Below are 57,671 nucleotides of genomic sequence, written 5' to 3' on the forward strand. Positions count from 1 at the left end.
TCCCGCACGAGCGCAAGCGCCGCCACGGTCGCGAAAATCAGCGTGAACATGTGGTCGAGGAAATGCCCGATGTTCAGGAACAGGAAGTGGCGGCTGTCGCGAGTCATGGCGGTCCCGGTGTGTTCGGGACCAGAGGTACACTTGGCCGTAACGCGACGCCATGCCAGTTTTCGTCGGGATTGGGCCAGGGGCTCGTTTCAGGAAATGCAGCATCCAAACGAGCGGCGTCGGTCCCGACCGGACACAATCATTCCGCGGACAAGTGGACGAAGTGCGTCCCAGCCGTGTCGATGACGGCGATGCCCTCCGGAGGTATCGGATCTTCGGTCCTTTCCCCGCAAAGAAATTGCACTGATTTCAGCGAGCAAGTGGGCCGCTTCAAACGCTGGCGGAAGAAGAATCACCAGCCGCCAAAACGCAGAGTCAAGCGGATTTGGGTCAGATAAACGCGGGCTCGAACGAGTGCGGCGAATCCCGACCGCCAATGGTATATTTGGCGAATCGGCGGCAAAAACCGACGGCAATCTTCCCGGACAAACCAACGCGCTAGACACGGGGCGCAATGGTGCGGCCCGGAGCAGCGAGGCTCAGTCCTTGCCGGAGATCAGGCCAATGGTTCTGAGTTGTCCGATCCACATGCCCGTTTCGGTCAGCGCCTACCAGCGCTTCCGTTTCGGAAAGTGGGAAGACGTAAGGGCGCATTGTCGGGGGCTGCCAAACCGTTACACGGTTCAGCAGCTTCCCCTTTTCCAAGTGCTCTAGCGCGAACGGAGACGGCGGCGGCAACCGCCGTCTCCACTCTTCCTAAGCCTCGCGGCCCGGAACTGGTTGCAACTTTGGTTGCGAATTTCGTTGGTAAATCACCGCGTCGTCACCCCCATGATTCGCGGTAGCAAAACAGTAGGCGCAGGACTCCTAGTTCTCAAGCTTTCTTACGTTTTTTGATTTCTTCGGCGCAGCCTTGCGTTTAGCGCCCGCTATCCGCGCCCCTCGCAGCGCCGCCTCAAAACGCTTCTGCGCTTCTTCGAGACTGAAATGTTCGTCTGATTTCATATTCATCGCGGCCCGCCAATGTCTAAAGAATATATCATCTATTGCGATGAGTCAGAAGATAAGGGCACCCACTTTTCCAATTTCTATGGTGGAGCACTCGTCACGTCCGATCATATCATGACGGTGACGGCATCCTTGCGCGCCTGCAAAGCAGAGCAGAACTTGCACAAGGAAACCAAGTGGACACGGATCACAGCGAATTACGAAAGCAAATATATTGCGTTGATTGATTGTTTTTTTGATCACGTCAAAGCCGATCGCGTCAAAATACGCATCATGTTCACTCAGAATACAGTTGTTGCTCGCGGGCTAACGCGGAAGCATGTCGATGAAAAATATTTCATCCTCTATTACATGTTCATAAAACACGCGTTTGGACTTCACTGTTCCCCCGTCATTCCGGGCGGGGTGCGACTGCGCGTTTATCCAGATCAAATCCCCGACACCCGCGAACGTGTTGAACAGTTTCGTGGTTTCATCGCGGGCCTTGCTCGTTCGCCCGCATTCCGCCACCGAAGGATTGCAATCGCGCGTGACGACATCGCGGATGTCGACTCCAAAGAACACGAGATTCTGCAGTGCCTGGATATAGTTCTTGGCGCGATGCATTTCAGGCTGAATGACAAGCATCTTGAAAAGACTGCCCGCAATGGGACGCGCCGCGGAAGCCGCACAAAGGCAAAGGAGCGCGTCTATCGCCATATCCTCACGCGCATTCAGGACATCTATCCGAATTTCAATATCGGGCGCTCAACCGGACAGCCGGACGATGATTGCCGCTGGACTCATCCGTACCGACATTGGCTCTTTACGCCCGCACGGCGCGTCGTGATCCCCGGTAGCAAGAGAGCGAAACGGCGAAGCCGGGAGGCCCCGTAGCCACTACCTTAGCCTCCCTATCGGGAGGAATATCCCGCGTGGAACGCAGGACTTCGCGGCGTACAGGGCCCCCACCTTGCCTCGCGGCCGGTGTAACCCGACCGCGAATTCCCATCGCCTTACCCCAATATATAGCGCTTGGTCGGGATTCGTTCCACTAGCCAAATGGTCTCATCCCGGCATTTTGAACGAGATTGCAGAGACGCGCTCCAGCGCCGAAACTGCAAACCGCGCCACAAATAAAGCATTTCGGGCTTGTGGTCTCACCCGGATAATTGGGACTAAATTCCTTATTTCCGCCACCTTCCCCTGCTCTACTCCGTCCTGTCCCGTCCCTGCTGCAAGGGGCGTTTCATGAGCGTCGCGAGACGCGGGGCGGGATGCGGTGGCCGTGTTGCGCGAAGGACGTATCGCGCGGCGCGGAGGCCCAAGCTGCGGATGACCCGGCTGCCATGGCAGGCAGTCACTGGGCGAGGCGCACGCGTCGGCAAGGGTTCGTCCCTCCTGATGCCTGCAAGGCGTCCGAGTGGTGGCTAAAAATGTCACGCCACCAGGGGATTCGCGGAGCAAGCCTCAAACACCGCGCGCGGAACGCCGACGCAATCGGCGGTCCGTGGTGACTGCAATCTCGTGTGCTTTCACACTTGCACACGAGGCCATGGGCTGGCTGAAAGCCCGGCGTTCCGCGCGCCCTTGCGATTTGCAGGGCAAGGAATGCGAGAGGGACTATGGGCGCGCCCGCGCCGTCACAACAACAGGGCCGGCGGAGCTTTGCCTTCCGACGTTTGCCCTTCCAGCGTCCGGTGTCCCTTGCCCCTCCCCGCCCGGCAACGCATAGTCCGCGCCATTCACGCGGGGCCAGACATAGCTGGCAGCCGGATTTGCGTCCGGCCCCGTACATTCAGACGACATTCCCAGGGGGAGACATGAAGCTCGTGCGTTATGGCCCGGCGGGCCGCGAGAAGCCCGGTATCATCGACAAGGACGGCAAGATCCGCGATCTGTCGCGCGTCGTCACCGACATCGATGGCGCGATGCTGGCGTCGGGCGGTCTCGCCAAGATCAAGGCCGCCAATCTGAACCGCCTGAAGGTCGTGCCCGGCAAGCCCCGGCTCGGCGCCTGCATCGGCAATGTGCGCAACTTCATCGCCATCGGCCTGAACTATTCGGACCACGCCGCGGAAGCCGGCATGCCGATCCCCAAGGAGCCGATTATCTTCAACAAGGCGCCGACCTCGATCTGCGGGCCGAACGACAACACCATCATCCCGAAGGACTCCGAGAAGCTCGATTACGAGGTCGAGCTTGGCATCGTGATCGGCAAGCGCGCGCGCTATCTCGACCGGAGCAAGGCGATGAGCGCGGTCGCCGGCTATTTCACCGCGAACGATGTGTCGGAGCGCGCCTTCCAGATCGACCGCTCGGGCGGCCAGTGGAACAAGGGCAAGGGCTGCGAGACATTCGGTCCGATCGGGCCGTGGTTCGTCACCAAGGACGAGATAAAGGATCCGCAAAATCTCGACATGTGGCTCGACGTGAACGGCGAGAAGCGCCAGCGTGGCAACACGCGCACCATGATCTTCGGTGTCGAACACCTCGTCTGGTATTGCTCGCAGTTCTTCGTGATGGAGCCCGGCGACATCATCGTCACCGGCACGCCTCCCGGCGTGGGCCTCGGCATGAAGCCGCCGAAATTCCTGAAGGCGGGCGATGTCGTGACCCTCGGTATCCAGGGACTGGGCGAACAGACCCAGAAGATCGTCGCACTGAAGAAGTAGGCCGTTTTCACGGCCGTTCTGCGGACGCAGACAGCCGGTCGCCTGTCGGCATGACGGGCGATCGGCGCCTCCGAAAGATAATGGAACTTCGGGGCGGCAGCGGGCTTGTCGCGGGGACGGGGCACCCCGGGAACCATGCATGCCCGATTTGAAGATAATTCAACGCACCGATACAGCCCGCGCGACCAAAGGCGGCCGCGTCGATGTCGTAACAGGCGCCGAACTTGCCCGTGTGAAGCACTGGCGCCGCGCCTTTTCCCGCCAGCGCAAGGATCACCGTTATTACGAGCTGATCGAGCGGACGCTCTGCCCGGATTTCACATACCGATACTTCATCATCAGGGACGACCGGGACAACGTACGCGCGATCCAGCCCTTCTTTCTGCTCGACCAGGATCTGCTTGCGGGGGTGCCCGCCCTGTCACGCGCGGCAGAGCGCTTCGTGCGCGGCTGGTGGCCACGCTTCCTGCGGATGCGCACGCTGATGGTCGGATGCTCCGCCGGCGAAGGCCATCTCGATTTTGCACAGGATGGATCGGATCAACATCATATCGACCGGTTTGCACGCGCGCTTCGCGAATGCGCGTTCGAAGCCGGCGCACAGCTGATCGTGATGAAAGAGTTTCCGGCGGAATATCGGGCGCCGCTGAACTGCTTCCTCGATCACGGCTTCGCCCGGATGCCGAGCTTCCCGATGGCGAGCCTCGATCTGCCGTATTGCGATTTCGAGAATTATCTGCAACGCGGCGTGAGCGCGAAATTGCGTTCGGAGTTGCGCCGGAAGTTTCGTGCGGCGGATCGATCGGCGCCCGTCGAGATGAGCGTTACGCGCGATATCACGCCGGTCATCGACGAAGTTTATCCGCTCTATCTGCAGGTCTTCGAACGCTCGTCGCTGCATTTCGAGAAACTGACGAAGGACTATCTCTGCGAACTCGGGCGCGCGATGCCGGACAAGGTTCGGTTCTTCGTCTGGCGCCAGTCGGGAAAGGCCGTCGCGTTCAGCGTGTCGATGATCCATGGCGACACGCTCTATAACGAATATCTCGGCCTCGACTATTCGGTGGCTCTCAAGCAGCACCTTTACTATTGCGCCTTCCGCGACACCACATCATGGGCCATCGCAAACGGCTACAAGCGTTCGGTCAGCACCGGCTTGAGCTATGAGCCGAAACTGCAACTGCGTTTCCGGCTCATGCCTCTCGATCTTTACATCCGCCACACGTCGCCGGTGTTCAACCGCGTGCTGCGCTGGCTCCTGCCATTGATCGAGCCGACGCGCCACGACAAGACGCTGCGCAAATTTCCGAACTACGCGGAGATGTGGCCGTCCCGCACGCCTGCGAAAGCGGAAACCTCAGGCGGCAGGCCGGACTATCCCCTCGCCTCCAGCACGGCGCGCAGCGAAATCCTGGACCATGCCGACGCCCGCTCGCGGAAGGCGAGATAGGAATCGTGTATCTTGCGCGCCGTTGCGCCACGGCTCGCGAGATCGGCCAGCACCCCGACCGATTCCTTGGAGGCTGCCGCGACAAGGTCGGACGGGAAACTCATCAGTTTGACGTTGTGCTGGGTCACCAGCGCATTCAGCGCCTCGATGTTGAGCCGCTCCATTTCGGAAAGCGCGAATGCAGCTTCCGCGGCGCATGCATGCGAGATGATCGCCTTCATCTCGGCATCGAGCGAGTTCCAGGCCTTGAGCGACACAATGCACTCGCCGGTCCCGTTCGGCTTGTTGAAGCCCGGCGCGTAATACATCGGCGCCACGCGATAGAGGCCGAGCGCAATATCCGACCCCGGGCCGGTGAACTCCGCAGCATCGAGAACGCCGGATTGCAGGCTGGTCAGGATTTCCGCGGGCGGCGTGGTCTGCGGCGTCGCACCGAGCCGGCGATAGACTTCCCCGCCGAGACCAAGCGAGCGGATCTTCACGCCCCGCATGTCCTCACGGCTCCTGATCTCGCGGCGGAACCAGCCGCCCATACAGACGCCGGTATTGCCGCCCATGAACGGCTTCACCCCGAACGGCGCATAAAGCTCGTCCCACAGCGCCTGACCGCCGCCTGCATCCACCCAGGCTACATGCTCGTTCGGCGTCAGTCCGAAAGGCACGGTGGTGAAGAAGACGGAGGCCGGCTCCTTGCCCTGCCAGAAGAACGACGCCGTGTGCCCCATTTCGGCGACACCGCCGCCGACGGCATCCAGCACCTCGAAGGCCGGCACGACTTCGCCTGCGGCCGAAACCGTGATCTCGAAGCGGCCGCCGGACAGCGCCTTGATGCGCTCGGCGACGCGCTCGGCCGACATCCCCGGTCCCGGCAAGCGCTTTGGCCAGGACGTGATCATGCGCCAGCGTTTGGTCTGCGCGCGCGCTACATTCGGCGCGGCGACAACGCCTGCGACGGCAGCGCCAGCGACAAGATTACGACGTGAAATGCTCATGTATTCTGGCCCCACAAGTTATGGAAGTGATGCACCGGGCCATGGCCGTGGCCGATGCTGAGTTGATCCGACGCCCTGATCGCGGCGGTGACGTAAGCTTTGCCCTCGCGCACGGCTTCGGCGAGCGGCATGCCTTTCGCGAGACCGGCGGCAATCGCCGACGACAGCGTGCAGCCGGTGCCGTGTGTGTTCTGCGTGTCGATGCGTTCGGCGGCGAGCCTCGCGACGGCATTCGGCTCGATCAGAAGGTCCACGCTTTCGGCGCCCGAGCCGTGTCCGCCTTTCATCAGGACGGCCTTCGCGCCGAGCGCGAGCAGCTTCTCGCCCTGCTCCCGCATCTCGCGTTCGGTCTGCGCCATCGCGGTTTCAAGGAGAGCCGCAGCCTCCGGAAGGTTCGGCGTGATCAGCATGGCCTTCGGGATCAGCACGCTGCGCAACACCTCGATCGCTTCCGGCACGAGGAGCCGGTCGCCGGATGCGGCAACCATGACCGGATCGAGCACGACCTTTTTCTGCTTGAACCGGTCGAGACCGTCGGCAACTGCGGCAATCACGTCCGGGTGCGAGAGCATGCCGATTTTCACCGCGTTGACGGCAAGATCGGAGAACACGGCGTCGATCTGGGCTGTGACGAATGACGGCGGCACATCGTGGATGCCGGTGACGCCCCTGGTGTTCTGCGCGGTCAGCGCAGCGATTACCGAGGCTCCATAGACGCCCAGCGCGGAGAACGTCTTCAGGTCGGCCTGGATGCCGGCACCGCCGCCGGAATCGGAGCCCGCGATGGTAACGGCAATCGCAGTCATGCCGCACCCCGCATCGCGAGACCGCGATCCACAATGGCACGCAGCCGCGATGCAGCCTGCGCCGGATCGGATGCGAGCGACAACGCAGAGATGACGGCGATGCCATCGGCACCGGCCGCGACCACATCCGCGGCGTTGCTTTCGTCGATGCCGGCAATCGCGCCGACCGGCATGTTCGGCGCTTTCGAGCGCGCATAGGCCGCCAATGCTGCGAAGCCCTCCGGCCGCACCGGCGGCTCCTTGTTGTCCTTCGACGAGGTTTCGAACACGCCGCCGATACAGACATAATCGAGGAGATCGAACGGCGCGGCGTCGATCTGCGCACGGGTCTTGATCGACAGACCGATGATGGCCTCTCGCCCGAGCAGGCGCCGCGCATCGGCAACCGGCATGTCGTCCCAGCCGATATGGACGCCATCGGCGCCGGCGGCGAGCGCAACATCGACACGATCGTTGATCAGCAGCGGCACGAAGCTGCCTGCAAGGGCGGCCTTGATCGCGCGGGCCTCCTCGATCATGCGCCTTGTGGAACCGGTCTTGTCGCGCAATTGCACGAGCGTGGCTCCGCCCTGCACGAGCATTCCCGAAAGCACACCGAGATCATGCCCGCCATTCCGGTCCGGATCGACAAGCGCATAGAGACGTAGATCGACACTCATGATGAAACCCTTGCGCGTGCCCTCAGCGCCGCGCGATCGAGATTGAACAACGCATCGAGAATGTGAACGCCGAAAGACCCGGGTCCGTTCGCGGCTTCACCGGCGATATTGCCCGCGACTCCGACAATCAGGACAGCGGCTGCGACCGCCTTCAGCGGATCGGGCTCGAGCGCGAGCGCAGCGGCAACAAGTGCCGATTCCGAGCAACCCATTGCAGTCACGCGGCCCATCAACGGATGGCCATTGGCAATGCTGAAGGTCCGCGAGCCGTCGCTGACAATGTCGGTTTCACCGGTGATCGCAACGATGGTCCCCCAGGATGCCGCGAAATCCTGCGGCAACCCGCCGCCTGACAGCGTTGCGAACTCCTCCGCATTCATCCGGATCGCGGCCGGCCGGTGTGCAAGCAGCGAACGCGCGTAATCGGCCCGCGGCGGGGACCGGTCGATCAGCACGGGATCAAGTACCCACGGTTTGCCGTCCTTCGTGACCTGCGCGAGCGCCATCTCGGTCGCCGCGCGCCGCCCCGCGTCGAAGGTACCGAGATTGACCAGGAGCGCATCGGCGCGCGCGGAAAACGCTGCAACCTCGTCGGGCGAAACCGTCATCGACGGTATCGCGCCGGCGGCGAGCAGGACGTTGGGCGTGAAGGTCTGAGCGACGGCGTTGGTGATGCAATGGACACGCGGCTGGCGCGCGCGCAGGCGCTCCAGCAAATCGGCAGCGTGTTCGGCAAGATCGCCCTCTGGCGCGCGCATCTCTCACTCCCTCCGCCGGCATGACCCGGATCAGGTTCGATGGGTTGGCGACAGGCGCCTCTCAGCACGACGGCCGATCCGCCGCGCACCCCATGAGATTGCTCGCTATCTAGGACGGCTTTGCGGGCGATGCAAGCGAACCGACCGGGTCCGCAGCGCGTGTGAAAAACGCGGACCCGGAACAGTCGATGCACGCCCTGGTTTCAGGTCCTAGTTCGACGCCTTGATGCCGGCCTTCTTGATGACGTCCGCCCATTTCTTCGTTTCGGCCTTGATGAAGGCATCGAACTGCGACGGCGTCATCGGCGACGGCTCGGCCCCGACACTGCGGATGCGCGCCGCCACCTCGGGCTCCTTCAGCGTCTCGACGAAAACCTCGTTCAGCTTCTTGACGATGTCCGGCGGCGTACCGGCCGGCGCAAGCACACCGTACCAGCCAATGGAGAGATAACCTTTCAGTCCGAGTTCGTCGAAGGTCGGCACATCCGGCAGGCTCGATTCGCGCTTGAGCGAGGAGACGGCAAGCGGTCTCACCGCGCCGCCCTTGATCTGCCCCATCGCAGAGGGTCCATCGGTGATGCCGAGGGGAATATGCCCGGCGACGACATCCGCAGTCGTCGGTCCGCTGCCGCGATACGGCACGAGCGTCGTCGTAATGCCGCCCATCTGGTTGAGGAGCGCCGCCGTGAGATGCATCGCGGTGCCATTACCGCCATGACCGATGCTCAGTTCTCCGGGCTTGGCCTTGGCGAGGGCAATGACATCCGCCAACGTCTTCGGCTCGAATTTCGGCGATGCGATCAGGATGAAAGGCGAAGTGCCGACCAGCGTGATCGGGATCAGATCCTTCTCCACATTGTACGGCATCTTCTCGATCAGGCTCGGATTGACCGTTAGCGAGCCGGCTGCAGAGAAACCGATGGTGTAGCCATCAGGCGCCGATTTGGCGACCGCGTCAGTTCCGAGATTGCCGCCAGCGCCGCCACGGTTTTCGATGACCACCGGCTGGCCAAGCCGCTTCTCCAGGCTCGGCAGCATGGCGCGAGCGACCACATCGGTCGAACCACCAGGCGGGAAACTGACGATCCACTTGATGGGGCGGTTGGGATAGCCCTGCGCGGCGGCAACCGCCGTCATGGACAACAAGGCCGCAATACCCGCGACCAAAACCCGCGCGAAAATGGGCATTCTGAACTCCTCCCCGGGGCTTATCTTTGTTCCCGTATCGGACGATGATATGCGATCCGCTTCCGTGATAGAAGCGCAGCTTCGATGATAGACGCGCGGCCTCCAATTGCGACATAGTGACATGAGACAGGAAAAGACCAGTGTTCTGATCGTGGGCGGCGGCCCAGTGGGGCTCACGCTGGCGATGGACCTCGCCTGGCGGGGGATCGATGTACTCGTTGCCGAAACGAGATATCCCGGCGAGCCGCCAAGCGTGAAATGCAACCACGTCTCGGCCCGCACGATGGAAACCTTCCGCCGCCTCGGTCTGGCGCAGAAGGTCCGCGACACCGGGCTCCCGGCCGATTATCCGAACGATGCATCCTATCGCACGACGTCGACCGGCATCGAACTCGCCCGTATTCCGATCCCGGCCAGGAACGAGCGCTACACGGCGACCGGCGGTCCCGATACCTGGTGGCCGACACCAGAACCGCCGCACCGCATCAACCAGACATTTCTCGAGCCCGTGATGTTTGCGCATGCGGCAGCAATGCCCGGCGTGCGCATCCTCAACCGCACGATGATCGAGGACTTCACGCAGGGCGATCACAGCGTCACCGCGACCGCGCGCGATCTCGACACCGGCGAGACTTTCCAGATCGAGGCCAAATATCTGGCCGGGTGCGACGGCAGCCGCTCAATGGTCCGCCGCAGGATCGGCGCGACGCTGTCGGGGACGCCGGTGATCCAGCGCGTGCAATCGACCTACATTCGCGCGCCGCAACTGCTCGGCATGATGCCGGGCAAGAGGGCCTGGATGTACCTGTCGCTCAATCCGCGCCGCTGCGGCACCGTGATCGCGATCGACGGGAAAGAGACCTGGCTCATCCACAACCATCTTTACGACGGCGAGCCTGATTTCGACTCGATCGACCGCGACTGGGCGCTTCGAACCATCCTCGGCGTTCCCGACGACTTCACCTACGAAGTTCTGTCCAAGGAAGACTGGACCGGCCGCAGGCTCGTCGCAGACCGCTTCCGCGACCGCCGCGCATTCATTGCGGGCGACGCCGCGCATTTGTGGATCCCGTATGCCGGCTACGGCATGAATGCCGGGATTGCCGACGCGATGGACATGTCGTGGATGCTGGCTGCCGTGCTGAACGGCTGGGCGCCCGCTTCGCTGCTCGACGCGTACGAGCGCGAGCGCCAGCCGATCACCGAGCAGGTGTCGAAATTCGCCATGGAGATGGCGCTCAACAACATGCGCCAGCGCAAGGCAACGCCGCCCGAAGTCGAACTCCCCGGACCGGAAGGCGACGCCGTGCGCGCCCGCGTCGGCAAGGAAGCCTACGACCTCAACGTCAATCAGTATTGCTGCGGCGGCCTGAACTTCGGCTATTTCTACGCTCAGTCGCCGATCATCGCCTATGACGGCGGCGAGCATCCGACCTACACGATGTCGGAGTTCACGCCGTCCACCGTGCCGGGCTGCCGCGCACCGCACTTCTTCCTGCCGGACGGGCGCTCTCTTTACGATCTGCTCGGTCCGGATTACTCGCTGTTGCGCTTCGATCCTTCCGTGCATGTGGAGGGCCTTGTGCAAGCGGCAGCGCATCGCGGCGTGCCCCTCGTCGTGGTCGATCTGCCGGCGGAGAGCGCAGGCGAACTCTACCCGCACAAGCTTGCGCTGGTCCGGCCGGACCAGCACATCGCATGGCGCGGCGATACCGAGCCGTCCGATCCTCTCGCCTTGGTGGATCTGATCCGCGGAGCGGTCGCGGCTGCGGCACGGCAGGCAGCCTGACGATGAAGCGCCTCGCGACCATCATCGTTGCGGCGCTGACATCGGCATCGCCTGCCTTTGCGCATACGGCGGACGGACTGGCCGGCGGTTTTGCGGGCGGGTTCATGCATCCCCTGCTCGGCCCGGACCACATCGCAGCAATGCTCGCGGTCGGCCTATGGGGAGCGTTCCTCGGGGCACCGGCAATTGTCCTCCTGCCGGTCGTGTTTCCGCTGGTCATGGCGCTTGGCGCCGTGCTCGGCATTCTCGGACTGCCCTTGCCGGGTATCGAGATCGGGATCGCCGTGTCTGCGGTGGTGCTGGGGCTGATGGTTGCGCTCGCGGCAAAGCCGCATCTTGCAATCACCGCGGTGATCGTCGGCGCTTTCGCAATCTTCCATGGTCATGCTCATGGCACCGAACTGCCCGATGGCGCCAACGCCCTCGCCTACGCGCTGGGCTTTGTGGTTGCGACCGGGCTGCTGCATCTCGCCGGCATCGGATTTGGATTGCTCACCCAATTTCCCCGCGGGCGCATGGCGGTCCGTGCTGCCGGCGGCGCGATCGCGATGGCCGGACTTGTGTTGCTCGGCCGGCTGATATGAGGCGAGCGGCCCATGCCGCAGCCCTGTTGCTTCTTATGCCGGACGCCACATGGGCGCACACCGTCATTCCCGGCATCGAAGGGTTTCCCGGCGGCCTGCTGCATCCCTTGCTGGTTCCGGCGCATGCGCTGACCCTGATTGGACTCGGCCTGATGGCCGGTACGCTCGCGCGGAGGACCGAGCTTCTACTGCTCGCCATTTTCGCCGCGGGAACGCTTGCAGCCTTCGCACTGGTCGCGCTCGCCTGCAGCGCAATGCAGGCGGAAAACCTCGTTCTGTGCCTGGGAGCTGCGATCGGCGTTTTGCTTGCCTCGAACCTGGCGCCGCCCGCGCCGGTCGCGATCGTCGTTACCATCGCGGTCGCCATCGCCGTGATCTTCGATTCGGTGCCGCCGGTGCTCACGATATCCGGGACCGCGCTGGCATTGACCGGTAGCGCCCTCGCTGCGACCGCTCTCGTCGCCGCCGCGGCACGGATCTCGCGAACGCTACCCGCGTCTGTCAGGACGCTCGGCATCCGCATTGCCGGATCGTGGATCGCAGCCAGCGCGATCATGGCGCTCGCGCTCAGGATGGGGGCCTAAGCCGCCCTCGCTTGCCAAGCCTTGCTCGCTTGCCAAGGCTTGCTCGCTTGCCAAGGCTTGGGGTTTTTGCTGGATTGGCCTGACGTGCTTCACGGAGACGCTCGATGGTCCCCTTCTTCGTCCAGATCAAGTGCCACATGGGCAAGTCCTATGAGGTGGCCAACGCGATTGCCGATGCCGAAATCGCATCGGAGGTCTATTCGACCGCGGGTCACTACGACCTTCTGGTGAAGTTCTATGTCGACCCGTCGGTCGATATCGGCCATTTCGTCAACGAGAAGGTGCAGGTCATTCCCGGCATCCAGGACACGCTGACCATCATCACCTTCAAGGCGTTCTGAGCCTCACGGTGCCGGCGGCGGAGCGTCGATCTCGCGCTTGCCGAGCTGCCGCTCGCGGAACACCACGATAAGTCCGGCCGCCGCGATGATGCTCGCGCCCACCAGAACGATCGGCACCGGAATTTCATCAAAGAACACGTAGCCGAAGATGAGCGCCCACAGCATCGTCGTGTAGTTGAACGGGGCAACGATCGATTGCGGCGCGAGTCGATAGCTCTCGGTCAGAAAGATGTGCGAAAGGCCGCCGATCAGGCCGGTCGCGATCAAGGCCACGAGTTGCATCGGCGAGGGCCATATCCAGCCGAATGGCAAGGTTGCCAGGCTCACCAGCGCACAGAACAGCGAGAAATAGAACACGATAGACGATGTCGTCTCGGTGTCGGTGAGGCGGCGCGTCTGGATCACCGCACCGGCGTTGATGATCGCGCCCGCCAGCCCGCAGAGCGCGCCGATCGCGGTCGCCGTTGTTGCGAGCCCCACATATCGCGAGGGATCGAAATGCGGCCACAGCATCACAAGCACGCCGATAAATCCGAGAACGACAGCCGACCAGCGATAGATCCGGATTCGCTCCTTCAGGAAGATTGCCGACAGCACCACGGTCACGAGCGGCGACGCGAACGAAAACGCCGTGGCATCGATGATCGGCAGGCGCGCGAGCGACGCAAAATTCAGGAACATGCCGCACACGCTGAAAGCGCCGCGGCCCGCATGTCCGCGCAGGCGATTCGTGCGAATCATCTGCATCAGTTCGCCGCGAAAAAGGACGAACAACGTAATCGGGATGATGCCGAATGCGGCGCGGAAAAAGACCGTCTGCCCGACTGGCGCCACTTCCCCCGAAAAACGCACAAGCGCCGACATCGCCGCAAAAAGAAGCGACGAGATCAGCGTGAACAGAATCGCCTTGTAAACATTCATGGGAACGGAAGATCGCGCCACGCGGCGCACCCGGCAGGCACAATCAGCCAGACCCCGTGTCGCCGATAGATGCGGCACGCGCAAGGCGGCGCGCCGCATGACGCCAATGCAGGCGGGTCACGACTTGCCAGGATCACTTGCCGGGGCGCTTCGGCCCTTCCACCGGCGGCAGCGATTTCAGATAGACGGCCATGGCGGCCCGGTCTTCCTTCGATAGCTGCGAGGTGTTGCGGATGACGGGCCCCATGTTGGAGCCAACCGTATCGCCCGATGGCGTTGTGCCGGTTTCGAGCAGATACTCGATCTCGTCCTCCGCCCAGTCCTTCAGACCCGCTTGCGTGATGTTAGGGACCCAGCCCTTGCCTTCCGGATTCGGCCCCCCAGCGAATCTTTGACCCGACACGATGCCGCCCAGCAGATTCCGCGGCGAGTGGCATTCCGCACAATGGCCCGGGCCGTTCACCAGATAGGCGCCGCGGTTCCATTGGGCTGACTTGGTGGGATCCGGCTTGAACGCGGTATCGTCGAAGAACAGAAGCTTCCAGCCGCCAAGCGGCAGCCGCAGGCTGAACGGGAACGGCACATCATGCGACTTCGATGCGTCCTGCACCGGCGGCAGTGTCTTCATGAATGCGAATAGATCGCGGACATCGGCAATCGGCATCATCCGGTAGGACGTGAACGGAAAGGCCGGGAAATAGTGCGACCCGTTGGGCGTCGTGCCCTTCAGCATCGCATTCACGAAGTGCTGCTCGGTCCAAGCCCCAATGCCGGCCTTCGGATCGGGAGAGATATTCGGAGCGTAGAATGTCCCAAACGGCGAATGCAGCGGGTGGCCTCCACCGAGCTTCAGCTTGTCGTTCTGACCTTCCGTCGCGTGACAGGATGCGCAACCGCCCGCGTAGAACATCAGCTTTCCGTTCTCGAGATTGGGCTGATGCGCCGCAAGCGCGCTCGCCGACACGGTCGCTGGCCTCGTGACAAACCAGAACGCAGCGAATCCTACGAGCCCGGCAACGACCGCCAGAAGAACGAGCTTGCGCAACATGCGGTTCTCCCTGTTTCCCGAAAGCGATGTTAGGCGGTCGGACGCGCCCGGAAAAGACTGGGGCGGCTCACCCGAATGGATGGCCGCCCCATGATTTCACAATCTGGGGAATCCCTATTTCGAGACCCGGTAAACCTCGTGGCAGCCACCGCACATCTTGCCCATCGCGCCGAAGGCGGTCTTGAAGCTGTCGATATCCTTCACCGATCCCTGAGCCGCCTTGGCCTCCGCTCCCCACTTCGCCATCGCGGCCTTGAAGCCGTTCATGTCTTCCCAGATCTTCGGAGACGCCGTGGTCTCGCCACCGGTCTTGGAATCGTCAGGGAACAGTCCCGGCATCTTTTCCGCCGCATTGGCGTAAACCACGAAAATCTCGACCGCCTTGGCGTTGTCGTACGGCGCAGAACCGCGCGCCATGGCAGCGCCGGACTTCGCGGCTGCGCCGACACCCTTCATGATTTCCTTGCGCTCTGCGATCGCCTTGGACTGGGCGATAACCGCAGAGGCACTGAGAGCAACGGCAAGCGCGGCACAGACGGCAGTGCGGACGATCATGGGAACTCCCCGTGGTTTTCGAAAGACGGAAGGCAGGAAAGCAAGGCTGGTGACCGGCAAACCCGGACGAAAGATTGTTATTCCTAAAAAGTCACGCGACCGCCATTCCCCACGCCGATCAAAGCGCATCACGAAGGCGTGATGGGACGATGGGACAGAGACGATGAGCGTTCGCGTGAGGCGAACGCAAGCTCTCGGCATATCAGCCGCCGGACGGTGGAAGCGGACGCGCAGCGGCCCAGGCCGCGAACGGCGGATCGCCCTCTTTGCGAACGCCCGCCGTCCGGGACGAACCTTACCAGCGAGGTCCGTCAGCCTTTCTGTTCGACCGGCACATTGCTTGCTTTTCGCCGGCTGAACTTGTCCTCGATCCAGCGCACCAGCACATAGAACGCCGGCGTGAACAGAAGGCCAAAAATCGTGACGCCGATCATGCCGGACACCACGGATGTTCCGAGCGCCCTGCGCAGTTCGGCGCCCGCGCCAATGGCAATCGCCAGCGGCATGACGCCGAGGATGAAGGCCAGGGACGTCATCAGGATCGGGCGCAATCGCAGTTCGGCGGCTTCCTTGGCCGCATCCCAACGGCTGCGCCCCTGCTCTTCGAGCTGTTTGGCGAACTCGACGATCAGGATCGCGTTCTTGGCCGCAAGACCGATCAGGACGATGAAGCCAACCTGGGTTAGGATGTTGTTATCCATCCCTCGCAAAACCACGCCGGTGATCGACGCGATCAGGCACATCGGCACGATCATGATGACTGCCAGCGGGAGCGTCAGACTTTCATACTGCGCGGCCAACACCAGGAACACGAACACCACCGCAAGAACGAAAGCGAACATCGCGGTGTTGCCGGCGCGGATCTGCTGGAAGGCGAGCGTCGTCCATTCATAGGCGAAGCCGGCCGGCAGCGTCTCCGCGGCAAGCTTTTCCATGATCTGGATCGCCTGTCCCTGCGAGTAGCCAGGCGCGGCGCTGCCATCGAGTTCGGCCGCCGGATAGAGGTTGTAGCGCGGCACCCGGTACGGGCCAGTAATGTCGCGAATGGTGGTGAACGAACCGATCGGCACGGTGTTGCCGTCCGAATTGCGGACCCGCAGATTCAGGATGTCCCTCGGCTCCAGCCGGAACGGCGCCGCGGCCTGAGCCTGGACGCGGAACGTCCGCCCGAACAGGTTGAAGTCGTTGACGTAGGCGGAGCCGATATTGACCTGCAGCGCGTTGAACACGTCCGGCATGCTGACGCCGAGGAGCTGCGCCTTGGTCCGGTCGATATCCAGGAACAGCTGCGGCGTCGACACTTCGAACAGCGAATAGACCTGCATGAGGCCCGGTGTGGTCGCCGCGCGGCCCATCATGGCCCCGACGGCCTGCTGCAACGCCTCCGGCCCGCGTCCGGCCCGATCCTCCACCATCATGCGGAAACCGCCGGCATTGCCGATGCCCTGCACCGGTGGCGGCTGCACAACGAGCATCAAGCCTTCCTTGATCGCCGCATATTGTCCGAACAGCGCGCCCTGGATGCCGGCCGCCGACTGGCGCGGATCCTTCGCCCGCTGCTCGAAGGGATCGAGGATGACGAAGATCGCGCCCGCGTTGGGAGCATTGGTGAAGGTCGCGCCAGAAAAACCGACAATGTTGATCACGTTCTTCACGCCCGGCGTCTTGAGCGCAAGATCCGCCGCACGCCGCATCACCTTGTCGGTGCGCTCCAGCGAAGCGCCCGGCGGCAATTGCGCGGCGACGATCAGATAGCCGAGATCCTGCTGCGGAATGAATCCGGTCGGCGCCTTGCGGAATTCATTGAGACCAAGCCCGATGATGACCGCATAAAGCACCAGAACGAGGCCGGAAAACCGCACGGTCTTGCCGGCCAGCCAGCCATAGCGTGAGGACAGCCAGCCGAAGCCCCGGTTGAAGCCGCGAAAGAACATTCCGAAAGGCTTCTGCCACCACGCCTCCTGGTGCCCCGTACGATGCGGCTTGAGCAGCAGCGCGCACATGGCCGGCGACAAGGTCAGCGACACGATCAGGGAGATCACGGTCGCGCCTGCGATGGTGAGCGCGAATTGCCGGTAGAACTGGCCCGAAATGCCGGTGATGAAGGCGGCGGGAATGAACACCGCGCACAGCACCAGTGCGATCGCGATCAGCGCCCCGCCGACCTCGTCCATGGATCTGATCGCGGCCTCGCGGGGAGACAGACCGTTCGCGATGTTGCGCTCGACGTTCTCGACAACGACGATCGCGTCGTCGACCACGATACCGATCGCCAGCACGAGGCCGAACAGCGACAGATTGTTGATGGTGAAGCCGAAGACGCTCATCAGGAAGAACGTGCCGATCAGCGAGATCGGAATCGCCACGATCGGGATCACCGCTGCCCGCCATGTCTGCAGGAACAGAACGATCACGAGCACGACGAGGATCACCGCCTCGAAGATGGTCTCGATCACCGCATCCACCGACTGGCTGATGAACTGCGTCGGATCGTAGATGATCGTGTATGTCATCCCCTCGGGGAAGCTCTTTGCGAGCTCCGCTGTCGTCTTGCGGATGCGCTCACCGGTCGCCAGCGCATTCGAACCGGGCCGCTGGAAAACGGCCAGGGCGACCGACGGATCGCGACCGAGATAGGATGAGGAAGAATAATCCTGTCCGGTGAGTTCGACTCGCGCCACATCCTTGATGCGGACGACCGCGTTCGGACTCTGCTTTACGACGATATTGCCGAATTCAACCGGATCGGAAAGTCGGCCGAGGGTCCGGACCGCAACCTGGAAGGCGAGCTGGTTCTCGACCGGAGGCTGGTTCAGGACACCGGATGCCACCTGGATGTTCTGGCCCTGCAACGCGGCCGTGACATCCTGCGCGGTCAGGTTCAGCGACTGCAACCGGTTGGGATCGAGCCAGATCTGCATCGCGAAATCGCGAGCACCGAACACAGTGATTGAGCCAACACCGTCAAGGCGGGTCAGCACGTCCTTGATCTGCAGGTTGGCGTAATTCGTCAGGAAGATCGGATCGCGCGACTGGTCCGGTGAAAACAGGTTCACCACCATCAGGATGTCGGGCGAACTTTTCGCGACGGTCACACCGATCTGCTGCACGGCCTGTGGCAGTCTTGGCGTCGCCGTCGATACGCGGTTCTGAACCTGCACCTGCGCGATATCGAGGTTGGTCCCGAGCTCGAACGTTACAGAGATCGAAAAGCGGCCGTCCGCGGTCGAGTTCGAGGAGATATAGAGCATCCCCTCGACGCCGTTGACCTGCTGTTCGATTGGAGCAGCAACGGTGTCGGCAACCGTCTCGGCGCTGGCGCCGGGATATTGTCCGGTGATGTTGATGACCGGCGGAGCGATTTCCGGGTATTGCGCGATCGGCAGACGCAGGAAGGCGACGCCGCCCAGAATAATGAATACTGTCGAGAGAACGGCCGCGAAGATCGGCCGATCGATGAAGAAGTGCGATATCTTCATGGCCGCGGCCTACTTCTGCGCCGTACCGGAAGCAGCAGCCGCGGCCGGCACGGAAGCCGGCGCTCCCTGCGGCGTGACCTTCATGCCGGGCCTCACGCGCATCAGGCCTTCAATGATGACCCGATCTGTCGGCTCGATGCCGCTCTTGATGACGCGGTCGCCATCGGACAACTGGCCAAGCTGCACGTATCTCTGCGCGACGGTATCGTCCGGCCGCACGACATAGACGAACTTGCGCGCCTGTTCGCTGCCGATGGCCGTGTCCGGAACCACCAATGCGGTGTATGGCGCCGAGCCCGGGACCTGGATGCGAGCGAACATGCCGGGTGTGAAAATGCCCTGGGCATTCGCGAACACCGCACGTCCGCGAATTGTACCGGTCGAGCGGTCGATCACGTTATCGACGAAGTCCATCCGCCCAATGTGGTTGTAATCCTTCTCGTCGATCAGCTTCAGACGAACGAGCGTCGAACCGCCGCGCGCGGCGATGTCGTCGCGCCTCGCATTCACATTGCCGCCGGCGGCAAGGCGCTCGTAGCGCAGGTAGGACGCTTCATCGAACGTGAACTCGAAGCGGATCGGATCGGTGGAGACGATGGTGGCAAGGAGCGTCGTGTTGCCGGTGGTCCCGCCGGTGACGAGATTACCAACGGAGACGCGACGGTCGCCGATCCGTCCACTGACCGGCGCACGCAGATCGGTGAACTGGAGATCGAGTTCGGCCTGACGCACAGCCGCTTCCTGCGCGGCGACATTGGCTTCGGCGACGCGCTTCACCTGCGTGCGCTGATCGAATGTCTGCTGCGTGATTGTCTTGTCGCGCACCAACTGCGCGGCGCGCTCAAGGTCCCCTTCCGCAAAGGCCAGCTCTGCCTTGGCCCGCTGCAGATTGGCTTTCGCTTGGTCGAGGGCCGTCTGGAACGGCCGCTTGTCGATCGTGAAGAGAAGGTCGCCCTCTTTCACCATCTGCCCATCTTTGAAATCAATCTTGTCCAGGTAGCCGGACACGCGCGCTCGGATTTCCACCGAATCCACCGCGATGAAACGACCGACATATTCATCGAAATCGGTGACGTTGCGCTCGATGGGAACAGCCACAGTGACTGCGGGCGGCGGAAGCGCGGCCTGCTGTTGCTGCTGATTTTGCCCACACCCACCCAGGCTCATGCTCAAAAGCACGACGAGGGCGGTGCCAGCGGACCGCCAATACTTTAGTCTAGTCATTTACAGCTCGAGCTAGGCTCAGTCCCCAGCGGGTCACATAGGGACGCTTGGTTTAAACTTCAAACATCACCGGCAACCCGCCTCTTATTGAGGGGCAGGTCGATTGTCCATGCCACGCAATCGGTTAATCCGGTTTGGAGGCCGCCGCAGGGACCGGTTTCTCGCCTCGAAATGCGCGAAACCAGTTGCGTCCGAGCAACACCCACACCAAGCCAGCATAGACGATGGCACCGACGATGCCCAGCGTTGCCAGCGCGGCCTCGTCGCGAAACGCCGGCAGATCGCGATAAAGCGCGGCCACGACGCGCGACGACAAGAACAGGACGATGCCGAATACGCAGCCGATAGCGGTCAGGAGCACCATCGAGCGCTTCAGCCGTCCGTCCGGTGCCGCAATGCCGGCACGCGATGCAAAGAAGATGACCAGCCCGAGATTGACCCAAGCCCCGACGGCGGTCGCGATAGCGAGACCGACCTGCGCCAGCGGCCCCATGAGGGCAATCTTGATCAGGATGTTGATCGCGACTGCCGCCAACGATGCCTTCACAGGGGTTGCCGTATCGCCGCGCGCGAAGAACGGCGCGGTCATGCTGCGGATCAGCACATAGGGAATGAGCCCGATCGCGTAGGCCGCGAGCGTCGCTCCGGCAGCGAGTGCGTCGTTTCCCGTGAACTTCCCGCGCAGGAACAGCGCCCGCATGATCAGGTCCGGGATCAGCAAGAATGCCACGAGGCACGGAATCGTCAGAAGCAAAGTGAACTCGATCGCACGGTTCTGTGCGTTACGCGCGCCAACGTCGTCGCCCGTCGCAAGCCGACGCGACATCTCCGGCAACAGCACGGTGCCGACCGCAATTCCGATTACGCCGATGGGCAGCTGATTGATGCGGTCCGCATAATAGAGGGCAGAAATCGCGCCGGCCGCGAGGAAGCTCGCAATGATGGTGTCGGCAAACATTGCAAGCTGGACGCCGGCAGAGCCGACAGTGGCAGGTCCCAGCGCACGAAAGAACTTGCGCACATTTTCGTCGATTTTCGGCCAGCTGAACCACGCGATCACCTGCGCGCGGCCGGCATCCCCCATCACCAGAAGCAGCTCGAGAATACCCGCGATAAAAACACCCCACGCGGCGGCATGACCGGCTGTCGGGAAGAAGGCCGCAAGCGCCAGCGTCGCCATCATCGACAGGTTGAGCAGAATCGGCGCGGCCGCGGGTGTTGCGAAGTGGTGGATGGAATTCAGGATGCCGCCATACAGCGTCACCAGCGAGACCAGCAGGAGATAGGGAAAGGTGATGCGGGTCAGCTCCGTCGCCAGCGCGAACCGGTTGGGATCGTCCCTGAACCCCGGCGCGAGCAGGTCGATGACCCCGGACGTGAATGCGAGGGCAATCGCGAGCAGCACGAGCTGAACCGCCACGAGCATGGTGAACACGCGGTCGGCAAACAGCTTGGCCGAATCAGGCCCGCCCTGCGTACGGATGCGCGCATAGGCCGGCACGAAAGCGGCGTTGAACGCGCCCTCTGCGAAGATCGCGCGGAAATGGTTGGGCAGACGCTGAGCGACGAAGAACGCGTCGGCGATTGGTCCTGCGCCCAGGATCGCCGCCAGCATGATATCGCGCGCGAAGCCGGTGATGCGCGAAATGAGCGTGAAGCCGCCGACAGTGAAAATGCGTCCGATCACACCAATGACCTGCGGCAGCCATGTTGCCCGTCACTCCGGACTGGCCCGCCCACGCAGGCGTCCGGAATGACGGTGTAGCCTAGCGCAGCGCCCGTCGCACCGCATCCACAATACGGTCCTGCGTCGCCTCGTCGAGATACGCATGCATCGGCAGGCTAATCACCTCGTCGGCAAGGCGCTCGCTGATGGGGAGCCCGGCCTCGGCAACCGGGAAACTGCTGTACGCGGTCTGCTTGTGCAGCGGCCTGGCATAGTAGATCGCGGTCGGAATTCCCTCAGCCTGCAGGGCGCGCGCCAAGGGATCGCGTCGCCCCGGTGCGAGGCGGATGGTGTATTGTGCCCAGACCGAACGATAGCCCTCCGGCACCACCGGGACCGTCGCCACATCGCGCAGCGCGGCATTGTAGCGCGCAGCAACGCGATTTCGCGTCTCGATCTCGTCACGGAAAATCTTCAGCTTCTCGATCAGCACGGCCGCCTGAATGGTGTCGAGACGCGCTGTCAGACCAAGCCGCACATTGTCGTATTTGTCAGATCCGCTTCCGTGCACGCGGACGCTCTTGAGAACCGCAAGCAGTTCGTCGTCGTTTGTGAGCACGGCGCCACCGTCGCCGTAGCAGCCCAGCGGCTTCGCCGGGAAAAAGCTGGTTGCGGTAGCATGGCCGAACGTACCGATGTTGCGCCCCTTGTAGGTGCCGCCGAAGCCCTGCGCTGCGTCGTCGAGGATAAACAGCTTCTCCTCAGCAGCGATGTCCGCGACCGCATCGTGATCCGCCGGAAGGCCGAACAGATCGACCGGGATCACGGCCTTGGGCGTCAAGCCCTTCGCCTTGGCAGTCGCGATCGCCGATTTCAGGCTGGCGACATCGATGTTGAAGGTATCGGCATGAACGTCGACGAAGACCGGGGTCGCGCCGATCAGCGCTGCCGCTTCAGCGGTGGCGCAGAATGTAAAGGTCGGACAAAACACCGCGTCGCCGCGTCCGATGCCCTTTGCCATCAGCGTCATCACCAGCGCATCGGTGCCGCTGGAGCATGACAAGGCATGCTTGGCACCGCAGAAGGCCGCAAGATCCGCCTCGAACGCCAGGACTTCCGGCCCCATCAGAAACTGGCAATGATTGAGGACGCGGGTGGTCGCCTCGTCGATCGCCTTGCCAAGCCTGCGGCGCTGGGCGGCAACATCGATAAACGGAATCGGCTTTATGTCGACGCGGGCGTGCTGGTTCATCGTGATCGAAAGTCTCTGATGGCGAGAAAGAACTAAGTTCAGCCGGCGGCGCGGCGCGCAGCGGAGGGGTGCGACGTCACCTTGGCCGGCTGACGATTTTCAAGACAGCGCATGGCGACGTCGAGGCTTTCGACGCCCTCCTCGCCCGTCACCGGAGGCGCCTTGTCCTCGCGGACGGCATTGGCGAACGCCTGCAGTTCGGCGCGGAGCGGCTCCGAATGTCCGACGGACAAGTGTCGCATCGAATAGCTGCCGTCCGGCTGGAAGCCAAAGCATTCCGTCACCTGGCGGGTCAGGAGATCGCCGATCAGATACTTGCGGCGTGTCGCGACATGAACCGTGCGCGCCTTGAACGGCGTCAGCCAGTTGGTGTTGATATGCGCGAGCACACCGGACGCGGTGCGGAACTGCAGGAGCGCAATATCCTCGCGCTCGGCGATCGCGCTCGACAATTGCGGCTGCACTTCAACGATCTCGGAATCGGTGAACCAGCGGATCAGATCGATATCGTGCACCGCCAGATCGATCACCACGCCGACATTCGACATGCGGGGCGGGAACGGCCCGACGCGGGTGATACCGATCGAAAGGATATCCTCGTCGCGTATCGCGTCCTTTATGGCCTGCACCGCGGGATTGAACCGCTCGACGTGACCAACCATAAGCTTGACGCCGCGCCGTTTCGCAGCCGCGATGATCTCTCGTCCCTCTTCGACATTGGAGGCGATCGGCTTCTCGATGAGCACGTGGATGCCGCGCTCGATGCATTTCAGTGCAATTTCGTGATGCAAATGGGTCGGAGCCGCGATAGTCACGGCGTCGAGGCCGGGCCCCAGAAGCTCGTCGACATTTTCGACCGCCGGTACGCCGAGAATGCGGGTGACGAGTTCGCGCTGCTGCGAACTCGGGTCGGCGACGCCGACGAGGGTCACATCTGGCAATCCGGCGAAAACGCGGGCGTGGTTCGCCCCCATGATACCCACGCCGATAACCCCGACGCGGAGCGGCCCGGTGTCGCCGCCCTTCACTTCACGAACCATTTTAGTCACACCCCCCCGAAGCGGTCGAGATTCTCATTCTGACTACCATGGCCCTTCCAATTGCGGCGAGATTTCGTTCACCACGTCCAAACACCTTTTGAGTCAAAGCGTTACGGACGCCGAACGTTCGCAAAGGCTTGCAAAGACACTGCTTTTCACCAGCTGGCGCCGGCGCCAGCATCAAACCGCGGCGACTACTCGGCCGCGGCCCGCCCCCCGATGTCGAGTTGCAGTCCGGCAGCCAATGCGTCCTCGCGGAAAGCCTGGACCGCGCCGAGCGAAAGCTCCTCCGGCGTCTTCGTCCCGAGAGCCGGAAGCTTCTTCAGCACATCCGCAGGGGCCGTGATGATGTGGCAGCCCATCCGGTCGGCCTCGATGACATTGTAGACCTCCCGCGTGGACGCCCAGATGATTTCGATCGTGCTCGTCTGGCGCGCCTGCGCAATCGCGTCGCGCATCAGCGGAGCATAGTCGATGCCGAAGTCTGCGAGACGTCCGGCGAATACGGAGACGCAGGAAGGCGCCCCACCTGCCAGCGCCTGCATCGCCTTGCCGACCTGATCCGCGGTGAAAATAGCGGTCAGATTGATCTTCACGCCGTCGGCCGTGAGCGCCCGGACGGCGTCAAATAACGGCTCCTTGCGTGTGTTGGTCACCGGCAGCTTCACATAGACGTTCTCGCCCCAGGACGCGATCACGCGGCCCTGCGCCACCATTTCCGGAATATCGTCAGAAAACACCTCGAATGAAATGTGGCGATCGGGGACCGCTGCCACCAGATCGCGTGCATAGGCCTCGTAATCCTTCACCCCGGCCTTCTTGAGCAGCGATGGATTGGTGGTGAAGCCGGCAATCCATTTATTTCTGGCCATCTCCACGATCTGCGCCTTGTCGGCGCCATCCGTGAACAGCTTGACCTTGAGGTCATCGAGTTTGATCGCCATCGTAGGTCTTCCCTGAAACGCAACCATCGCTTGTTTATGGCATCATCCAGGATACCGACGACGCGATGTCGCGAGGATGCAACCACCCTCTCCTTCCGGACGCCCGCGAACCGGCGGCTCAGGATGAGGTCCAAACGGCCAAGAGTGTAACAGAGTCCGGGGCGGGACTACAGCCTGCCCGGCGGCTCAGGACCGCCGGTAATCGTCCTCGATGCGGACGATATCGTCCTCGCCGAGATAGCTGCCGGTCTGCACCTCGATCAGTTCCAGATCGATCATGCCCGGATTCTCCAGGCGGTGGGATGTCCCCATCGGAATATAGATCGACTGGTTCTCGTGCAGGATCTTGACCTCGTCGCCAATGGTCACGCGAGCGGTGCCGCGAACCACGATCCAGTGCTCGGCGCGGTGATGATGATATTGCAGGGACAACCTGCCACCCTTCTTCACAACGATGCGCTTCACCTGATAGCGCGGGCCATTGTCGAGCGACTGATAATTACCCCAGGGCCGGTGGACGCGGATGTGGTCTACCGTGACCGTCGGTGCGACGTCCTTGAGCGCGCCGACGAGACGCTTCATTTCTGCGGTGTGCTTGCGATCGGCGATCAGGACCGCATCTTCACTCGCAACAACGACGAGGTCCTGGACGCCGAAGAGCGCAACCAGCGGCTTTTCGGACGAGGCGAAAGAATTGCGAGTATCGACAAAGACTGCGTTGCCTTGGCTGGCGTTTCCCGCCGCGTCCTTCTGCGACAATTCCCACACGGCATGCCAGGAGCCGACGTCCGACCATCCATAGGAGACCGGGATGACAGCGGCACGCTTCGTCTTTTCCATCACCGCGTAATCGATCGAAATCGGCTTCGCGCGCGCAAAGTGGTTCGCATCGATGGTGACAAAGCCGAGGTCGCTGCCGGCAGCGTCGATCGCGTCCGTGGTTGCGTCGACGGTGTCGGGCTCGAATGCGGCGTATTCGCCAAGCAGGTCGCCTGCCCGGAAAACGAAGTTGCCAGAGTTCCAGAGATAGCCCTCGGCAATATAGCGCCCGGCGGTCTCTGCGTCAGGCTTCTCGACAAACCGTTCAACCGCGAACACCGATCCGCCAATTGACTCGCCGGGACGGATATAACCGTAATCGGTCGCAGGACGGTCCGGCTTCACACCGAACGTTACGATGCGCCCACCTTCAGCTGCCGCACCAGCTTCGCTGCAGGCCGCCACAAAAGCCGCGTTGTCGCGAACGATATGATCCGCCGCCAATGCCATCATCACGGGATTGCCGTCGCGCTTGACACCAAACGCAGCACCAGCGGCGATAGCCGGGCCGGAATCGCGGCGGATCGGCTCAAGCAGGACATCCGCGTCGATACCGATCTCCGCGAGTTGGTCCTGGACGATAAAGCGATACTGAGTATTCGTGATGACGATCGGCCGCGCGAATATCACCGCGTCCGAGACCCGCAGCATTGTATCCTGAAACGTTGAGCGAGATCCGAGCAGCGGCAGGAACTGCTTGGGCCTGCCCTCGCGCGAAGACGGCCAAAGGCGCGTTCCAGCGCCGCCGCACATGACAAGCGGCACAATGCGTCCGGATGAGACAACGTGGTTCATGAACACTTAAATCGCTTTGCAAGATCGCCAGCACTCTTAGAGCACAGCGATCTTAAGCTCCGGTGTATCGGAGATACCACTCAACGAAGTTGCGAATGCCGGTCTCCACGGGCGTTCCGGGGCGGAAGCCGACATCCCGCATCAAATCATCCACATCGGCATAGGTCTCGGGGACGTCACCCGGCTGCATCGGCATCAATTCGCGCACGGCCTTCCTGCCAAGGCACTTTTCCAGTTCGGCGACAATATGAAGAAGCTCGACCGGACTATTGTTACCGATATTGTAAATCCGATATGGCGCGGAACTCGTGGCCGGGTCGGGATTCTTGCCGGACCATTGCGGATCCGGCGCAGCCGGCTTTCCGATCAGGCGCACGATAGATTCGACGACATCATCGACATAGGTAAAGTCACGTCGCATATTGCCATTGTTGAACAACATGATCGGCTTTCCGGCACGGATCGCTTCCGCGAAGAGCCACATCGCCATGTCCGGCCGCCCCCACGGTCCATAGACCGTGAAGAAGCGCAGCCCAGTCACCGGCAACCGAAACAGATGCGCATAAGAATGCGCCATCAGTTCGTTGGCCTTCTTGCTCGCCGCATACATGGAGATCGGGTGATCGACATTGTCACTCACCCGGAACGGCAGCCGCGTGTTGGCACCGTAGACCGAAGATGACGATGCAAAGATCAGATGCCTGCAGCCGTTATGCCGACAGCCCTCAAGCACATTTGCAAAGCCCTGCAGATTGGCGTCGACATACGCTTCCGGATGCGAGATCGAGTGGCGCACGCCGGCCTGGGCGGCAAGGTGCACGACGTAGGGAAACCTGTTTTCGTTGAAAAGACGAGCGGTCGCAGCGCGGTCGGCAAGGTCTAGTCTTGCAAATTCGAAATGGTTCGATGTCGCCAGTTCGGCGTATCGCGCTTCCTTCAGCGCGGGATCATAATATGGCGTCATGTTGTCGACGCCGACCACGCGATGGCCTTGCGACAACAGCTTGCGCGACACGTGGAAGCCGATGAAGCCGGCTGCGCCGGTCACGAGGATGGGTTCATCCATCACAGCCGCCAAAGATCAATGCCGGTCGGTTTCGATCCCCGGTCGAGTACCGACTTCACATCAAATACGAGACCTTCGCCGCCGCGCAACAATCCGGCAATCATCGGCCATCCCCCTCGCACATAGTCGTCGTGCCCGACCGCGAGGATCACCGCATCGGCGGGCTTGAGCGCCTCTCGCGCCAACAGATCGATACCGTATTCGTGCCTGGCATCGTCGGCCGCGGCCATCGGGTCGTGGACCTGAACAGTGACACCGGCTGCAGCAAGCTCACTCACGATATCGGCAACTTTCGAGTTGCGCGTGTCGGGAACATTCTCCTTGAAGGTGATGCCAAGAACGGTGACCGTCGCATTCACGCACTGGCGCTTGAACAGCGCCTGCACGCAGGCCAGCGCCACGCGTTGCCCGACGCCGTCATTGATGCGACGTCCAGCCAGGATAACCTGAGGGTGATAGCCGGCCCGCTCGGCGCGATAGGTCAGATAGTACGGATCGACACCAATGCAGTGTCCACCGACGAGACCCGGATAGAATTTCTGGAAATTCCATTTGGTGCCGGCCGCCGCGAGCACATCACCGGTGTCGATCCCGAGCCGATGACAGATCGCGGACAACTCATTCATGAACGCGATGTTGAGGTCGCGCTGCGTGTTCTCGATCACTTTCGCCGCTTCGGCCACCTTGATCGAGGGCGCACGGTGCACGCCCGCGGTGACCACGGAGCCATAGACATCTGCGACAATATCCAGGGTCGCCGCATCCTGCCCGGCCACCACCTTGATGATGGTTTCGAAACGGTGCTGCTTGTCGCCGGGATTGATCCGCTCGGGCGAATAGCCAACCGTGAAATCGGAACCGGCACGCAATCCTGAAGCGCGCTCGAGGACCGGTACGCAGTCTTCCTCGATGCATCCGGGATAAACTGTGGACTCATAAACGACGATCGCGCCCTTGCGCATGACTTTGCCGACAGTCTCCGAGGCGCCGAACACCGCGCCCAGATCCGGCCGGTTGGCATCATCGATCGGCGTCGGCACGGTCACGATGAAGAAGTCGGAAGCCTTGAGGTCGGCGGCATCGCTTGTGACCGACAGCCCCGGTCGAGCCAGATCCGCAGCCTCAACCTCCCGCGTCCGATCATGGCCGGAACGCAGTTCTGCAATCCGCCGCGTATCGATGTCGAAACCGACCACCGGAATGCCTGCACGGGCAAACGAGACCGCCACCGGCAGGCCGACATAGCCAAGGCCGATCACGGCGATCTTTCGGCTCTGCGCCACGAATTTCCACCCCTCGGATTAAAGCGCGTCTGTTTAGCTGGCCGCCGCCGCACCGGGCAATAGCGCCGAGCGCGTTCGCGCGAGGGTATCGTAAAGGGCGACGATTTCGGCCCCGATCCGGGCACTGGAAAACTCGTTCTCGACCATGGTCCGGCCGGCGGCTCCGAGGCGCCGGCGCAAGGCTGGATCGCGCGCAAGCACCGAAATGGCTCCCGCCAGCGCCGCAGGATCGTCCGGCGGGACCAGGAAAGCATTGACATTGTGGCGCGCGATTTCCCTGCAGCCGGGAACGTCGGTCGCCACAATCGGACGGCCAAACGCCGCGGCTTCAAGCAGGCTTTTGGGCAACCCCTCCCGCCGCGACGGAAGGACCGCGATGTGGGCCCGCTCCCAGACTTTTTCGATCCCGGACACGTGCCCCAGCAGTTTGACTCCATGATGCTGCCGCCAGCCTTCGACCTCCTCCGCCGGGATCGAGGCCGGATTGGCCGGGTCGCGGTCTCCCGCGATCATGAGCCGGACCTTCTCGCCATGCTCGGCCATCATCGCTTGCGCTTCGACAAGCGGGCGCACGCCCTTGTCATCGAGCAACCTCCCGACAAAAGCGGCTGTTACCTCACCAGACGGCTCCGGAAGCGGTTTAAGCACGTCGGTGTCGATGCCCGACCCGGGGATCAGGTGCACGCGCTCCGACGCGACACCGAGAGCCTGCACCGCCTCGCGATCATCCGGATTCTGCACCAGCACGGCGGAAAGAGGCTTGTTGAACAGGACGCGTACAAGCGCCGTCAGGACGGGGCGCATAGCAAGCGCACTGACGCTGCGGGAGGTAAAGACAAAACCCAGCCCGGCCAGGGCATTGAGAGTCATGACAGGGAGGCCGATTGCAGCCAGTGAGCCGACAATCGAGGGCTGCAGCGCGACGTGGTGGACAAGGTCCGGCTTCAGGTGGCGATACAAATCACGGACCTGCCGCACGATCGAAGCCACACTAAGCGGATTGGTACTGCCACGCTGCCAGTCGAGCGGATGCAGTGTGAAACCTCTTGCCTCGATCTCGGTACCATGTGCCTTAACGCGTGTGGCGACATGGACACGATAGCCGGCACGCTGCGCGGCCAGCGCCATAGGCAACCGATGCGAGACGAAATACCAGTCCTCGGTGACGAGATAGACCAGCACCGGCCCGGTGGATACCCTCTTCGTGCTCGGCTCAGGCATTAAATCCTTGGTATGCTCAAAAAAGCTTGACGGGGCGGCATGCCCCTTGTTCCAGTCCGCCCGCTCGGAGTGTTCGCACAGGTAGATGGCCTGCTGTTCCAAGCTCTAGCAGGGGGATCGTCAGATCAGAAGCCTAGATGCGCGTCGATAGCTCCACCGTGCCGAATGGCAGCCCGCCCCGATGGCGGCGGCGCGCAATAGAGCTCGCGGCCACCGTCGCGGTGGCCGCAACCTTGCTGGCGCTCACGCTGCATTTCGTCGACATGCAGCGGGTCGCCGATGGCTTGCGCAAGATCGGCGTGACGGCCGCGTTGCTTGCCACATTCCTGATGCTCGTGCAGGTCGTGCTATGCGCGCTGCGGTGGATGCTGATCACCCGGCTCACACCGACGCCGCTGCCGTTAGGAATCGCAATGCGGGGATATCTGGAGGCTGCCTTTGTGAATGCGTTTCTGCCCAGCCTGATTGCAAGCGACGGAACACGGATGGTTCGCGCCGTCGCCGGTGGCGCGAGTCCGACCCAGGCGTTCGTAGGTGTCGCAACCGACCGCCTGGTCGCGCTGTGCGCGCTGGCCCTCGCTTCCGCGACTGGTCTGCTGCTCCTCCCGGATGCAAGCCGTCACCCGCTGATCGTCTTGGCCCTGGTCGGGCTGTTGCCTGCATTCGTGGTCGGGCTGGTCGTCCTCGATATTCTCGGTCGGACGTTCGTGCGCTTCCAGCACTCCCGCATCGTGAGACCATTTCTGGAACTGGCGTCGCTGATGGAACGGCTACGAAGCATGCCCGGCCTCACTCTGCTCGTCCTTATGATTTCGCTTGCCGGCCAGGCATTGTTGGCGGGTACGTTCTACGTGCTCGCGCGCCAGCTTGACCTCGGGATCGGATACTGGCCGATGTTCGCATTGTCGGCACCGATCATCGTCTATTCGGCGGTACCGATCTCCGTTGGAGGCTGGGGCGTTCGCGAGGCATTGAGCGCCGCATTGTTCGGCTTGATTGGTGTCGCGCCCGCTTCAGGGGTCGCGCTGTCAATCGCCTTCGGACTTGTCATTTCGGCAGTCGGCCTGTTTTGCGGTGCCCTTGCGCTGATCGCCACTATCCGGAGCCGGACGCTCGCATTGCAGAAGGCGGCGCAGTCGTGACGTTGAATGTGTCTCCTGAAATGGAGCGGGCGAGCGCGCGCAAGGGCGCAATCCTCGATCACGCCAACCGTATTGCAGGCGAGCGCCAGCGCTGGATCGCCCGCAACCGCGCGTTCTATCGCGATGACCGAAATTACATGAAGTTCCTGATCCCGAAGGGCGTGCGGGTTCTGGACCTCGGCTGCGGCACCGGCGACCTGCTGGCTGAACTCGAGCCGTCCTACGGCGTAGGAGTCGACATCAGCCCGGCAATGATCGACCAGGCGAAACGGCACTATCCGCAGCTGTCTTTTACTGTCGGCGACATCGAGGACGACACCGTCATCGCAGGAATCGACGGCCCCTTCGACTACATCGTGCTGTCCGATACGATCGGCATGCTGGACGATATCGAGACCGCGCTCCGGCGATTGCAGCCGCTTTGTGGTCCGGACACCCGCCTCGTCATCGCTTATTACTCTGCAATCTGGGAGCCATTGCTGAAGATTGCGGAAGCGGCCGGACAGAAGATGCCGCAGCCGCCCACCAACTTTCTCAATACCACCGATTTCCTCAACATCCTCGATCTGGCGGATTTTGAGCCGATCAAGATGGATTACCGGCAGTTGGTGCCGCGGCGCCTGTTCGGGCTTGGCACTCTGATCAACCGCTTCATCGCGCCGATCCCGGGGATCCGTCGGTTTTGCTTACGCACCTATGTGGTGGCGCGCTCCCTGACTGCAGAACGTCCGGCGCAGTTGTCGGCCAGCATCATCATTCCCTGCCGCAACGAACGCGGCAATATCGAAGCGGCAATAAAGCGGCTGCCCGCATTCGGAAAGAAGCAGGAGATCATCTACGTAGAAGGCAATTCCAGCGACGGGACCTATGAGGAATGTTTGCGCGTGCAGCAGGCTTATGCCGCCACGCATACAATCAAGGTGCTCAAGCAAGATGGCCGCGGCAAGGGCGACGCCGTGCGGAAGGCTTTTGCGAATGCCACAGGCGATGTCCTGATGATCCTTGACGCCGACCTCACTATGCCGCCCGAGGCGCTGCCCAAATTCTACTCGGCGATCGTCAGCGGCAAGGCCGACTTCGTGAACGGCACGCGGCTCGTCTATCCGATGGAGAATCAGGCGATGCGGCCGCTGAACTTCATCGCCAATCGATTCTTTGCTGGCGTGTTCAGCTACCTCGTCAATCAGCGCTTCAGCGATACGCTCTGCGGCACCAAAGTCCTAACCCGCCAGCATTACGAGGCGATCGCGCGTGGACGCGACTATTTCGGCGAATTTGATCCGTTCGGCGACTTCGACCTGATTTTCGGCGCGTCCAAGCAAAACCTCAAGATCGTGGAGGTGCCAGTCCATTACAGCGCACGCGTTTATGGCGAGACGCAGATTTCTCGCTTCCGCGACGGCTGGCTGCTCCTGCGCATGGTGGGCTTCGCCTTCATGAAGCTGAAGGCATTCTGAGTGCCGCCATGGCAGCACCTTTAACCCCGGCCGATTATCGTGCGATCTGGGACAAGAAGCCCGTCCTTCGCCTCATCTATGAGGACATCTACCGCCGTATGGCGGCTGAACTGACGCGGGGCCGGACGCTCGAAATCGGTGGCGGCTCGGGAAATTTCAAGGCGTTCGCACCCGACACATTGTCGAGCGATATCGTTCCGGCCCCCTGGCTCGACCTGGTCTGCGATGCCCAGCGGCTGCCATTTGCTTCAGGAAGCTTCGACAATGTCGTGATGGTCGATGTGCTGCATCACATCGAGTTTCCTGTTCGCGCCCTGCGCGAGATTGTCGATGTGCTCAGACCGGGCGGCCGCTTCATCATGTGCGAGCCGGCAATCACGCCAGTCAGCGGATTGTTCTACAGGAACTTCCATCCGGAGCCGGTGGATATGACCGCAGATCCACTCGCGGACGGCAAGATATCTCCGGACAAGGATCCGTTTGATTCCAATCAGGCGATACCGACACTGCTGACAGGGCGCGATCGTGAACGTTTGTCCAAAGCAATACCCGAGCTGCAGCTGCAATCGCTCGGACATTTTTCTTTCGTTGCCTACCCGCTTTCCGGTGGCTTTCGTCCATGGTCGCTAATTCCACTTTCGCTCGCGAAATCTCTGCTCTCGATCGAGTGGAAATTGCGAAAAGTCTTCGGCCGCATCGCCGCATTCCGCTTGCTCGCGGTGTACGAGAAGATCCGTTAGATGCAGGCCGATTTCCGATCGTTATCGGCACGGGTTTTTCTCGCCGCGTTTGGTGTGCGCGCGATCTACGCCCTCGGTCTCTATGCGACAATGGGAGACGCTGGGCTGATGGCTCCCGACTCAGTCGGCTTCTACGCGACCACGCAGGCTTTTGTCCAAAGTCTTGCTAACGGCACGGCACCACTCTGGCAATGGGTCAGCGGGCCAGACCTGCAATTGATGCCGCTGTTCACATGGCTGCTGGCCGCGAATATCATGCTGTTCGGCAAGGAAGCGGCCCTGACCTTCGTCCTGCTGCAAGCTGTAATCGATTCTGGCACCTGTGTCCTCGTATGCCTAATGGCCGCACGATTTCACGAACGACTCGCTGTTCCGGCCGCAATCGCAGCAATCCTCAATCCGACCCAAGTCGTCATTGCCGGTCTTGTCTTTTCCGACACGCTCTTCGTGTTCTTCGTAGCGCTTTTCCTCTACGGCTCACTTCGATGGTTACGACGCCCTGATTGGCACTCGGCTATTCTGATCGGCCTTGGCCTAGGCGGAGGCGCGCTGAGCCGCGTGGTGCTTAGCTACTGGGTTCCCGCCTTTATCGCATTTCTATTCGTGAGCCTGCTCGTTCGCCGGCAGGTGAACAGGCGCCATCTCGCGCAACTCGCGGTCATCGTATTGATTTATGCGATAGGCGTCAGTCCGGTGGTCATCCGCAATACGCTGCAATTCGGATCATTCTCCGTCACGGCGCAAAGCGAGACCCATCTTCTTTACTGGATCGTCCCCCTCGTCAGCGAAGCGAAAGACGGGACCACGTGGGAGGTTGGCGTCAAAAAGATGCAGGATCGCGTGCGCGCCCGATATGGCGAGCTGGAAGGTGACGCCTTTGAAAACGCCCCGAAATTGCGGGCTGTAGCGACCGAGGCCCTGCGCGAACTAGGCCCCCTGGCGATCGCCAAGGCCTGGCTCTACGGGGCAGCCATCAATCTCGGGGCGCCCTCCATCACCTATATGCCGCCAGTGGCACAGATGCCGCGGACGGGTTTCTATGCGACGCGCGGAGATAGCTTCGCCGGGAAGATCACGAATTTCCTGCTTTACTCCGACGCTGCCTGGTATGCTCGCCTGCTTCTGATCGGGATTGCGGGCCTCACCCTCATCAGATTGGTGCAGGCGATCGGCCTCGTGAGCCTGGCCTGCAGCCAGGTGTTTACTGCGGGGGTATTTCTGCTTGTGTTCTGGGGCGGTTATATCCTCGCGATCAACGGCCCCGTCGCGTCGCCGAAATATCGCCTGCCGCTTGAGCCCCCCCTCAATATTCTCACCGCGGCGGGATATTGCGCGCTACGCGCGCGGTGGAAACGACGCGAGGCATGACGGCAACGCGCCTGCGAGCAAATCCTTCTTAGCGCTCGGAATAGAGCGTTGCAAAATGGTCTGCTACACGGTCGAGGGTAAAATTCTGTTCAATCCTCGTCCGCGCGGCGAGACCGCGGTGCCTCAATTGCTGGGCAGGCAAGGCCGCGAGCGAATTCAGCTCCCGTGCCAGAGACGCCGGGTCACGCGGCGGAATCTCCACGCCGACATCCCCTATGATCAGCCGGGCATCGCCGATAGCGGTCGTAATCGGAATCAACCCGCTGCTCATCCCCTCCGCAAGGACGTTCGAGAACCCCTCTGCAAACACGGACGTAGACACGACGATGTCCGCCGCCGCGTAGAGCTGGTGTACATCGGCTCTCACACCGAGCGCCTTGACATTTGGCGGTACCTGTAACGTGTCGGTACCGAGCCCCACGATGATCCCGCTCAATGCGGGGCACAGCGCCATCGCATCAAGAAACGTTCGATGGTCCTTCATCGGATCGAGGCGCGCAACGTGAATCGTTACAACCGCATCTGGCGCGATGCCAAACTCGCGGCGAAACGCAGCGCGGACCGCGCCATCGGGGCGATACCGAGCCATATCAATCCCGTTCGGGATGACGCAGGCTCGCTTTGGCCGATAGCCCTTGGCGAGATGAAAGTCGAGACCGGCCTTGGAATTTGCGAGGATCACGTCGGCTCGAGCCGAAAGTAGAGCACTAAGCCTTAAAATGCGGCCGTACCCCGCGTGGTCGGTGTTCGACGCGCGGATATTCCAGAAGAGACGCCGACGCGCGCGCCCGGTTGTCATACCATGCGCCAGCGTCGCAAACAGGTCGCCGTGATACATCCACCCTTGCAGGATCGTGGGTCGAAACCGCATAGCGATGGACCGGAGCCGCATCGCGCAGCCGGGCACTTGTACCGCCGTCCGCAAGCCCAGCGCACTGACGCCGATACCGAGGGCCTCGATCTCCGCCGCTTTCGCGTCACGTCCACCGACACTGACGACGTGCTGCTCAAAGCCGCGATCTCGAAGCGCACCGGCGAGCCGCACCAGCATGGTCTCAGCGCCGCCAGTGCCAAGACCGCTGATGACGTGAAGAATGGCGTGTCTCGATTCGGTCAACGCGTTTGCACCCTGTTGCGCGCTGAAGCGACTTGCTTCAGCATGGTCGCGTATTCACGCGCAACCCGATCGGATTCGTATCGGCGGGCCGCAGTTACCCCCGCGGCAGCCAACCGCCGCGACAACGCGTCATCCGACAGAACCTCGCCGATGGTACGCGCCAGGTCCGCTGCGTCCTCGGGTTTGACCAGACGACCGGTCTCGCCATCCTGAATGATGTCAGCAGGCCCGTAAGGGCAATCGGTAGCCACTACCGGTAGACCGGCCGCCATCGCCTCGACGATCACATGCCCGAACCCCTCCCAGCGCGACGACAGTACAAACAGATCGGCGTGGGCGAGATAGGGTGCCGTGTCCTTAACAAAGCCTGGCAGATGCACGCGCGAGGCTACTCCAAGCTGCTCCGCCAAACGCTCCAAAGCGCCGCGCTCTGCGCCCTCGCCCAGGATCGTAACATGCGCGCCGGGGACCTGCTCAAGGCCCCGCAGCAGCACATCGAACCCTTTCTGACCGTGCAAGCGCCCGACGGCAACAATATGCGGGTAGCCGGCCCCAAAGCCTTCGGGCGCCGCCTTGGCTCGCGCGCTTTCGATTTTCCGTTGGATCGCGTCGACAAACACCGGATTGGGAATTGTAATGGTCTTGCTCTCGTCGAGCGCAAGGTCCGCAATAAGCTCCCTCCGAACGCCCTCGGACAGCGCAACAACGCAGTCGGCCCGGCGATAAGCGATCCGCGCCAACGATTTCCGCAGGCGACCGAGCTCCGGCCTGGCACTTTGGCTGTTAGTTTCCCGCAGCACCAGCGCCGCATCGCTGCGCGCCATGGCGCGCGACACCGACGCGATGACATTCGCGTCCATCATTGTGGATAATACGACGTCAGGCCTACTGCTATGGATCAGGCGCGCGAGCGGGACCGCAGCCTTGATGAGCCGGCTGGCACCGAGATCGTGAAACTTGAGCCCCGGTGCGATCCATTCCATAGCCTCTCCCTTCGCGGTACCGACCGCAAGGGTGAGATCGACGAGATCCCGCGGCATCGCCGCCGCGAGATTTAGCATCGTCCTCTGAGCGCCCCCGCCGCCTAGGTCCGGCAGAAAAAACAACGCCGAAATCGGAGACATATCTAGCGTCGCGCGACGAAAAGATCCCGGGGCACGGGAGACAGACTCGTCGGAAACCGCCCAAGGTGCGAGACCGACGCAAAGCCAAATTCAGAGAGCCGGTCCGCAATCCACTCACGACCGGTCGGCTTCATGAATTCAAGCTCTCTTGCCCAACGGGTTTCAGTTTCTTCCGGTTGCCCGGTATCGAAAACAAGGGCCTCCGTCGCCCTGCCCGCAATCGCGGCGAGCACGGCGTCGGCGCTGTCACGACCGAAATAGCGAACCCAGTGATGATAGATCGAAAGACAAACGACGATGTCCGTACGCGGAAGCCCCATCACCGACTTTTCGTCGAGCGTCAGCTCCATGAACGCGACGTTGCGAACGCCGGCTAGCGCGGCCCGTGCCCGCGCGGTCATTAATTCCGACCGGTCGTTATCAATGCCGAAACAAACCCCGCCCCGCTGTGCAAACCGGAATGTGAAAAATCCCTGGTTGCATCCAATGTCCATCACCGATGGCCTGGCAAGATCCGCCGTTGCTCGCGACATCGCGACAAAGCGCGCCTCGCATGCCCGTGGATCTCGCTGGCCTTCGATTGGAGAGAACGGGTCAGGTTGATAGCGGTGGGTGAGCGCCAATGCATTCTGCAATCCGAGGCGCAACCCGAGCAATGCCCGGCTGCCACGATCCAGAACAACATTTCCGACATCTCTGAACTTCATTGACGCTGGTCCATCATCTTCGCTGAAAAGTGCTCTATCCGCGATGCGACCTCCTGCAGCGCGGCGGTATCGCCCAACGCCGGCGATTGAAGGGTCAGGACATTCCCGCCCCCACCTGCGAATCGCGAGACGATGACATCGCACAGCGACGAAGCCGCCTCGAAATCTTCCATCGACACAGCCACATGCTGTCGCCGCATCGACTCGCATTGACGCCTGACATAACGGGCATTCGCCTCCGATGCCGACGTGTTCAGATATATGATACCGGCCGGCAGTGGCACACTGGTCCAAATCGGCTCGAACGGGAAATCGCGCCGGCCGCCGTGATATTCGCAGACAAAAGAGATCAGCGGCTGAATGACCCCCCCGTCGAGCACAATGCTTCCACGAGCCGGGCGGCGCAGATTGAGAGCCGCCATGCGGTAACCGAGTTTGGACAAAAGCCAACGCCCATCTTGGCGGGCAACGAACGGCAGCAGCGCACCCGGCTCTCTGGCCGTGGCACGAGCCACCAGCGACAGCATGTTTGCAAGGGCCTTGCCCCCTGCCGGTTGCACGGGATCAACTACGGCAGCATTTAAGGCTGCGCACTCAAGACTTCGCAACAACGAAAACAGCGTCGATTTACCCGCACCCGGCAACCCGACAACCTCGATGTAACCCAATGATCGCTCCCGGACGCTCAGATGGAAGGGACCAGACGATCGTATATTTGTTGCAACGCAGATACGTGAGCCGCGTCAGAGAACCGACGATATGCGCTCTCCAGCGCGCAGTTGGTGATCGCAACCCTACGCGCATCGTCCCGAAGGATTATCTCAGCCATATCCGCGAACGCCTTCACCTCACCTGGAGGAACGAGAAAGCCATTCTCTTCATGACGAACGATGTCGACGTGTCCGCCGACGCGCGAAGCAACCACTGGCGTCTCGACAAGCATCGCCTCGACCAGTGACCGGCCAAAACCTTCGAACTCGCTTGGAGAAACCAGGACATCCATGCCGGACAAGTATTTCTCGACCGGATATCGAAAGCCGAGAAAATGCATGCGATCGCCGACGCCGCGCACCCAAGCGTATTCCTTGAGTTCATTCTCCAGACCTTCGGGATCCGCGCCCAGAAGCACACCATGCACCGGCCTATCGAACCGGCGCTGCAGTTCCGCCACCACATCGATGCAGATGTCAGCACGCTTGTACCGGACAAGTCTGCCAACCGATCCCAGCACCACGCTACTATCGGGCGCCCCAATCAACGACAGCAGGGCCGTCCGCTGTTCAGCCTTGTTGAAAGTCGTTTCCTGCCTGAACGGGTTGTAGACGACCTCCACATTTCGCCGCATCGGACCGAGCGCTTCCGCGACGGGATCGGAGATCGCGATTGTCTCGTTTGCCAGATACGGAATCGCCTTCCAAAGCATCGAATTGGACGCCGGCGTAGTGCGCTGATGCCAAACCATCTTTGCGCCGGATAATTTCGCAGCCAAAGGCCAGGTCAGGTTCATTCTGAGATCATTAGCGTGAACAATATCGATGCGGCGCTCTCGAATGAAGCGGCTCAATTTCGGCGCAGCTTTCAAAGCGGAGCAAACAATATCGAGCAGACGGGGCGTTGCTCCGGCAAAGGCATTCAGCGGCAGCGTGATGAATTCGAATTGCCGTTGACGAAGATGTTCCGCAAGAGGCCCCTCCGTATGCAGGACAATCATCGGCTCGAACCGGCTTCGATCGAGCCCTTCGATCAGCAAAAGGGTAGACAGGTGCGCGCCGCCAACGGAATCCCCGACGAAAGGAAAGCAGATACGCCGTGTCGCGCTCATAGCGGCCGGCCCGCCCAATCGAGCGAATGACGCCCAAGATATTGTGCCGTCAGCCAGGACACAACGTTGCGATGGCTTCTGTTGGTCAGCGCCACAGTGAACCAAGACACCGCTGCGTATTTTCGCAGCGGATCCATGACATGCGCGAAAACTCGCTTCTCGAATTTGTGCCAGCTATTCGCGCCGAAGGGCGCACACGCGATCCGCACCGCGCCACGTATCGGCCTAAGCCATGCCGGAGTTACCCAACGCGGCGCTGGCAGAAGGCTGGTCCAAACGCCACCCCAATTCGCCTCGACAAGGCTGTCTCTATAAAGCTTCTGGCCAAACTTAAGTGACATTGGCACCGACTGCCAGAAATCGAGATATTCGACGTCCCACAATGGTAAATGCCAATCCCATCCGAACACTTCGTACCCGCGCTGGTTTCCGAGCACGTATTTGCACTGACGGTTCTGAAATTCGAAAAACTCATAGAGTGCAAACGATAGGTCGGGATCGTCGAGCGGGGCATCGGCAGCGCGGAACTCGGACCAGACTGCCTGTTTGATGGCAGCGAGTGTGGTCGGCGTCTTGAGGTCGTCCCACAGGTCAAAATGCTTCGCAACCATGCAATCGAATATGAGGGCTTCGCGTAATTCACGGCTCATACCGTCGAGACACCCTGTCAGCCTCGCAGGAATATGATTGCCGGAAATAAAATCACCCGACTGACCGTTGACGATGATGCTGTCCTGCGGCGCCCAGTCCATGTGCCTGAGCTGCATGACAGGATACACATCCTGCTCGACAGGCGTCGCCACCAGATTGTCGGCCAAAGCCAGGTAACGCTGATAGTCAGCGGACGCCCGTGCTGCACGAAACTCCGCTGTCGTGGTCGGCAGCATGTGCCACGGATAACCAAGCTTGCCAGCGATCCGCCGCGCTGCCTCCGCTTCGTGATTCCCGGGCCTGCCATACGAGAAACATACGACATCGCGGCAACCTAGGTGCTTGAGACCCGACGCGATCAGACGCGAGTCCAGCCCAGCACTGAGTGGCAAAAGAATTCGCCTCCCGGCGGCCCTCGCCACAAGTTTTTCGAGAACGTGAGCGGTACCGTCGAGCAAATTGGCTCGCCACGCTTCTGCGCTCACGCCACGCTTGATCAACCATGGACGATAAAGCGCGTAACGCTCAGTGCTTGGAACGTCTCTTCCTTCAAAGACTGCAAACTGACCGGGCAGCAGCGCGGAGACCTTACGGTACAAGGTCCGGTCCGAGAGAACGTAGCCCGAGAGCGCTATTTCGTTCGCGCTCACTGCGTCAACGTCATTCACACCCAATTCAAGGCCGGCACGCACAGGCGCAGCATGATCGGACACAAGCCAGCGCCCTGAGCGATTGCGGGCGAACAATAGCGGAATGCTGCGTATCCGATCGACCGCAGCGATCGTGCGCACACCATCAGACACAACGAACGCGAAATTGCCGTCCAGCGATGCGAGCCGACGCGCGACTTCCGCGCGCGAAAGCGACAATAATTCAAGGAGAAAGTTGGCCTCGCCACCCAACGCGCGCGAAGCAAAATGCCCCTTAAACGCGACGCTCGCCCCCTGCTCGTTCTTCGTTAGGCGCCAGCCGTAGTCATTGCCCAACAAAATCTGCGCCGAGTCCTCAACTTCGAATTCAGGCATCCGCACGCTCTGGCACTACGCCTGATTTCAAAATGGCCAACCCGGCTTCGCCGCCATGGTGAAACAGCAAATCGATCGACGACATATATTCCAGAAATTCTCCAGCACCCTGCTCGTATCGCGGATGCCGATAGCGATGATATTCAACGTCGACACCAGCCCGTGCGAAGGCATCCGATTCCTCGATATATTCTTGCGAACCCGGCGCCGAGAGATAACGATCCGCGCCGCAGGACTGACAGATCGCCGCGAGCGCGTCTGCTTTCGCCCCGTCATACTCGATGGCCGAACTCCTCATGACCGGGGTCTCGATGCCAAATTTCTGGCAGAGCCAACCCGATAGGGCGATTGTGTAGTCCGCCAGACGCTCCTCGCGACGAGTCAACAACGCATGGAGTTCTTCCGCATAACGGCGAAACTCCTTGGCCTTCCGGTAAGCCATTTCAATACTGCGCCAATGCGAATCGGAAAAATTCGTCGTCCAATCGATGCAGACGTCGGCGATCTTTTGATCGCGCCGCCCTTTGTTAAATGTCGGAATCGAGAGCAACAATTCGCCATGTGCAGACTTGATCCGATTGCGGTGCTGCCATGATCGTCGAGCAAACTGCACGGTGTCGAGATAAACAAACATATCGACCCGATCGATCATCGCAAGATAACCGATCCAAGGCAGATACGTAGGTTGCATAATTGCGACGACGCGCGGTTCAGTCACGCGATATCATCCCAGCTCAGGGGGCCGCCCACGACGACAGCGCGCCGCGCTCGCTTGCCGAGAATACTTTCGTAGTGCCGCGGATGCAGACCGCCGCCCGGTCGCACAACTGCGACGTTTCGATCGGTAAACGCCTCTCCGACCGCAATGTCAGCCCGCGCATAGAGCGATCGTCTCCCAACATCCCGGTTAACGCGTTCCGAGGACCGCATAATCTTGCGCCCATCGCCACGTGCGGCCTCTGCATCACGGATCATCCGCACCATATCACGCATGACATCGGGCGCCGCCGAGAAGCGATGGTCCGGCCCCGACCTGTTAGGATCGTTGGTAATATGCTTTTCGATCGCGCACGCCCCGAGCATGACCGCCGCCAGCGGAATATGCGGACCGACCGTGTGGTCAGAAAAGCCGACCGGAAGACCGAATGCGCGCTTCATGGTGTCGATAGCAGCAAGGTTCACCTGATCCGGCTCCGATGGATATGATGAACAGCAATGCAACAAGACAATCGGACCAGCACCGCCGGAAGCGAGCACGTCGAGTGCCTCTTCGACCTCGGCCAGCGTCGCCATGCCGGTCGACAGGATAACCGGCTTTTTGGTCTGCGCCACTGCCTTAAGCAATGGAATATGGACGAGCTCGAAGGACGCGATCTTGTAGACGCAGTTTCCCAACGCCTCGGTGAAATCCAGATCGCGTGGATCGTACAAGGTCGTGAAGGGTAGCAGCCCTAGCTCGACGGAGCGATCAAAGATCGGCCGATGAAACTCCATTGGCATCGCGGTTTTCGAATACAATTCATAGAGATCGCGCGCGCCCCACACCGGATCGACCCGAAAGGTCGGATGCACACTCCGGATCGTTAGCGATTCCGGCGAATAGGTCTGGAGCTTAATCGCGGAAAATCCGGCCTCCGCCGCCAGCTTCACGAGTTCGAGCGCCTGGTCGAGATCCTGATCATGGTTCGCACTGACCTCGGCGATGAGAAAAGCCGGAGCGCCCTCTCCGATCACTGCACTCGTCGACTGGTACTGCACATTGATCATGGCTGTGACTTCAGGTTCGCGCGCGGCGTCTGATCTGACACTCGCACGTAGACTGTGAACTCGAATGGTGGCGCAGAGGGCTTTAAGAGATAATCATGACGCAATGTGACAAGTCCTGACAAATTCTGCTTGCAGAATTCGAACACTCGGCCGGGATCCAGATAAACCAGCCCATCATCGAAAAAATCGACATAGGTTGAAATCGCGTTGAACGCGATACCCTTTCGCGCTGCGGGCCGAAGCGCGGTCAGGATATCGGTCAGATAGGCGAAGCCATCGGCGCCTGGAACTCGATTGTTGAAAACACCGTTGATGAAAATGTAGTCAACGACCTCTCCAACCCCTGCCGATAGGACATCCCGGTTCTCAAATCGGCAATCGGGGAATTTAGAGCGAGCAATCGCGAGCTGCTGGTCCGAGATATCGACGCCGACATATTTGCCCTTGAAGCCCGCTCGCTCCCTCAAAAAAGACAACAGTTCAGCCGTGCCGCATCCGAAATCCAGCACGCTCGCCATCGGATCAAGGCCTATATCAGCGAGAATCGCAAAACGCGCCCAATGACTGGCCTTGTCGGAGTATTGCACCGCCTTCGGAGAGTCCGCGTGTTCATGCGCGAGCTTCGTGTAGTGAGCCCGCAAATAATCAATTTCCGCCCGATGGCCACTGTTAGTTGTCATCTTTGACACGTAACCAGCCACTCCGACTGGACCTGTTGCCCACCATTGTAGGTCGTGATGTACCGGTCGACATGCGTTTGCGCAAACTGTCCGGCAAACATCGCGTCTACCTCGGCCCGGGTAAACCCATACAGATCGTACGGAGTCGCAGCCCCAACCCTCATGTCGTCATTTGCCGCAAATAGCACCAGCGCTTGGCCTCCCGGGCGCAAGATGCGCGATACTTCCGCTACCGCACGCGCGGCGACTACAGGGCCAGCCGATTCGGAAACACCCACACAGATGACGAGACCAACACTTGCATCCGGCTCGGCGACGCTCTCGGCCCCCTCAACGCGAGTAACGGCCTTCAGGCCCGAGTGGGAGAGCCGATCGCGTGTACGCGCGATCCCCACACTTGAAATGTCGGTCGCGACTACATTGAAGCCCTCCCTCGCCAGAAACCAGGCGTTCACGCCAGTGCCGCAGCCGAGGTCCAGCGCGCGCGTCTGCCTCCGCACATGCGCGGAACACTTGCGGAAGCAAAACTGAACTACTTTTGTGGGAGGATAATTAGGCCCGCCCTGCTGATTCCAAGCGTCCCACTTTGCCCGCAGCTCGCTCACGACTCTCTCCCACGGGCTGTCTCGGCAAGTGCATGTGCGAGCCTGATCGCACCATCGGGAGGAACCCGTACGGGCCCGTTCCGGGCAAAGTCCCGTAGGGCCTGAGTGTCCGTCAGAAATTCGCTCAGGGCCCGCGTGATCACAGCAGACCTGTCCTCATTGTGTTGCAGATGAAGAACCTTGGCTATACGCAGGTCTGCGAACCGTTGAAAATAGTCCTTGTGTAACTCGTGCGGGATGATCAACAGGCACGGCAGTCCGAGGGCAGCACACTCATATCGGGTCAGGCCACCGGTTGTCACGACGACGTCGGCCCATTGGTAATGCTCAGACAGCGACGCCGGCGAGCGAACGATCTCGACGTTTGGCGCATGCGCCGTCAGAGCAGCCTCCTGCTTCGCGGCAAAGTAAGGGCCGACGATAATGCGAAGGCGGTATTGGTCCCGGAGTTCGCTGTGCAGGTAACAATCAGCAACTTGCGTCGTTAACTCCGCCGGATCACTACCCCCCATCGTTACCAGTACCCGGCGAACCGGGAATTGAATGTGACCTCGCAACGTCGCCGCCTGCTCGAGCCATGGTGCCAGCGGCGCATAGGTAGCGCCGGCAAGCCAGAGATCGCACCTGGGCCTTGGTCCCAACTCCACTCCCAGGTAAGGAGATGCGACAATGTCCGGACGAGCCAAACCGCTCGCATAACAAAGCTCGGCTACAGAGTCGATCAGCGCTACCGCCCTGCCGCGACGGTGATGTTCGTCAATCAGGCTAGCCACATAACGCTGGTGGTGGTTGTCACCAGAATGCATCAAATCGAGGACAGCAAGATTGCAAACCGCCTCAGCCTCTTGAGTCGTCGTCGCATCGTCTTCGACGACTCGGAACGGAATGGCTTGTTCAAGGACGAACGGAACAACTCCCCCACCCCGCATCTTGATGGAGAGCTCCGCCGACAAACCTATCCTCCCGCATGCCTGAAGGAGGTAAATACATCGCAAGAGGTGCCCCACGCCGGTGCTTCCTCCGACATCACACCGGAGCACGATGTCCACGCCGCTCATCGCAATCATTTTCCGGCACTGCATCTGAGCAAACCGGCCCGCGTCGGCGCGGGGGTGATGACTCTTGTAGAAACCACGTTAGGCTTATCGTCCGTCGAGGCTGAAATAGGACGCATCTTTACGGACAATTGTCAGATCCGGCGACCGCCCAAATACGATCGCGCATTCGGGCACATCCTGATCGAGAATAATGCACCCGGCGGACACGATGACGTTGTCGCCGATTCTGCAGCGGCCCAAAATCATGGCGCCGGCCATCATCTGCACATTCTTTCCAATCACCGGATAAATCGATTTGTTGTTGCCGACCGTGTTCTGCTGGCTGAACGAAAAATATTCGCCGTACCTCGCGCGGCCCAGCACCGTGCCGACGGGGTGATCGACGAAAAAGACAGACGGTAGTTCGACCTCATGGTAGATATCGACTGCGTTCAACATCTTGTTCAAGAAATAGACGCGGTCGGCCAGATCGGCCTGGCGCCCCAGGCTCAACGCCCGCGATAAAAAGTACAGGAAGATCGCATATTGTCCGCTGTGGAATGGCGAGAATTTCACTAACTCGTCGTCACGGTAATATTTGTTTGGCGTACGCTCGAAACAGTGAACGACGCGCGCTAGAACGCCCGGAAGCAGTTCCACGATCAAGCGCTCTTCATCGCCACTCAGTTGGAACGTAGAGCGCAGTTGCTTGCAAACCAGATCTGCCAACTCGGCGCTATCCAGCCTCAATTTCATTGCGCGCATCGCCGTTCCGCCTCCAGCACCTCGCTCCAGGATGGTAATGACCTCTTTGCCTTCAGATGGGAATACAACGCCTGCAGATGCTGATAGTCATTCGCGGTATCAAGCACCCAGCGAGCAGAGACGCCAGGCCCCCGCAAATTGATGGGTCGACGAGCGTGCCGATGTATCCACGGCGTAACGTGCTCGCGATCGTAAGTTGACAAAGCCTCGCGCGACGCATCTTCGAGACTTGCCTTCGGAAAAACCTCGCAATCCAGTCCTTGGGGCCAGCCAAACTCCTTGTCGATCGAGGCATAGTCCGATCCGCTGGTTCTATAGTGCTGGATCAAATCGCCACAAAGCCGCGGGTCCAGCAGCGGGCAATCTCCCGTGATCCGGACGACGATCTCCGCGTCGACAAGCCTTGCGGCACCGACGAAGCGGGCCAGCACGTCGGGAGACGAACCTCGATGGACGCGGTAGCCTTCCGACCGGCACAACTGAACGAGGCCATCGTCCTCCGGCAAATCGGTCGTCGCCAGAATCAGTTCTCGGCAGCCCTCAATGGCTCGGGCGCGCCGGAGCACCTGCAGCACGGAAGGCATACCACCCAGAGGGAGTAGCGATTTTCCGGGCAATCTGGAGGATCCCATCCGGGCCTGAACGATAACCACGGTCACAATCGATCAACCCTATCCGGCACAGATAGCCCGAAAGTCTTCGGGAGACGTGGCACATTCGCGCAATACGGCCTCGCGCAACTCGGCCAGGTTTATGCCAGGAACACCGCGCTCATCGTAGGTCGCATTGATGATTGCACAGCCTGACCGGATCAGACGCTCGCGGACTACGTCACCGATCGCATTGTTTCCGAGGTCGAGCAGAACAACCGCGATCCCGCTCGACATGGCCTTCCAGAATGTCGTTGTGTGAGCGTAATCAAAGACCGCGACGTCGCAGTTATCAAGTTCTTCTTCAAACAACGCGGTGCTCGTCGTGTAGTTCGATGCGAGCGGATGCGATTTCCCCAAGAGCAGCCCTTCAGGCGCGGGCTTGAGGACAAGATCAAGCTTCCATTCAGCGAGCGCTGAGGCGATCTGGTTTTGCCATAACAAATAGAGAGGATCAGGCAGAAAGGGAGGGTGAAACTGGCGTATACCCCTGAAAATGGTGGTGACGTAGAGAACGCGAGGCCGAGCCGAACGCGTGCGACGCCTCCGGACGACAGACCGAAATGTCGGGTCGCCTACCCCGGCCATTATCTCGCAATCCGTCTTCATGCCCTTCATCAAGTCGTCCTGATAGATGGCCTTGGCTGCGGATGTATTCGCCACATATGCGCTGCTGACGCAGAGTTCCATCAGATTGAAGGACTTGGGATCATGAACGAGCCCGACGCCTCCGCCATGGTCGAAGCGCCACGCCTCGCCCCCGCGCCGCAAGACCGTCAACCCAATGGCTCTGGATGACCATTTGCTGCCACTGCCGCTCCAGACGACTGACGGTAACGAGACGCCTTTCAGAGCCTCGAGGTCGCTCTGTGCGCGCGTGACCAGTGCCTCAACGCCCCGCCGCAAGAGTATTGCTGCTCGTTCGACGACTTTCGGCATGTCGTCGAGGCCCGGCTGCAAGCGCACAAGAAACCATTCGGTAGCGCGGCGGGTCAGATCGGGGTCGGCACGCCCAGCCGACGCGTGCCGACGCAAGATATCGTCGCCGCGCCGAAAGGCGATACCGAAATCACTGTGCAGCGCATATTCCTGCAATACCGGGTTGTGCGCAATCGCAACGGCGGAAGGCGCGAACATCGCTTTCAGCGCGGTTCGCGCCGTCGACCACGTCAGACTGCGAACCGCGCTTCGTGCGAACGACTCTATTGAGCCCATCGCGCGCTCGCTCTTGGGAACCGTCAGCGACGCCGCGTCGATGTCCTCGACGCGGCCGACGATAAAATCGAACAACGAGTGGCTTCCGGTCGTGGCCATGCCGGACATCGACTTATGCGCCAGAACGGTCGCTTCGACAACCGCGCATGCCCAGTGCACGCAGGTGGGCGCGGCGAGAGTCACGATGTCCGCGATATCCTTCTCGACATTGCTCAAATCAGTCTCGACCGACCAAAGCAATTTCACCAGGCGCGCGCGCGTATCGTCATAGGAAACTGGCCAATAGGCCGCACACATCCATTCGCTTCCGACCGTGGAATAGAGATCCAGGGGCAAGTCGGCGTCTTGACGCAAGCGCATGTACTTCAACGTCACTCTCGCAACAGCTTACCCAGTGCATCGACAACACGCCGTACGTCGCCCTCATTCATGTCGACCGATAGTGGCAAACTGAGGCAGCGTCGATAATACTCCGCCGCGCCGGGGAAGCAGTTCCTGTCGTTGGCGGCCCTCCAGTATGGCTGCCAAGGCACCGGAATGTAATGCACCTGGGTCCCGATACCGCTTGCGCGCAATTTATTCATCAGGGCCGCTCGCGACAGGCTGATGCGATCGAAATCGATCATCACGACATAAAGATGCCATCCTGACAGCACGCCGAGTCTCCGGCCCAGTGGCTTCAAAAGGGACGAATACGGTGCGAGCAGTTCGTCGTAGAGCCCAGCCAACAATTGCCTTTTCTGGACAAAACGTCCCAGCTTGCGCAACTGGCTGGCGCCGAGCGCGGCATTGATATCGCTGAGGCGATAGTTTGGCGCCGGCTCCGTCATTTCATAATACCAGGGATTTGGCCCGCCCATACTGTCCTTGCCCAGATCGTCGTTCAGCCACTTGGCCGGATCGCGCTCCAAACCGTGATTGCGCACGTCCTTCAAGCGCTGAGCGAGATCAGCACTCCGCGTTGTCACCGCACCGCCTTCGCCGCAGGTCACGGTCTTCACCGGGTGAAACGAAAATACGCTCATATCCGAATGCGCACACGAGCCGACGACCTCGGCCCGTCCAGATCGCGTGCTGTAACGCCCACCAAGCGCATGGCAGGCATCTTCGACAAGGGTTATGCCGCGAGCGCTCGCGATCTCATGCAGCACCTCCATGTCGCAGACTTGGCCGCCCAGATGGACCGGGTATGCGGCGCGGATCGCCTTGCCCTGTGCGGCTGCGATTGCGGCTTCGAACGTCTCCGGCGTCATGAGCCCGGTAGCTGGATCAACATCGGCAAACACGATGTCAGCCCCGGTCAGGCGCGGAGCCGAAGCAGTTGCGAGAAACGTGATGGCCGGCACGATGGCCACGTCCCCTTTCCGCAGACCAAGCGCCATCGCGGTCATGTGCAATGCAGCCGTCCCGCTGTTGCAAGAAACCGCAAAATCGGCGGAGGTTGCAGTGCAGATCTCGGACTCAAACCGCTCTACCGCTGGACCCGTGGTCAGCCAGTCACCTTTTAGCACATCGACAACGGCGTCGATATCGTCCTGCTCGATACGATGCCGTCCGTAAGCAAGGAAAGTCATCGGACACTTCTAGTTTTGCGAGACATGCGCGGACAGCAACGCATTCATGGCTTCAGGGCTTAGCCACTCGGAATTCGAGTCGCTCGAATATTCGAACGCCTCCGCCACGCTCCCATGCCGCGACCAGTACTCCATCGACTCGTCGATATTGATCATCGGCAGAATGGCGAAACGATCGTCAAGCTCAACGGTCAGGCGCGCATCATCTGCCGTGATCATGACCTCGTGGAGCTTCTCACCCGGCCGGATCCCGACGATCTCATGCGGCAAGTCGGGTGCAAGACAGCGCGCCAGATCGACAACCTTCATGCTCGGTATTTTTGGTACGAAAATCTCTCCGGCCCGCATCATGCTCAGGCAGGATAGCACGAACTCAACCCCCTGACCGAGCCCGATCCAGAACCGAGTCATGTCGGGATGAGTGATCGGCAGCTTGGTCGCCCCGCCTGCGATCAGCCGCTGGAAAAACGGCACCACGCTGCCACGCGAGCCGAAGACATTTCCGTAACGCACCACAGCAAAGCGCGTACCGTCTTTTCCCGCCAAGTGATTGGCCGCGACGAAAATCTTATCGGATGCGAGCTTGCTGCTACCGTACAGATTGATCGGATTGGCGGCCTTGTCGGTGGAGAGCGCAATTACGCGCTTCACGTTCTGGCGCAGCGCCGCGCGAACCACATTCTCGGCGCCATACACGTTCGTATGGATGCACTCGAACGGATTGTATTCCGCGATGCTGACATGTTTCAAAGCCGCAGCATGAATGACGTAATCGATTCCACTCATCGCCAACTCGAGACGATCGCGGTCGCGCACATCTCCGATGAAATAGCGCAGCTCCGGGTGCTTTGAAGTCGGCAACGAATTCGCCATGTCGAACTGCTTCTGCTCGTCGCGCGAAAACACTACAAGTCGCCGCAACTTGTGATTGCCCAGCAGGTACCTGACGAATGCCTGGCCGAAGCTGCCGGTCCCGCCGGTGACCAGTACAGACTTGCCGTTCAGATCCACATCGGCGGTCAGAAAATTTCGCAACATGCTTCGGTCATCCAAAGTAAACGTTATCGGCTCTAAGCTCGCCTCTCGCCATAGCGGAGACATAGTTCTTGTGTGCCGCCTCATACCATGACGAGCGCTTTAGCAGTTCTTTGTGCGGGCCGACCGCATCCACCAGACCATCCTTAAGCACCACGATCTGCGAAGCATGAACGACGGTCGTAAGGCGATGCGCTACGACGATAATCGTGACATCGAGATTGCGCCGGATGCTGTTAAGGGTCTCTACAAAGCTCATCTCCGACTCGGCATCGAGGCTGCTCGTCGGCTCGTCCAGCACCAGCAGCGCTCCGCGTCGCACAATCGCACGAGCGAGGTCAAGCCTTTGGCGCTGCCCTCCGGACAGGCGCACCGCGTATTCGCCGAGAGGGCTGTCGAAACCATTCGGCAACGATGTGATGAAATCGTAAGCCCCAGCTAGCCGCGCCGCCTCAACCACTTCATCCAGAGTAGCATCTTGCTTGCCCAACCGGATATGATCCATCGGGCTGCCATCGAAAATCTGCGGGCTCTGCGGCACGTAGGCAATCTGTCCGCGCAAGGATCCCAGCCGGTAATCCTCGAGTGGCACGTCGTCGATCAGGATCCGTCCGAAGGTACACTGCCTCAGGCGCGGCAGAAGATCGATCAATGTCGATTTCCCCGCACCGGACGGCCCGACGATCGCCGTAAAGGTTCCTGCGGGGAGAAACAGGTTAACATTGCTGAGGGCAAACCGATCCGTCTGTGGATACTTGTAGCTCACGCTCTGAAACGAAACGCCGCGCTCGATCCGGCTTAGCGGCTTCGTACCAGTGTCGATTTCCCGATCGGTTCGCAACGCCGAAAGGCGTCGCGAAAGATTTTCAGCGCTTCCGGATGACGAGAGTACGAGCTGATACCCTTTCATCACGTCCCGAGCGACTGGCAGGAGCCGCAGCACCACCAACAGAAACAAGGCCAGTTGCTCGCTGCTGACAGAGAATACCTCGACAGCAAGGAAAAGCAGAAGAAACACCATCCCGAGAACGATAGGCTCGACCGCGACCGAGATGAGGGCAATCAACCGCTCGACATGCATCATCGTGTCGCGCTGGCGAGTGGCATAAGTTCTCATCGCGGCACGTTCGGCCGCTTCGGTTCCGGACAGGCGAACGAGCCGCACCGACATCAGCCGCTCGATCAAAAATCGACTCATGTCCGTATTGGCTACGGTCGCAGCGCGACCCGCCTCCCCGGTCTGCCGCCACAACAATCGAACCGGCATCAGGCCGATTGTCATCACGATTGCGCCCACCAATGTCATCTGCCACGAGGTCCAAAGCATCAACGCGCCGTAAATCACTGCTAGGACAACGGCATTCGAGATGCTGACGAGGCCGGATAATGTCTGACTGAAGCGCTGCAGTTCCAGAGTTAACCCGTTTACAATCTCGCCTTTGGCCTCCATTTCCTGTCGGGATACCGAAGCCGCGAGATAGCTGTCGAACATCCGCAACCGCACGCTGCGGATAAAATCCTCGCGAAGCGAGGCGACACTCATGGTCCGGACATAGCTCAGTGCTTGCCGGAGCAAGAGCAGAATAAAGATGCAAGAAAGAAGAAGCGCCAGCGAGACCCTAACACCCAGGATATCGGCGAATTGATGGATCAGCTGCCAGTAACTCTTGTCCGCCAGCGCCGCGAGATTCTTGTGCTGCGAGACGTAGTCGTAGACCGGGACTACCATCAGGACGCCGGCACTTTCTACCAGCGTGACGAGGATCGACAACACGACGACGAGCGCGAGCCGTCGCAACGACAGCCCCATCGATCGCGCTATTCGCAGAAACTCGATAATCGACATTGCTTCGATACTAGGCCGGCTGATTTCGGAGACCGATCTGGACGCAAGGCACTACTTAACGACGGCGTTGCGAGCGCCATCCTTGTCAGCGCCGTGCCTGCCCGCGATCAGATATTGAAACATCGGGTCCAGCCGCTCGGAAAGCGTACCGGTAATGTCACGATATGTCTGCGGCGACATCATATCGGAATAGTCCACTGCACCACGAAAGTGGAAGTGCGACTTCTCATCTGCCGAAAACTGGAACTCCCGCGCCTTCTGCTTGTCGAGGGAAAAATGATCGACGGCCTCCTGAAGGACCGGCCTCGGCAAATCTACGTCAAACAGGTAGCTCACCATTTCGCCAAATCCGCCCACCGGATCCTTGTGCAAATCCTCGTAGTTGAAAACGCGCAGCCTCACGTGCGGACGGCGCGCGAAATTCGCCCAGGAGTTATAGAACTTCAGACATCGTTCCAATGCGCCTCCATGGACGAATTCCTCGAAACTCCGATCAGATCGACGGCTGCGATAATAGCTGAACAACATCGTCGGAATATTCCGCGCGACAATCACCGTTTTCGCCGCATCCAGCCCCCAAAGGGGGGATTCCTTCCACGAACCGTGCGTATGAAAGCAAAGATCGACATCGAGAGTTGGAAATCTGCGCGATAGCCTTTCCTGGCGGCGAGATCGCGCGTCAGCCGGATAGAAAATGGTCGCCTTACGCACGCTGTGCAGCAACGTTCCCCCGCTCTCATACTGGATAGAGTATTCGCCGAGAAACTGCTTGTGCAGGGCATAGTTGATGACGTCAGCGCTCCAGTTCCAGCCCGATTTGGGAAATGTGGCGAAAAGGACGGACTTGCTTTTGTCGCGGAAAACCAGCCGCAGAAATTGCAGATTTCGCGTCCGCATGTCGGCCTTGTTTGACCTCATGGCCAAATGTCGGGCGAGTGAGATCGGACGCATGTCGAAAATCATTTTCATCTGCACCGATTGAAGTTCTTGCTCATTGCTACCGCACGACGGGTGAATCATCACCCGCCGGCACGTACAGGAAGCGACGACAGATTGTTAAGCCGCCGCTATCGAAGCCGAGTCGAGCATCACGCGCGTTTCGCGGCCCAGGAATTCGAGAAGCACCGCCACCCGCTCGTCGTCGGACATCCCGTCGAACAATCCCGCACGGCCAGCAAACACACCGTCGAGCACCTGCACCGGCGCTCCCATCGGCAACGGAACCCGATCGATGATCCGAACAAGCCCCTTCACCTCGGAACGTCTCAGATCCGCGATAAAGCGATCGGGCAGCGGAACAGGCACGCCATCCCGGCAAAGCAGCTCAACCACCCCAATCGTTGACCGGATCGAACGCCATTGCTGGCGCAATGGATCGAATTTCACGAATGCATAGCAAGGAAACAGAGGCGCGCAAATCAGCTCGACTTTTCGAGCGTGACTCCGCCGCTTCTGATAACGGGGCAAGTAGACCTCAAAGCCTTGGCGCGACAGGTGCCTCTGCGCGTCGAATTCGCGGCGAGAATGGGTCCGCACGACATGCCATTGTGAAGCGAAGACATCGTTCACGCTGCAGCTCCGCGTGAAACCATCTTCGACAGCAACAATTCGGGCGCATAAACGCGATCACTACCGAACTTTTTCACGGCTGTCCGATAAATCTCTCGCGTCTTGCTCAGATCGGTTACAACCACTGCCTCCACATCGGATAATTCGTCCAGCGAACGAACCACGGGAATGCCGCCGAATTCGGTCGCTTCGAGCAAAGGATCGACAACGAGCACAATGGCGACATCGTGCTCAGGCGCACAAAGTCGGGCAATTTCGGCAAGATCGGTAGCCCCAATCAACGCCACTCGACGCCAGCCCCGCGTTCGGATTTCCGCAAGGACCGATGCGCAATCCGCACGGGCGCGCCTGAAGAAGGCGAGCGAATGCGAGAGGTAACTGACGGTCAGGCGGGATTTTTCAGCAAAGCCACGCGGCGTGAGGTAGTATTTATAACGCTTTGCGGGTGCCTGCTTAAACTTGATCAGTCCCTTGTTGACGCACTTTTTCAGATATGCGTTGACGAGGCCGAGCGCGACGCCCATTTCGGTCGCGAGATGGCGTTGCGACTGAAGGCCATTGGCTTCGACGCTTTCGAGCAAGCGCAGAACCACGCGATCGGCATTTTCGTGACGCTGAGCGGTTTTCATGCCTTTCCTCTTGCCATGACTTAGAGCGTTCAGTAATTGAACGTCAAGCCCCTTACGTTCACAATTTGAACACTTTCACCTAGGACGTGATCCGTCATGTGCGGCATCGTCGGACTTTTCACACTCGACGAAGGCCCCCGCTCCAGCCTGGTGGCTGTGACCACCATGATGGCCGACACCATGCCACATCGCGGACCTGACGGTCATGGGGCCTGGGGCGATCCGGAGGCCGGCATCGGTCTCGGCCATCGCCGGCTCGCCATCGTTGATTTATCCGATACCGGCAAACAGCCGATGCATTCGGCGGATGGCCGCTACGTCATCACCTACAATGGTGAAGTCTATAACTTCCAGGATTTGCGTAGCGAACTATCTGCGCGAGGCCACGTGTTTCGGGGCACATCCGACACCGAAGTGATGCTCGCCGCCTTCGCGCAATGGGGCGTGAATGAAGCAGTGAAGCGCTTCGTCGGGATGTTCGCTTTCGCACTGTTCGACCGGCGGGAACGCAAACTTCATCTCGTTCGCGATCGTCTCGGCGTAAAGCCGCTTTACTGGACCGATTGCGACGGCACGATCCTGTTCGGTTCGGAATTGCGCGCGCTTCGTGCGCATCCGGAATTTCGGGGCGAAATTGATCGCGACGCGATGGCGGCGATTGTTGCCTACAGCTATATCCCTGCGCCGGCGACCGCTTACAAAAGCGTGTTCAAGTTGCCCGCCGGATCCATTCTCACTTTTGAGAAAGGCCACGCGCCGGAGCTCACCCACTATTGGCGCATCGAAGATGTCGCGTCATCGAGCGGCCAAAGAATGCTCAGCGCAGATGACGCTGCCGACGCATTGGATGCATTGCTGCATGATGCAATCCGTCGGCGCATGATCGCGGATGTCCCGGTCGGCGCATTTCTGTCCGGCGGGATCGATTCGTCGACGGTCGTTGCCATCATGCAGGCGGAGACGAGCCGTCCGGTGCGGTCGTTTACTGTCGGGTTCAGCGATGCCACTCACGACGAGTCGGCCATCGCGCGACAGGTCGCACAACATCTTGGCACCGATCACACCGAAATTCGCCTCGAGGACAAGGACGCGCTCGAGTTGGTGCCGTCCATTCCGGACTGGTTCGACGAACCGTTCGGCGATTCGTCGCAACTCCCGACCTATCTGGTATCGAGGGCCACTCGCCAGCATGTCACCGTGGCCCTGTCCGGCGATGGCGGCGACGAACTATTTGCGGGCTATCCGAAATATCGCTGGCTGGAGCGGCTCTGGCGCAGCGCTGGCGCCCTGCCACGGCCGTTGCGCGCCACCGCAGGTCAGTTGCTGGGCGCATTACCGGAGCGCATGTTGCAGCCGGCCGCACGCACCATCCTGGATGCCGCTCGCGCCGACCGCGTGGGGGAAAAGGCGCGCCGGCTCGCTCTTGCCCTGCGTGCGCAACACATCGATGGCGCAGCACTAGCGCTGGCGCGCGTCGGCTTCGATCAGAACCTGGTCAACGGAACGACGCGTGGCTACCGGTTGCATTCGCTTCCAGGCCTTCCGGAAGGCCTAGATTACATCTCGCGTATGCAGGCCATCGATATTGCCACCTATCTGCCGGACGACATCCTGACGAAGGTTGATCGCTGCTCGATGGCGGTGTCACTCGAGTCGCGGGAGCCTTTGCTCGATCATCGGTTGATCGAATTTGTCTGGTCGCTGCCGCCGGCAATCCGACAAGGCAACCGGCCGAAGGGCCTCCTCCGCGCCGTACTCTCTCGCTATGTGCCATCCGAGTGGATGGATCGGCCCAAGCGCGGTTTTTCCATCCCTCTGGCGAACTGGTTGCGTGGCCCGTTGCGCGATTGGGCATCGACACTACTCGCCCCCGCACGAGTGCGGCAGGAGGCGTTGTTTGATCCGGCGGCAATCGACCGGCTCTGGCAGCGGCATCTCTCCGGCGCGGAGAACCATGCTACAGGTCTCTGGAACGTGTTGATGGTCAGGGCGTGGATGGAACGGTGGCATAAGACATGAACCGGACAGCGAATCCCATCAACGTCGATGAAAAGGTCGCTCGCGGTTTCGGCGACGAATGGTCGACCTTCCGCCAGGGCGAGGATGACCTCACGCCGGAACAGCGGCAGTCTATTTTTGAAAACTACTTCGCGGTGTTTCCGTGGGGATCCCTCCCGAAAGACGGCGGCGTCGGCATCGACGTCGGCTGCGGCAGCGGTCGCTGGTCGATGGGCGTAGCGCCCCGCGTCAGCCATCTGCATGCGCTCGATGCAAGCGCCGATGCCCTCGCGGTGGCACGCCAGAATCTCGCGCCCTTTCGCAATGTGACCTTCCATCACGCGAGCGTCGGCAATATCCCCTTGCCCGATCGGTCCCTCGACTTCGCGTTCTCGCTGGGTGTGCTCCACCACGTTCCCGATACCCAGGCCGCGATCAACGCGATCGCAGCCAAGCTCAAGCCGGGCGCACCGTTCCTGATCTATCTCTACTATGCCTTCGACAATCGTCCCGCCTGGTTCCGTGGCGTCTGGGCAATCAGCGACGTCGTCCGCAAGGTCGTCTCGCGCATGCCGCATGCGGCGCGCTTCGCCATCAGCCAGGCTATCGCGGCGTTCGTCTATTGGCCGCTGACGCGCCTGGCGCTGATCGCTGAGCGGCTCGGAAAAAACCCGAATGCAATCCCGCTGTCGTGGTATCGCGACAAGTCCTTCTACGTGATGCGGACCGATGCATACGACCGCTTCTGCACGCGGCTCGAACAGCGTTTCACGCGAGTCCAAATCTCCAACATGCTGACCAAAGCCGGATTTCACGACATCGCGTTTTCAGAACGCGAGCCCTTCTGGTGCGCGGTTGGATTAAAGAAATAGCGCGCGTTTAACGCGCGGGCTGCTGCGCCGCCGCCGATACGCCGGCGCCGTCCGACTCGAACCCGACGAACGGATCAAGCCCGTGCTGACGGCATTGCGCCA

53 protein-coding genes and 1 riboswitch (1 of these 54 running past the window's edge) are annotated in these 57,671 nt (G+C 60.9%); of the genes, 13 read left to right on the top strand and 40 right to left on the bottom strand.

Annotated elements, in window-relative coordinates; translation table 11 throughout:
- Positions 1–915 precede the first annotated feature (915 nt).
- Positions 916–1,059 carry a hypothetical protein gene (locus VNZ93_RS17605; RefSeq protein ID WP_325707996.1) on the bottom strand — a complete coding sequence of 48 codons (144 nt, stop codon included), beginning with the start codon at positions 1,057–1,059 and terminating at the stop codon, positions 916–918.
- Between the two features lie 12 nt (positions 1,060–1,071).
- Between VNZ93_RS17605 and VNZ93_RS17610 the strand changes: the two genes are divergently transcribed.
- The 3 genes from VNZ93_RS17610 (at position 1,072) to VNZ93_RS17620 (ending at position 5,160) form a co-directional block, all read left to right on the top strand.
- Positions 1,072–1,932 carry a DUF3800 domain-containing protein gene (locus VNZ93_RS17610; RefSeq protein WP_325707998.1) on the top strand — a complete coding sequence of 287 codons (861 nt, stop codon included), beginning with the start codon at positions 1,072–1,074 and terminating at the stop codon, positions 1,930–1,932.
- Positions 1,933–2,858: 926 nt separating this feature from the next.
- Complete coding sequence (locus VNZ93_RS17615; protein ID WP_325708001.1) at positions 2,859–3,710, top strand: fumarylacetoacetate hydrolase family protein; 852 nt, start codon at positions 2,859–2,861, stop codon at positions 3,708–3,710.
- Positions 3,711–3,849: 139 nt separating this feature from the next.
- Entirely contained in the window at positions 3,850–5,160 is a 1,311-nt protein-coding gene (locus VNZ93_RS17620) for a GNAT family N-acetyltransferase (RefSeq protein WP_325708004.1), read from the top strand.
- Here the strand turns inward: VNZ93_RS17620 and VNZ93_RS17625 are convergent.
- From VNZ93_RS17625 to VNZ93_RS17645, 5 genes are all read right to left on the bottom strand, one after another.
- A complete protein-coding gene (locus VNZ93_RS17625) occupies positions 5,085–6,152 on the bottom strand; it encodes a TRAP transporter substrate-binding protein (RefSeq protein ID WP_325708006.1) in 1,068 nt (355 codons plus the stop codon). The genes VNZ93_RS17620 and VNZ93_RS17625 overlap by 76 nt on opposite strands.
- Positions 6,149–6,958 carry a bifunctional hydroxymethylpyrimidine kinase/phosphomethylpyrimidine kinase gene (thiD, locus tag VNZ93_RS17630; RefSeq protein ID WP_325708008.1) on the bottom strand — a complete coding sequence of 270 codons (810 nt, stop codon included), beginning with the start codon at positions 6,956–6,958 and terminating at the stop codon, positions 6,149–6,151. Before thiD ends, VNZ93_RS17625 begins: the two co-directional genes overlap by 4 nt.
- On the bottom strand, positions 6,955–7,617 hold the full coding sequence (thiE, locus tag VNZ93_RS17635) for a thiamine phosphate synthase (RefSeq protein ID WP_325708011.1): 663 nt from the start codon (positions 7,615–7,617) through the stop codon (positions 6,955–6,957). The genes thiD and thiE overlap by 4 nt, the downstream gene beginning before the upstream one ends.
- Positions 7,614–8,375 carry a hydroxyethylthiazole kinase gene (thiM, locus tag VNZ93_RS17640; protein WP_325708013.1) on the bottom strand — a complete coding sequence of 254 codons (762 nt, stop codon included), beginning with the start codon at positions 8,373–8,375 and terminating at the stop codon, positions 7,614–7,616. Before thiM ends, thiE begins: the two co-directional genes overlap by 4 nt.
- Positions 8,365–8,478: riboswitch (TPP riboswitch) on the bottom strand. (Overlaps the previous gene by 11 nt.)
- Before the next feature lie 107 nt (positions 8,479–8,585).
- Entirely contained in the window at positions 8,586–9,563 is a 978-nt protein-coding gene (locus VNZ93_RS17645) for a tripartite tricarboxylate transporter substrate binding protein (protein WP_325708015.1), read from the bottom strand.
- Between the two features lie 121 nt (positions 9,564–9,684).
- Between VNZ93_RS17645 and VNZ93_RS17650 the strand changes: the two genes are divergently transcribed.
- The 4 genes from VNZ93_RS17650 (at position 9,685) to VNZ93_RS17665 (ending at position 12,861) form a co-directional block, all read left to right on the top strand.
- Positions 9,685–11,352, top strand: a complete 1,668-nt coding sequence (locus tag VNZ93_RS17650) for an FAD-dependent oxidoreductase (RefSeq protein WP_325708017.1) — start codon at positions 9,685–9,687, stop codon at positions 11,350–11,352.
- Between the two features lie 2 nt (positions 11,353–11,354).
- Positions 11,355–11,936: a HupE/UreJ family protein gene (locus tag VNZ93_RS17655; RefSeq protein ID WP_325708023.1), complete on the top strand. Its 582-nt coding sequence runs from the start codon at positions 11,355–11,357 to the stop codon at positions 11,934–11,936.
- Positions 11,933–12,520, top strand: a complete 588-nt coding sequence (locus VNZ93_RS17660; protein ID WP_325708026.1) for a HupE/UreJ family protein — start codon at positions 11,933–11,935, stop codon at positions 12,518–12,520. Before VNZ93_RS17655 ends, VNZ93_RS17660 begins: the two co-directional genes overlap by 4 nt.
- Positions 12,521–12,624: 104 nt before the next feature.
- Complete coding sequence (locus tag VNZ93_RS17665; RefSeq protein WP_325708029.1) at positions 12,625–12,861, top strand: Lrp/AsnC family transcriptional regulator; 237 nt, start codon at positions 12,625–12,627, stop codon at positions 12,859–12,861.
- A gap of 3 nt (positions 12,862–12,864) precedes the next feature.
- Here VNZ93_RS17665 and VNZ93_RS17670 read toward each other — a convergent pair whose 3' ends face one another.
- The 13 genes from VNZ93_RS17670 to VNZ93_RS17730 form a co-directional block, all read right to left on the bottom strand.
- On the bottom strand, positions 12,865–13,782 hold the full coding sequence (locus VNZ93_RS17670) for a DMT family transporter (protein ID WP_325708032.1): 918 nt from the start codon (positions 13,780–13,782) through the stop codon (positions 12,865–12,867).
- 133 nt (positions 13,783–13,915) lie between these two features.
- Complete coding sequence (locus VNZ93_RS17675; RefSeq protein WP_325708035.1) at positions 13,916–14,830, bottom strand: cytochrome c; 915 nt, start codon at positions 14,828–14,830, stop codon at positions 13,916–13,918.
- A 114-nt stretch (positions 14,831–14,944) separates the two neighbouring features.
- On the bottom strand, positions 14,945–15,385 hold the full coding sequence (locus VNZ93_RS17680) for a c-type cytochrome (protein WP_325708038.1): 441 nt from the start codon (positions 15,383–15,385) through the stop codon (positions 14,945–14,947).
- Positions 15,386–15,696: 311 nt separating this feature from the next.
- Positions 15,697–18,864 carry a multidrug efflux RND transporter permease subunit gene (locus VNZ93_RS17685; protein ID WP_325708042.1) on the bottom strand — a complete coding sequence of 1,056 codons (3,168 nt, stop codon included), beginning with the start codon at positions 18,862–18,864 and terminating at the stop codon, positions 15,697–15,699.
- Positions 18,865–18,873: 9 nt separating this feature from the next.
- On the bottom strand, positions 18,874–19,962 hold the full coding sequence (locus VNZ93_RS17690) for an efflux RND transporter periplasmic adaptor subunit (protein ID WP_325708045.1): 1,089 nt from the start codon (positions 19,960–19,962) through the stop codon (positions 18,874–18,876).
- A gap of 250 nt (positions 19,963–20,212) precedes the next feature.
- Complete coding sequence (murJ, locus tag VNZ93_RS17695) at positions 20,213–21,775, bottom strand: murein biosynthesis integral membrane protein MurJ (protein ID WP_325708047.1); 1,563 nt, start codon at positions 21,773–21,775, stop codon at positions 20,213–20,215.
- 79 nt (positions 21,776–21,854) lie between these two features.
- Entirely contained in the window at positions 21,855–23,006 is a 1,152-nt protein-coding gene (locus VNZ93_RS17700; RefSeq protein ID WP_325708050.1) for a DegT/DnrJ/EryC1/StrS family aminotransferase, read from the bottom strand.
- Positions 23,007–23,044: 38 nt separating this feature from the next.
- Positions 23,045–24,046, bottom strand: coding sequence for a Gfo/Idh/MocA family oxidoreductase (locus VNZ93_RS17705; RefSeq protein ID WP_325708052.1), 1,002 nt, complete (start codon positions 24,044–24,046; stop codon positions 23,045–23,047).
- A 194-nt stretch (positions 24,047–24,240) separates the two neighbouring features.
- On the bottom strand, positions 24,241–24,990 hold the full coding sequence (locus tag VNZ93_RS17710) for a transaldolase family protein (protein ID WP_325708055.1): 750 nt from the start codon (positions 24,988–24,990) through the stop codon (positions 24,241–24,243).
- A 186-nt stretch (positions 24,991–25,176) separates the two neighbouring features.
- The gene (locus VNZ93_RS17715) at positions 25,177–26,604 is read right to left on the bottom strand and encodes a mannose-1-phosphate guanylyltransferase/mannose-6-phosphate isomerase (protein ID WP_325708058.1); all 1,428 of its coding nucleotides are present in this window, start codon (positions 26,602–26,604) and stop codon (positions 25,177–25,179) included.
- 52 nt (positions 26,605–26,656) lie between these two features.
- Complete coding sequence (locus VNZ93_RS17720; protein ID WP_414710110.1) at positions 26,657–27,670, bottom strand: NAD-dependent epimerase; 1,014 nt, start codon at positions 27,668–27,670, stop codon at positions 26,657–26,659.
- On the bottom strand, positions 27,670–28,953 hold the full coding sequence (locus VNZ93_RS17725) for a nucleotide sugar dehydrogenase (RefSeq protein WP_325708064.1): 1,284 nt from the start codon (positions 28,951–28,953) through the stop codon (positions 27,670–27,672). The genes VNZ93_RS17720 and VNZ93_RS17725 overlap by 1 nt, the downstream gene beginning before the upstream one ends.
- 33 nt (positions 28,954–28,986) lie before the next feature.
- Positions 28,987–30,276 carry a glycosyltransferase family 4 protein gene (locus VNZ93_RS17730; RefSeq protein WP_325708067.1) on the bottom strand — a complete coding sequence of 430 codons (1,290 nt, stop codon included), beginning with the start codon at positions 30,274–30,276 and terminating at the stop codon, positions 28,987–28,989.
- Between the two features lie 35 nt (positions 30,277–30,311).
- Here VNZ93_RS17730 and VNZ93_RS17735 point away from each other — a divergent pair, with 35 nt between their 5' ends.
- The 4 genes from VNZ93_RS17735 to VNZ93_RS17750 are packed head-to-tail and all read left to right on the top strand — an operon-like array spanning position 30,312 to position 34,881.
- On the top strand, positions 30,312–31,316 hold the full coding sequence (locus VNZ93_RS17735) for a lysylphosphatidylglycerol synthase transmembrane domain-containing protein (RefSeq protein ID WP_325708070.1): 1,005 nt from the start codon (positions 30,312–30,314) through the stop codon (positions 31,314–31,316).
- Positions 31,313–32,773, top strand: coding sequence for a glycosyltransferase (locus VNZ93_RS17740; RefSeq protein WP_325708073.1), 1,461 nt, complete (start codon positions 31,313–31,315; stop codon positions 32,771–32,773). The genes VNZ93_RS17735 and VNZ93_RS17740 overlap by 4 nt, the downstream gene beginning before the upstream one ends.
- Before the next feature lie 8 nt (positions 32,774–32,781).
- Positions 32,782–33,513 carry a class I SAM-dependent methyltransferase gene (locus VNZ93_RS17745; RefSeq protein WP_325708076.1) on the top strand — a complete coding sequence of 244 codons (732 nt, stop codon included), beginning with the start codon at positions 32,782–32,784 and terminating at the stop codon, positions 33,511–33,513.
- Positions 33,514–34,881, top strand: a complete 1,368-nt coding sequence (locus VNZ93_RS17750; protein ID WP_325708079.1) for a glycosyltransferase family 39 protein — start codon at positions 33,514–33,516, stop codon at positions 34,879–34,881.
- Between the two features lie 28 nt (positions 34,882–34,909).
- Here the strand turns inward: VNZ93_RS17750 and VNZ93_RS17755 are convergent, their stop codons facing one another.
- The 20 genes from VNZ93_RS17755 to VNZ93_RS17845 form a co-directional block, all read right to left on the bottom strand.
- Complete coding sequence (locus tag VNZ93_RS17755) at positions 34,910–35,998, bottom strand: glycosyltransferase (protein ID WP_325708081.1); 1,089 nt, start codon at positions 35,996–35,998, stop codon at positions 34,910–34,912.
- Positions 35,995–37,122, bottom strand: coding sequence for a glycosyltransferase (locus VNZ93_RS17760; protein WP_325708084.1), 1,128 nt, complete (start codon positions 37,120–37,122; stop codon positions 35,995–35,997). Before VNZ93_RS17760 ends, VNZ93_RS17755 begins: the two co-directional genes overlap by 4 nt.
- 2 nt (positions 37,123–37,124) lie before the next feature.
- Positions 37,125–37,829 (bottom strand): class I SAM-dependent methyltransferase, encoded by a 705-nt coding sequence (locus tag VNZ93_RS17765; RefSeq protein ID WP_325708087.1) that lies wholly within the window; start codon positions 37,827–37,829, stop codon positions 37,125–37,127.
- Positions 37,826–38,497 (bottom strand): hypothetical protein, encoded by a 672-nt coding sequence (locus VNZ93_RS17770; protein ID WP_325708090.1) that lies wholly within the window; start codon positions 38,495–38,497, stop codon positions 37,826–37,828. Before VNZ93_RS17770 ends, VNZ93_RS17765 begins: the two co-directional genes overlap by 4 nt.
- Before the next feature lie 17 nt (positions 38,498–38,514).
- Complete coding sequence (locus VNZ93_RS17775) at positions 38,515–39,651, bottom strand: glycosyltransferase (protein WP_325708093.1); 1,137 nt, start codon at positions 39,649–39,651, stop codon at positions 38,515–38,517.
- Positions 39,648–41,327: an asparagine synthase-related protein gene (locus VNZ93_RS17780; RefSeq protein WP_325708097.1), complete on the bottom strand. Its 1,680-nt coding sequence runs from the start codon at positions 41,325–41,327 to the stop codon at positions 39,648–39,650. Before VNZ93_RS17780 ends, VNZ93_RS17775 begins: the two co-directional genes overlap by 4 nt.
- Complete coding sequence (locus VNZ93_RS17785; RefSeq protein WP_325708100.1) at positions 41,320–42,045, bottom strand: WbqC family protein; 726 nt, start codon at positions 42,043–42,045, stop codon at positions 41,320–41,322. The genes VNZ93_RS17780 and VNZ93_RS17785 overlap by 8 nt, the downstream gene beginning before the upstream one ends.
- Entirely contained in the window at positions 42,042–43,094 is a 1,053-nt protein-coding gene (gene pseI, locus VNZ93_RS17790; protein WP_325708102.1) for a pseudaminic acid synthase, read from the bottom strand. Before pseI ends, VNZ93_RS17785 begins: the two co-directional genes overlap by 4 nt.
- Positions 43,091–43,774, bottom strand: a complete 684-nt coding sequence (locus VNZ93_RS17795; protein WP_325708151.1) for a class I SAM-dependent methyltransferase — start codon at positions 43,772–43,774, stop codon at positions 43,091–43,093. Before VNZ93_RS17795 ends, pseI begins: the two co-directional genes overlap by 4 nt.
- The gene (locus tag VNZ93_RS24945; RefSeq protein WP_414710112.1) at positions 43,771–44,379 is read right to left on the bottom strand and encodes a class I SAM-dependent methyltransferase; all 609 of its coding nucleotides are present in this window, start codon (positions 44,377–44,379) and stop codon (positions 43,771–43,773) included. Before VNZ93_RS24945 ends, VNZ93_RS17795 begins: the two co-directional genes overlap by 4 nt.
- A complete protein-coding gene (locus tag VNZ93_RS17800; protein ID WP_325708105.1) occupies positions 44,376–45,332 on the bottom strand; it encodes a glycosyltransferase in 957 nt (318 codons plus the stop codon). The genes VNZ93_RS24945 and VNZ93_RS17800 overlap by 4 nt, the downstream gene beginning before the upstream one ends.
- A gap of 189 nt (positions 45,333–45,521) precedes the next feature.
- Complete coding sequence (locus VNZ93_RS17805; RefSeq protein WP_325708107.1) at positions 45,522–46,181, bottom strand: hypothetical protein; 660 nt, start codon at positions 46,179–46,181, stop codon at positions 45,522–45,524.
- Positions 46,169–46,840 carry a glycosyltransferase family protein gene (locus VNZ93_RS17810; protein WP_325708110.1) on the bottom strand — a complete coding sequence of 224 codons (672 nt, stop codon included), beginning with the start codon at positions 46,838–46,840 and terminating at the stop codon, positions 46,169–46,171. The genes VNZ93_RS17805 and VNZ93_RS17810 overlap by 13 nt, the downstream gene beginning before the upstream one ends.
- A gap of 12 nt (positions 46,841–46,852) precedes the next feature.
- A complete protein-coding gene (locus VNZ93_RS17815; protein ID WP_325708113.1) occupies positions 46,853–48,415 on the bottom strand; it encodes a hypothetical protein in 1,563 nt (520 codons plus the stop codon).
- Between the two features lie 2 nt (positions 48,416–48,417).
- On the bottom strand, positions 48,418–49,620 hold the full coding sequence (gene pseC / locus VNZ93_RS17820; RefSeq protein WP_325708116.1) for a UDP-4-amino-4,6-dideoxy-N-acetyl-beta-L-altrosamine transaminase: 1,203 nt from the start codon (positions 49,618–49,620) through the stop codon (positions 48,418–48,420).
- Positions 49,621–49,629: 9 nt separating this feature from the next.
- Entirely contained in the window at positions 49,630–50,658 is a 1,029-nt protein-coding gene (gene pseB, locus VNZ93_RS17825) for a UDP-N-acetylglucosamine 4,6-dehydratase (inverting) (protein ID WP_325708154.1), read from the bottom strand.
- 7 nt (positions 50,659–50,665) lie between these two features.
- Positions 50,666–52,501 carry an ABC transporter ATP-binding protein gene (locus VNZ93_RS17830; RefSeq protein WP_325708119.1) on the bottom strand — a complete coding sequence of 612 codons (1,836 nt, stop codon included), beginning with the start codon at positions 52,499–52,501 and terminating at the stop codon, positions 50,666–50,668.
- A gap of 51 nt (positions 52,502–52,552) precedes the next feature.
- Positions 52,553–53,464, bottom strand: coding sequence for a sulfotransferase domain-containing protein (locus VNZ93_RS17835; RefSeq protein WP_325708122.1), 912 nt, complete (start codon positions 53,462–53,464; stop codon positions 52,553–52,555).
- 93 nt (positions 53,465–53,557) lie between these two features.
- A complete protein-coding gene (locus tag VNZ93_RS17840) occupies positions 53,558–54,070 on the bottom strand; it encodes a transcriptional activator RfaH (RefSeq protein ID WP_325708124.1) in 513 nt (170 codons plus the stop codon).
- Positions 54,067–54,699, bottom strand: a complete 633-nt coding sequence (locus VNZ93_RS17845) for a winged helix-turn-helix transcriptional regulator (protein WP_325708127.1) — start codon at positions 54,697–54,699, stop codon at positions 54,067–54,069. The genes VNZ93_RS17840 and VNZ93_RS17845 overlap by 4 nt, the downstream gene beginning before the upstream one ends.
- Positions 54,700–54,795: 96 nt before the next feature.
- On the opposite strand from VNZ93_RS17845, the gene asnB reads away from it, so the two are divergent.
- The gene (gene asnB, locus VNZ93_RS17850) at positions 54,796–56,718 is read left to right on the top strand and encodes an asparagine synthase (glutamine-hydrolyzing) (RefSeq protein WP_325708129.1); all 1,923 of its coding nucleotides are present in this window, start codon (positions 54,796–54,798) and stop codon (positions 56,716–56,718) included.
- The gene (locus VNZ93_RS17855; RefSeq protein ID WP_325708132.1) at positions 56,715–57,569 is read left to right on the top strand and encodes a class I SAM-dependent methyltransferase; all 855 of its coding nucleotides are present in this window, start codon (positions 56,715–56,717) and stop codon (positions 57,567–57,569) included. Before asnB ends, VNZ93_RS17855 begins: the two co-directional genes overlap by 4 nt.
- 7 nt (positions 57,570–57,576) lie before the next feature.
- On the opposite strand, the gene VNZ93_RS17860 is transcribed toward VNZ93_RS17855, so the two are convergent.
- Positions 57,577–57,671 carry the final stretch of a hypothetical protein gene (locus tag VNZ93_RS17860; RefSeq protein ID WP_325708134.1) on the bottom strand. Its footprint extends 385 nt past the window's final position, so 95 of the gene's 480 nt are visible here — the last part of the coding sequence; the start codon falls outside the window, past its right edge — the gene reads right to left on this strand; its stop codon occupies positions 57,577–57,579.

Origin of the sequence: Pseudorhodoplanes sp. (assembly GCF_035565795.1) — a bacterium.
GTDB lineage: Bacteria > Pseudomonadota > Alphaproteobacteria > Rhizobiales > Xanthobacteraceae > Pseudorhodoplanes.

Excerpts from the sequence above, each read along its gene's own strand:
- VNZ93_RS17625 (WP_325708006.1), bottom strand. The coding sequence starts at position 6,152 with ATGAGCATTTCACGTCGTAATCTTGTCGCTGGCGCTGCCGTCGCAGGC.
- VNZ93_RS17780 (WP_325708097.1), bottom strand. The coding sequence starts at position 41,327 with ATGCCTGAATTCGAAGTTGAGGACTCGGCGCAGATTTTGTTGGGCAAT.
- thiM (WP_325708013.1), bottom strand. The coding sequence starts at position 8,375 with ATGCGCGCGCCAGAGGGCGATCTTGCCGAACACGCTGCCGATTTGCTG.
- VNZ93_RS17705 (WP_325708052.1), bottom strand. The coding sequence starts at position 24,046 with ATGGTTCGTGAAGTGAAGGGCGGCGACACCGGGCCGCTCCGCGTCGGG.
- VNZ93_RS17670 (WP_325708032.1), bottom strand. The coding sequence starts at position 13,782 with ATGAATGTTTACAAGGCGATTCTGTTCACGCTGATCTCGTCGCTTCTT.
- VNZ93_RS17620 (WP_325708004.1), top strand. The coding sequence starts at position 3,850 with ATGCCCGATTTGAAGATAATTCAACGCACCGATACAGCCCGCGCGACC.
- VNZ93_RS17710 (WP_325708055.1), bottom strand. The coding sequence starts at position 24,990 with ATGGCGATCAAACTCGATGACCTCAAGGTCAAGCTGTTCACGGATGGC.
- VNZ93_RS17680 (WP_325708038.1), bottom strand. The coding sequence starts at position 15,385 with ATGATCGTCCGCACTGCCGTCTGTGCCGCGCTTGCCGTTGCTCTCAGT.
- VNZ93_RS17830 (WP_325708119.1), bottom strand. The coding sequence starts at position 52,501 with ATGTCGATTATCGAGTTTCTGCGAATAGCGCGATCGATGGGGCTGTCG.
- VNZ93_RS17665 (WP_325708029.1), top strand. The coding sequence starts at position 12,625 with ATGGTCCCCTTCTTCGTCCAGATCAAGTGCCACATGGGCAAGTCCTAT.
- VNZ93_RS17855 (WP_325708132.1), top strand. The coding sequence starts at position 56,715 with ATGAACCGGACAGCGAATCCCATCAACGTCGATGAAAAGGTCGCTCGC.
- pseB (WP_325708154.1), bottom strand. The coding sequence starts at position 50,658 with ATGTTGCGAAATTTTCTGACCGCCGATGTGGATCTGAACGGCAAGTCT.
- VNZ93_RS17655 (WP_325708023.1), top strand. The coding sequence starts at position 11,355 with ATGAAGCGCCTCGCGACCATCATCGTTGCGGCGCTGACATCGGCATCG.
- VNZ93_RS17645 (WP_325708015.1), bottom strand. The coding sequence starts at position 9,563 with ATGCCCATTTTCGCGCGGGTTTTGGTCGCGGGTATTGCGGCCTTGTTG.
- VNZ93_RS17795 (WP_325708151.1), bottom strand. The coding sequence starts at position 43,774 with ATGACAACTAACAGTGGCCATCGGGCGGAAATTGATTATTTGCGGGCT.
- VNZ93_RS17615 (WP_325708001.1), top strand. The coding sequence starts at position 2,859 with ATGAAGCTCGTGCGTTATGGCCCGGCGGGCCGCGAGAAGCCCGGTATC.
- VNZ93_RS17605 (WP_325707996.1), bottom strand. The coding sequence starts at position 1,059 with ATGAATATGAAATCAGACGAACATTTCAGTCTCGAAGAAGCGCAGAAG.
- thiE (WP_325708011.1), bottom strand. The coding sequence starts at position 7,617 with ATGAGTGTCGATCTACGTCTCTATGCGCTTGTCGATCCGGACCGGAAT.
- VNZ93_RS17735 (WP_325708070.1), top strand. The coding sequence starts at position 30,312 with ATGCGCGTCGATAGCTCCACCGTGCCGAATGGCAGCCCGCCCCGATGG.
- VNZ93_RS17765 (WP_325708087.1), bottom strand. The coding sequence starts at position 37,829 with ATGAAGTTCAGAGATGTCGGAAATGTTGTTCTGGATCGTGGCAGCCGG.
- VNZ93_RS17805 (WP_325708107.1), bottom strand. The coding sequence starts at position 46,181 with ATGCGCGCAATGAAATTGAGGCTGGATAGCGCCGAGTTGGCAGATCTG.
- VNZ93_RS17745 (WP_325708076.1), top strand. The coding sequence starts at position 32,782 with ATGGCAGCACCTTTAACCCCGGCCGATTATCGTGCGATCTGGGACAAG.
- VNZ93_RS17760 (WP_325708084.1), bottom strand. The coding sequence starts at position 37,122 with ATGTCTCCGATTTCGGCGTTGTTTTTTCTGCCGGACCTAGGCGGCGGG.
- pseC (WP_325708116.1), bottom strand. The coding sequence starts at position 49,620 with ATGACTTTCCTTGCTTACGGACGGCATCGTATCGAGCAGGACGATATC.
- VNZ93_RS17675 (WP_325708035.1), bottom strand. The coding sequence starts at position 14,830 with ATGTTGCGCAAGCTCGTTCTTCTGGCGGTCGTTGCCGGGCTCGTAGGA.
- asnB (WP_325708129.1), top strand. The coding sequence starts at position 54,796 with ATGTGCGGCATCGTCGGACTTTTCACACTCGACGAAGGCCCCCGCTCC.
- VNZ93_RS17720 (WP_414710110.1), bottom strand. The coding sequence starts at position 27,670 with ATGGATGAACCCATCCTCGTGACCGGCGCAGCCGGCTTCATCGGCTTC.
- VNZ93_RS17845 (WP_325708127.1), bottom strand. The coding sequence starts at position 54,699 with ATGAAAACCGCTCAGCGTCACGAAAATGCCGATCGCGTGGTTCTGCGC.
- VNZ93_RS17660 (WP_325708026.1), top strand. The coding sequence starts at position 11,933 with ATGAGGCGAGCGGCCCATGCCGCAGCCCTGTTGCTTCTTATGCCGGAC.
- VNZ93_RS17835 (WP_325708122.1), bottom strand. The coding sequence starts at position 53,464 with ATGATTTTCGACATGCGTCCGATCTCACTCGCCCGACATTTGGCCATG.
- VNZ93_RS17775 (WP_325708093.1), bottom strand. The coding sequence starts at position 39,651 with ATGAGCGCGACACGGCGTATCTGCTTTCCTTTCGTCGGGGATTCCGTT.
- VNZ93_RS17715 (WP_325708058.1), bottom strand. The coding sequence starts at position 26,604 with ATGAACCACGTTGTCTCATCCGGACGCATTGTGCCGCTTGTCATGTGC.
- VNZ93_RS17750 (WP_325708079.1), top strand. The coding sequence starts at position 33,514 with ATGCAGGCCGATTTCCGATCGTTATCGGCACGGGTTTTTCTCGCCGCG.
- VNZ93_RS17700 (WP_325708050.1), bottom strand. The coding sequence starts at position 23,006 with ATGAACCAGCACGCCCGCGTCGACATAAAGCCGATTCCGTTTATCGAT.
- thiD (WP_325708008.1), bottom strand. The coding sequence starts at position 6,958 with ATGACTGCGATTGCCGTTACCATCGCGGGCTCCGATTCCGGCGGCGGT.
- VNZ93_RS17685 (WP_325708042.1), bottom strand. The coding sequence starts at position 18,864 with ATGAAGATATCGCACTTCTTCATCGATCGGCCGATCTTCGCGGCCGTT.
- VNZ93_RS17650 (WP_325708017.1), top strand. The coding sequence starts at position 9,685 with ATGAGACAGGAAAAGACCAGTGTTCTGATCGTGGGCGGCGGCCCAGTG.
- pseI (WP_325708102.1), bottom strand. The coding sequence starts at position 43,094 with ATGATCAATGTGCAGTACCAGTCGACGAGTGCAGTGATCGGAGAGGGC.
- VNZ93_RS17610 (WP_325707998.1), top strand. The coding sequence starts at position 1,072 with ATGTCTAAAGAATATATCATCTATTGCGATGAGTCAGAAGATAAGGGC.